This is a genomic window from Rhodopirellula europaea 6C, assembly GCF_000338295.1.
Lineage (GTDB): Bacteria > Planctomycetota > Planctomycetia > Pirellulales > Pirellulaceae > Rhodopirellula > Rhodopirellula europaea.
This window is the reverse complement of the sequence record NZ_ANMO01000006.1, coordinates 1-57,671: the sequence shown is the minus strand read 5'-3', so window position 1 is coordinate 57,671 and position 57,671 is coordinate 1. Positions and strand designations below refer to the sequence as shown.

The 57,671-nt window shown below is 55.7% G+C and carries 50 protein-coding genes and 1 pseudogene (1 of these 51 running past the window's edge); 21 read left to right on the top strand and 30 right to left on the bottom strand.

Annotated features, from left to right (window positions below; all coding sequences use genetic code 11):
* The 7 genes from fliP to RE6C_RS00440 all read left to right on the top strand — a co-directional run.
* Window positions 1-591, top strand: the 3' portion of a protein-coding gene (gene fliP / locus RE6C_RS00470; RefSeq protein ID WP_236617826.1) for a flagellar type III secretion system pore protein FliP. 399 nt of this gene lie to the left of the window's left edge; only the last 591 of its 990 coding nucleotides appear in the window; its start codon lies off the left edge, out of view; it ends in the stop codon at window positions 589-591.
* A 6-nt stretch (window positions 592-597) separates the two neighbouring features.
* Window positions 598-864: a flagellar biosynthetic protein FliQ gene (locus tag RE6C_RS00465; protein WP_008652825.1), complete on the top strand. Its 267-nt coding sequence runs from the start codon at window positions 598-600 to the stop codon at window positions 862-864.
* Window positions 865-866: 2 nt separating this feature from the next.
* Window positions 867-1,661, top strand: coding sequence for a flagellar biosynthetic protein FliR (locus RE6C_RS00460; RefSeq protein WP_008652824.1), 795 nt, complete (start codon window positions 867-869; stop codon window positions 1,659-1,661).
* The gene (locus RE6C_RS00455; protein ID WP_008652822.1) at window positions 1,654-2,736 is read left to right on the top strand and encodes an EscU/YscU/HrcU family type III secretion system export apparatus switch protein; all 1,083 of its coding nucleotides are present in this window, start codon (window positions 1,654-1,656) and stop codon (window positions 2,734-2,736) included. Before RE6C_RS00460 ends, RE6C_RS00455 begins: the two co-directional genes overlap by 8 nt.
* 5 nt (window positions 2,737-2,741) lie before the next feature.
* On the top strand, window positions 2,742-3,443 hold the full coding sequence (locus tag RE6C_RS00450) for a DUF2461 domain-containing protein (protein WP_008652821.1): 702 nt from the start codon (window positions 2,742-2,744) through the stop codon (window positions 3,441-3,443).
* Window positions 3,444-3,638: 195 nt separating this feature from the next.
* Window positions 3,639-4,058: a hypothetical protein gene (locus tag RE6C_RS00445; RefSeq protein ID WP_236617825.1), complete on the top strand. Its 420-nt coding sequence runs from the start codon at window positions 3,639-3,641 to the stop codon at window positions 4,056-4,058.
* A 105-nt stretch (window positions 4,059-4,163) separates the two neighbouring features.
* A complete protein-coding gene (locus tag RE6C_RS00440) occupies window positions 4,164-5,504 on the top strand; it encodes a PLP-dependent aminotransferase family protein (protein WP_008652819.1) in 1,341 nt (446 codons plus the stop codon).
* Window positions 5,505-5,569: 65 nt separating this feature from the next.
* Here the strand turns inward: RE6C_RS00440 and RE6C_RS00435 are convergent, their stop codons facing one another.
* Window positions 5,570-6,883 carry an NRAMP family divalent metal transporter gene (locus tag RE6C_RS00435; protein ID WP_236617824.1) on the bottom strand — a complete coding sequence of 438 codons (1,314 nt, stop codon included), beginning with the start codon at window positions 6,881-6,883 and terminating at the stop codon, window positions 5,570-5,572.
* Window positions 6,884-6,937: 54 nt separating this feature from the next.
* Here RE6C_RS00435 and RE6C_RS00430 point away from each other — a divergent pair, with 54 nt between their 5' ends.
* Together RE6C_RS00430 and RE6C_RS00425 are read left to right on the top strand one after the other, a co-directional pair.
* A complete protein-coding gene (locus RE6C_RS00430; RefSeq protein ID WP_008652815.1) occupies window positions 6,938-7,705 on the top strand; it encodes a glucosamine-6-phosphate deaminase in 768 nt (255 codons plus the stop codon).
* Entirely contained in the window at window positions 7,702-8,613 is a 912-nt protein-coding gene (locus RE6C_RS00425; RefSeq protein WP_008652814.1) for an N-acetylglucosamine-6-phosphate deacetylase, read from the top strand. Before RE6C_RS00430 ends, RE6C_RS00425 begins: the two co-directional genes overlap by 4 nt.
* A gap of 40 nt (window positions 8,614-8,653) precedes the next feature.
* Here RE6C_RS00425 and RE6C_RS00420 read toward each other — a convergent pair whose 3' ends face one another.
* Both RE6C_RS00420 and glgC read right to left on the bottom strand, forming a co-directional pair.
* On the bottom strand, window positions 8,654-9,622 hold the full coding sequence (locus tag RE6C_RS00420) for a GGDEF domain-containing protein (RefSeq protein ID WP_008652812.1): 969 nt from the start codon (window positions 9,620-9,622) through the stop codon (window positions 8,654-8,656).
* A gap of 51 nt (window positions 9,623-9,673) precedes the next feature.
* Entirely contained in the window at window positions 9,674-11,014 is a 1,341-nt protein-coding gene (gene glgC, locus RE6C_RS00415; RefSeq protein ID WP_008652810.1) for a glucose-1-phosphate adenylyltransferase, read from the bottom strand.
* A gap of 381 nt (window positions 11,015-11,395) precedes the next feature.
* On the opposite strand from glgC, the gene RE6C_RS00405 reads away from it, so the two are divergent.
* Entirely contained in the window at window positions 11,396-13,030 is a 1,635-nt protein-coding gene (locus RE6C_RS00405) for a Do family serine endopeptidase (RefSeq protein ID WP_008652805.1), read from the top strand.
* A gap of 120 nt (window positions 13,031-13,150) precedes the next feature.
* A complete protein-coding gene (locus RE6C_RS00400; RefSeq protein WP_008652804.1) occupies window positions 13,151-14,026 on the top strand; it encodes a hypothetical protein in 876 nt (291 codons plus the stop codon).
* A 198-nt stretch (window positions 14,027-14,224) separates the two neighbouring features.
* On the opposite strand, the gene ald is transcribed toward RE6C_RS00400, so the two are convergent.
* Together ald and RE6C_RS00390 are read right to left on the bottom strand one after the other, a co-directional pair.
* Window positions 14,225-15,310 carry an alanine dehydrogenase gene (gene ald / locus RE6C_RS00395; protein WP_008652803.1) on the bottom strand — a complete coding sequence of 362 codons (1,086 nt, stop codon included), beginning with the start codon at window positions 15,308-15,310 and terminating at the stop codon, window positions 14,225-14,227.
* Between the two features lie 3 nt (window positions 15,311-15,313).
* Window positions 15,314-16,606, bottom strand: coding sequence for a hypothetical protein (locus RE6C_RS00390; RefSeq protein ID WP_008652802.1), 1,293 nt, complete (start codon window positions 16,604-16,606; stop codon window positions 15,314-15,316).
* Window positions 16,607-16,724: 118 nt separating this feature from the next.
* Here RE6C_RS00390 and RE6C_RS00385 point away from each other — a divergent pair, with 118 nt between their 5' ends.
* On the top strand, window positions 16,725-17,666 hold the full coding sequence (locus RE6C_RS00385) for a WecB/TagA/CpsF family glycosyltransferase (RefSeq protein ID WP_039960788.1): 942 nt from the start codon (window positions 16,725-16,727) through the stop codon (window positions 17,664-17,666).
* On the opposite strand, the gene RE6C_RS00380 is transcribed toward RE6C_RS00385, so the two are convergent.
* Entirely contained in the window at window positions 17,663-18,883 is a 1,221-nt protein-coding gene (locus RE6C_RS00380; protein ID WP_008652797.1) for a S49 family peptidase, read from the bottom strand. The two genes, RE6C_RS00385 and RE6C_RS00380, sit on opposite strands and share 4 nt — an antisense overlap.
* Before the next feature lie 258 nt (window positions 18,884-19,141).
* On the opposite strand from RE6C_RS00380, the pseudogene RE6C_RS33325 reads away from it, so the two are divergent.
* Window positions 19,142-20,191 (top strand): annotated as a pseudogene (locus tag RE6C_RS33325) (O-antigen ligase family protein); the annotation flags it as partial.
* A gap of 304 nt (window positions 20,192-20,495) precedes the next feature.
* Here the strand turns inward: RE6C_RS33325 and RE6C_RS00365 are convergent.
* Complete coding sequence (locus RE6C_RS00365) at window positions 20,496-23,210, bottom strand: leucine-rich repeat domain-containing protein (protein WP_039960784.1); 2,715 nt, start codon at window positions 23,208-23,210, stop codon at window positions 20,496-20,498.
* A gap of 302 nt (window positions 23,211-23,512) precedes the next feature.
* Between RE6C_RS00365 and RE6C_RS00360 the strand changes: the two genes are divergently transcribed.
* Window positions 23,513-24,472: a deoxyhypusine synthase family protein gene (locus tag RE6C_RS00360; RefSeq protein ID WP_008665712.1), complete on the top strand. Its 960-nt coding sequence runs from the start codon at window positions 23,513-23,515 to the stop codon at window positions 24,470-24,472.
* A gap of 30 nt (window positions 24,473-24,502) precedes the next feature.
* On the opposite strand, the gene RE6C_RS00355 is transcribed toward RE6C_RS00360, so the two are convergent.
* The 5 genes from RE6C_RS00355 to RE6C_RS00335 form a co-directional block, all read right to left on the bottom strand.
* Complete coding sequence (locus tag RE6C_RS00355; protein WP_008652792.1) at window positions 24,503-24,982, bottom strand: hypothetical protein; 480 nt, start codon at window positions 24,980-24,982, stop codon at window positions 24,503-24,505.
* Between the two features lie 75 nt (window positions 24,983-25,057).
* Window positions 25,058-26,110, bottom strand: coding sequence for a nucleoside hydrolase (locus tag RE6C_RS00350; protein WP_008652791.1), 1,053 nt, complete (start codon window positions 26,108-26,110; stop codon window positions 25,058-25,060).
* A gap of 175 nt (window positions 26,111-26,285) precedes the next feature.
* Complete coding sequence (locus RE6C_RS00345) at window positions 26,286-26,735, bottom strand: hypothetical protein (RefSeq protein WP_008652790.1); 450 nt, start codon at window positions 26,733-26,735, stop codon at window positions 26,286-26,288.
* Window positions 26,732-28,243 (bottom strand): TIGR01777 family oxidoreductase, encoded by a 1,512-nt coding sequence (locus RE6C_RS00340; RefSeq protein ID WP_008652789.1) that lies wholly within the window; start codon window positions 28,241-28,243, stop codon window positions 26,732-26,734. The genes RE6C_RS00345 and RE6C_RS00340 overlap by 4 nt, the downstream gene beginning before the upstream one ends.
* 6 nt (window positions 28,244-28,249) lie before the next feature.
* On the bottom strand, window positions 28,250-29,272 hold the full coding sequence (locus RE6C_RS00335) for a sigma-70 family RNA polymerase sigma factor (protein ID WP_008652788.1): 1,023 nt from the start codon (window positions 29,270-29,272) through the stop codon (window positions 28,250-28,252).
* A 462-nt stretch (window positions 29,273-29,734) separates the two neighbouring features.
* Between RE6C_RS00335 and RE6C_RS00330 the strand changes: the two genes are divergently transcribed.
* Window positions 29,735-30,625 (top strand): MerR family transcriptional regulator, encoded by an 891-nt coding sequence (locus RE6C_RS00330; RefSeq protein WP_039960806.1) that lies wholly within the window; start codon window positions 29,735-29,737, stop codon window positions 30,623-30,625.
* Between the two features lie 79 nt (window positions 30,626-30,704).
* On the opposite strand, the gene RE6C_RS00325 is transcribed toward RE6C_RS00330, so the two are convergent.
* On the bottom strand, window positions 30,705-31,991 hold the full coding sequence (locus RE6C_RS00325; protein ID WP_008652786.1) for a L,D-transpeptidase family protein: 1,287 nt from the start codon (window positions 31,989-31,991) through the stop codon (window positions 30,705-30,707).
* Window positions 31,992-32,434: 443 nt separating this feature from the next.
* On the opposite strand from RE6C_RS00325, the gene RE6C_RS00320 reads away from it, so the two are divergent.
* From RE6C_RS00320 to RE6C_RS00310, 3 genes are all read left to right on the top strand, one after another.
* Window positions 32,435-32,956, top strand: coding sequence for a hypothetical protein (locus RE6C_RS00320; RefSeq protein WP_008652783.1), 522 nt, complete (start codon window positions 32,435-32,437; stop codon window positions 32,954-32,956).
* Window positions 32,957-33,434: 478 nt separating this feature from the next.
* On the top strand, window positions 33,435-34,949 hold the full coding sequence (locus RE6C_RS00315; RefSeq protein WP_236617822.1) for a type II secretion system protein GspD: 1,515 nt from the start codon (window positions 33,435-33,437) through the stop codon (window positions 34,947-34,949).
* A 74-nt stretch (window positions 34,950-35,023) separates the two neighbouring features.
* Window positions 35,024-36,847, top strand: a complete 1,824-nt coding sequence (locus RE6C_RS00310) for a hypothetical protein (protein WP_008652780.1) — start codon at window positions 35,024-35,026, stop codon at window positions 36,845-36,847.
* Between the two features lie 69 nt (window positions 36,848-36,916).
* On the opposite strand, the gene RE6C_RS00305 is transcribed toward RE6C_RS00310, so the two are convergent.
* Window positions 36,917-37,858, bottom strand: coding sequence for a dihydrodipicolinate synthase family protein (locus RE6C_RS00305; protein ID WP_008652779.1), 942 nt, complete (start codon window positions 37,856-37,858; stop codon window positions 36,917-36,919).
* Window positions 37,859-38,077: 219 nt separating this feature from the next.
* Between RE6C_RS00305 and hisN the strand changes: the two genes are divergently transcribed.
* Complete coding sequence (hisN, locus tag RE6C_RS00300) at window positions 38,078-38,905, top strand: histidinol-phosphatase (RefSeq protein ID WP_007332750.1); 828 nt, start codon at window positions 38,078-38,080, stop codon at window positions 38,903-38,905.
* A 143-nt stretch (window positions 38,906-39,048) separates the two neighbouring features.
* On the opposite strand, the gene RE6C_RS00295 is transcribed toward hisN, so the two are convergent.
* Window positions 39,049-40,311 (bottom strand): DUF1559 domain-containing protein, encoded by a 1,263-nt coding sequence (locus tag RE6C_RS00295; protein WP_008652777.1) that lies wholly within the window; start codon window positions 40,309-40,311, stop codon window positions 39,049-39,051.
* A gap of 63 nt (window positions 40,312-40,374) precedes the next feature.
* Complete coding sequence (locus tag RE6C_RS32355; RefSeq protein ID WP_008652775.1) at window positions 40,375-40,545, bottom strand: hypothetical protein; 171 nt, start codon at window positions 40,543-40,545, stop codon at window positions 40,375-40,377.
* A 338-nt stretch (window positions 40,546-40,883) separates the two neighbouring features.
* Here RE6C_RS32355 and RE6C_RS00290 point away from each other — a divergent pair, with 338 nt between their 5' ends.
* On the top strand, window positions 40,884-41,936 hold the full coding sequence (locus RE6C_RS00290; protein ID WP_008652773.1) for a nucleoside hydrolase: 1,053 nt from the start codon (window positions 40,884-40,886) through the stop codon (window positions 41,934-41,936).
* Window positions 41,937-41,984: 48 nt separating this feature from the next.
* Here RE6C_RS00290 and RE6C_RS00285 read toward each other — a convergent pair whose 3' ends face one another.
* The 14 genes from RE6C_RS00285 to RE6C_RS00215 all read right to left on the bottom strand — a co-directional run bounded on the left by RE6C_RS00285 (window position 41,985) and on the right by RE6C_RS00215 (window position 55,825).
* Window positions 41,985-44,075 carry a hypothetical protein gene (locus RE6C_RS00285; RefSeq protein WP_052034901.1) on the bottom strand — a complete coding sequence of 697 codons (2,091 nt, stop codon included), beginning with the start codon at window positions 44,073-44,075 and terminating at the stop codon, window positions 41,985-41,987.
* A 262-nt stretch (window positions 44,076-44,337) separates the two neighbouring features.
* Window positions 44,338-46,077, bottom strand: coding sequence for a Na(+)/H(+) antiporter subunit D (locus RE6C_RS00280; RefSeq protein ID WP_008652771.1), 1,740 nt, complete (start codon window positions 46,075-46,077; stop codon window positions 44,338-44,340).
* Window positions 46,074-46,400, bottom strand: coding sequence for a hypothetical protein (locus RE6C_RS00275; RefSeq protein WP_007328229.1), 327 nt, complete (start codon window positions 46,398-46,400; stop codon window positions 46,074-46,076). Before RE6C_RS00275 ends, RE6C_RS00280 begins: the two co-directional genes overlap by 4 nt.
* Window positions 46,397-47,944 (bottom strand): proton-conducting transporter transmembrane domain-containing protein, encoded by a 1,548-nt coding sequence (locus RE6C_RS00270; RefSeq protein ID WP_008652767.1) that lies wholly within the window; start codon window positions 47,942-47,944, stop codon window positions 46,397-46,399. The genes RE6C_RS00275 and RE6C_RS00270 overlap by 4 nt, the downstream gene beginning before the upstream one ends.
* Entirely contained in the window at window positions 47,941-49,419 is a 1,479-nt protein-coding gene (locus tag RE6C_RS00265) for a monovalent cation/H+ antiporter subunit D family protein (RefSeq protein WP_007332743.1), read from the bottom strand. Before RE6C_RS00265 ends, RE6C_RS00270 begins: the two co-directional genes overlap by 4 nt.
* Complete coding sequence (locus RE6C_RS00260; RefSeq protein WP_037199997.1) at window positions 49,416-50,015, bottom strand: sodium:proton antiporter; 600 nt, start codon at window positions 50,013-50,015, stop codon at window positions 49,416-49,418. The genes RE6C_RS00265 and RE6C_RS00260 overlap by 4 nt, the downstream gene beginning before the upstream one ends.
* Window positions 50,012-50,449 (bottom strand): Na(+)/H(+) antiporter subunit B, encoded by a 438-nt coding sequence (locus RE6C_RS00255; protein WP_007332741.1) that lies wholly within the window; start codon window positions 50,447-50,449, stop codon window positions 50,012-50,014. The genes RE6C_RS00260 and RE6C_RS00255 overlap by 4 nt, the downstream gene beginning before the upstream one ends.
* A complete protein-coding gene (locus RE6C_RS00250) occupies window positions 50,446-51,024 on the bottom strand; it encodes a DUF4040 domain-containing protein (protein WP_007332740.1) in 579 nt (192 codons plus the stop codon). The genes RE6C_RS00255 and RE6C_RS00250 overlap by 4 nt, the downstream gene beginning before the upstream one ends.
* Window positions 51,021-51,383, bottom strand: coding sequence for a monovalent cation/H(+) antiporter subunit G (gene mnhG / locus RE6C_RS00245; RefSeq protein ID WP_008652762.1), 363 nt, complete (start codon window positions 51,381-51,383; stop codon window positions 51,021-51,023). Before mnhG ends, RE6C_RS00250 begins: the two co-directional genes overlap by 4 nt.
* Before the next feature lie 13 nt (window positions 51,384-51,396).
* Complete coding sequence (locus tag RE6C_RS00240) at window positions 51,397-51,822, bottom strand: MrpF/PhaF family protein (protein WP_236617827.1); 426 nt, start codon at window positions 51,820-51,822, stop codon at window positions 51,397-51,399.
* Window positions 51,822-52,304 (bottom strand): Na+/H+ antiporter subunit E, encoded by a 483-nt coding sequence (locus RE6C_RS00235; protein ID WP_008652755.1) that lies wholly within the window; start codon window positions 52,302-52,304, stop codon window positions 51,822-51,824. The genes RE6C_RS00240 and RE6C_RS00235 overlap by 1 nt, the downstream gene beginning before the upstream one ends.
* A gap of 450 nt (window positions 52,305-52,754) precedes the next feature.
* Window positions 52,755-53,510, bottom strand: a complete 756-nt coding sequence (locus RE6C_RS00230; RefSeq protein ID WP_008652741.1) for a tetratricopeptide repeat protein — start codon at window positions 53,508-53,510, stop codon at window positions 52,755-52,757.
* A 7-nt stretch (window positions 53,511-53,517) separates the two neighbouring features.
* The gene (locus tag RE6C_RS00225; protein ID WP_008652740.1) at window positions 53,518-54,300 is read right to left on the bottom strand and encodes a tetratricopeptide repeat protein; all 783 of its coding nucleotides are present in this window, start codon (window positions 54,298-54,300) and stop codon (window positions 53,518-53,520) included.
* Window positions 54,301-54,568: 268 nt separating this feature from the next.
* Window positions 54,569-55,825 carry an outer membrane protein assembly factor BamB family protein gene (locus tag RE6C_RS00215; protein WP_039960802.1) on the bottom strand — a complete coding sequence of 419 codons (1,257 nt, stop codon included), beginning with the start codon at window positions 55,823-55,825 and terminating at the stop codon, window positions 54,569-54,571.
* 383 nt (window positions 55,826-56,208) lie between these two features.
* Between RE6C_RS00215 and RE6C_RS00210 the strand changes: the two genes are divergently transcribed.
* A complete protein-coding gene (locus tag RE6C_RS00210) occupies window positions 56,209-57,489 on the top strand; it encodes an AraC family transcriptional regulator (RefSeq protein ID WP_008652733.1) in 1,281 nt (426 codons plus the stop codon).
* Window positions 57,490-57,671: the final 182 nt, after the last annotated feature.

The window sequence follows — 57,671 nt, the reverse complement described above, 5'->3', positions numbered from 1 at the left end:
ATGACGACTTGTTATGTCCGCATCATCATCGTGCTTGGTTTGCTGCGACAAGCCATCGGGCTTCAGTCGTTGCCGCCCAGTCAAGTGATGACGAGCGTCGCGTTGTTCATGACTTTGTTCGTGATGACGCCCGTTTGGACTCGCGTCTACGACGATGCGATCAAGCCGTACACCGATCCCGAAGTTGAGATGACGTTGGAAGAGGCATTCGAAAAGGGTGCCATTCCAATTCGCGAATTCATGGCTTGGCAGATTCGCGAAGCTCGCAACGAAGACGACGTGGTGTTGTTCTACGGATACATGGATCCCGACGCCGTCGTGCCCAGCACGTTTGACGATGTGCCTCTGCGAGTCCTCTTGCCCGCGTTCATCCTGAGCGAACTGAAAACGTCGTTCCTGATGGGCTTTCAAATTTACTTACCGTTCTTGATCGTCGACCTCGTCGTCGCCAGCGTCACGATTTCGATGGGGATGCTGATGTTGCCTCCCGCCGTGATCGCGTTGCCATTCAAACTGCTGCTTTTTGTGTTGGTGGATGGATGGCGTTTGGTGGTGGAAATGTTGATGAACAGCTTTGGGACAATGGGATAACGCGCCGTGTTTGAAGCATCTGACGCAATCGATTTGGTTCGCGAAGCCTTGTTGGCCGCTGTTGTCTTGGCATTGCCGATGCTGGCGGTCGGTATGCTGGCTGGGCTGGGAATCGGTCTGATTCAAGCACTCACCCAAATTCAGGATCAAACGGTTTCGTTTGTTCCAAAGATCATGGCGATGGCTGCGGTGTTGATCGCCTGTTTGCCGTGGTTGATGTCTCGGATGGTCGAGTTCACTCGGCATGTCTTTGAAGACGCGGGTGGTTTGTAGCGATGCAAGCCTTCGTCGATTGGATTTTCAATCACTTGGTACTCGGCACGCTCGTGCTGACTCGTCTGGGGATGTTGCTGATGGCCATGCCGGCGATCGGCGTGGGAGTCCCCAAACGCATCCGGGCTTTGTTGGCATTGATCTTAACGGCGATCCTGATGCCGACTTTGGCCGCGCAGTGCGATCATCCATCGATGCCGACGATTGACAACCTGCCCGAGTTGGCGGTCGCGATTGGACGCGAAGCATTGATTGGAATGCTGATCGGTGCAACGACTCAAATGGTGATCACCGGTTTGCAATTGGCCGGGGAAGCGATCACCAGCACCGGCGGGATGCAGCTGGGTGATTCGATTGATCCGACCACGTCCAGCAGCATGCCCGCGTTGGCTCGGATGGTCGGCATGTTGGTCACGACGGTGATGTTGATCACGGGAGCCCACCGTGTGGTGCTGCGCTTATTGGTCGAAAGTTTTCAACACATTCCACCCGGCAACGTGCAGTTCACGGATTCGATGATGGACGCCGTGATTGTGGTGATGGGCAATTCCATGGCCAGCGGCGTGCGCGTCGCGGGGCCGGTGATCGCGGCGTTGTTGCTGGCGAACTTGGTGACCGGTTTGATCAGTCGCACGTTGCCACAGATCAATGTGTTGGCGATCGGGTTGTCGATCAACGCGTTGGCGATGTTGGTGGTCACCGCACTGACGATCGGTTCGGTTGCGTGGTTGTTTCAGGAAGACTTGACGGCGAACGTCGAGCGATTGGCCTCGATTTGGACAACGCCTGATGTCTGATTCCGGTGGAGATAAGAAACACTCAGCGTCAGAACGCAAACGTAGGCAGGCTCGCGAGAAAGGCCAGGTCGCGAAAAGCCAGGACCTGACGTCTGCGACTCTGTTGCTGGCCGCGATCGGAGCTCTTTACACCATCGGTGGAAACATGGCGGCGTATTTGTCGGGAGGCATTGAGCAAGCTCTCGGCGAAACGAAGCTGGCACCGATGACCAATCAAGACGCCACGCAATACATGTTGCAGATCTCGCAACGCCTGGCGATGGCGGCCGTGCCGATGATGATCCTGATGTTCATCGGTGGCGTGTTGATCAACGTCTTTCAGTCCGGGTTGTTGCTGTCGACTGAGAAGTTGATGCCAAAGTTGAGCAACATCAGCCCGTTGTCCGGAGCCAAACGAATTCTGTCGCTTCAGGGCGTGATGCGATTGGTGTTCGGGATGTTCAAAGTCGGCATCATTGGCGGGATCGCGTACCTCGCACTTCGGGCTCACCACGGCGATGTGATCTCGATGGCGTCGCTGTCGGTGCCGCAGTTGGCCAAGTCGATGTTTGACACCTTGTTCGGCGTGTCGTTGTGGATCGGTGTTGGATTGTTTGTTTTGGCACTGCTCGAATATGTCTACCAGTGGTGGAAGACGGAACAAGACTTGATGATGACGGACCAAGAAGTCCGCGATGAAATGAAGGACACCGAGGCTGATCCGCAGGTCGCGGCTCGTCGTCGCCAAGTGGCACGTCAATTGGCGATGGGCCAACTCGGATCCGAAGTCCCCAAAGCCGACGTGGTTGCCAGCAACCCGACCGAACTTGCCATCGCGATCAAGTACGATCCGTTGACGATGCCGGCTCCCATCGTGGTGGCCAAAGGTGCGGGCATGATTGCTCAGCGGATTCGCCGGTTGGCATTGGAAAACGGCATTCCCGTGGTGGAACGAAAAGAGCTGGCTCAGGCGTTGTACAAATTGGTCGACGTGGGTCAAGAAGTCCCGGCGGAACAGTACCAAGCGGTGGCGGAAATCTTGCGTTACGTCTATCAAATGCAAGGTAAGAAAGTTCCGCAAGCAACCGCAGCCTGATCCTGATGACATCTCCGATCCAACCTGAATTCTTCCACTTCCTCGAAGATCTCTCTGACAACAACAATCGAGAGTGGTTTGCGGAGAACAAGCCACGCTATGAGTCCGACGTTCGGGAGCCTGCGTTGGAGCTGATTCGACAGCTCGCCGTGCCGCTGAAACGATCCGCGCCAATGCTTCGCGTGATCGACAAGACGCAAGGTGGCTCGCTGATGCGGATTTACCGTGACACGCGGTTCAGCAAAGACAAGACGCCTTACAAGACCAACGTGGGCATCTCGATGAGGCATGATGCGTGCTTCAGCGGCACATTGTCGAAAGACATCCACACGCCGGGCGGCTATGTGCATTTGTCCCCGGAAGAGTGTTTTGTGGGCATGGGCGTTTGGCGACCGCAACGGGAATCTCTCGCTGCGATACGGGCGGCCATCGCGGAAGAACCCAAGGTGTGGCTGCGGGCTCGCAATGCCAAGTCATTTCGCACGTCGTTTGAAATGGGCGGCGAACAGTTGAAGACCTCTCCGCGAGACTACGACCGCGACCATCCGATGATCGAGGAACTACGGCGGATCGACTTTGTCGGAATCGCGAAAATGGATCGGCAAGAGATCACCGGCAAAGACGCCGTCGCTCGGATCACTCAACTGATTCGCGATGCACGTCCGCTGATGCGGTTCTTATGCGACGCCGTCGACGTTCCTTACTGAACCGTTTTGTCACACTTTTTGACTTCGTTTTTAGAAACTGGGGTTGCGATGGTTTTGGCGGAAAAGCGATAGCTGATTCAACGTTGAATTTTCTGAATCGTAGTACGTGGAGCGTTCTCAATGCCCCGTTTTGAAATGTCGCCTTTTTCGCGTCGACTAACTGTTTGCGTTTGTTTGTTCGTTGGCAGCCTGTGCATGGCCGCCACGTCTGCCTCTGCGCAAGGGGCGGAGCCGGGTGCTTTCTCAAAGATGGCTCAGACACTCAATCCCGCAAACTGGAAGATGCCTTCGATGCCGAAGGCACCTGCTTTCCGCATGCCAAGCTTCTTGGTTCCCAATGAGGATCAAGATCGGATTGTGGAACGCAAGAATGGTTTGATGACGGATGTCAAAACCACCGCTTCCAAGTCTTGGCAGCGTACCAAGGAAACGTTCAACCCAGCTCGTTTGAACCCGATGAACATGTTTGCTGGGACGGGAACCGAAACGAAGCCGAATTCGCAATCGGATTCGCCTGGTTTCTTCAGCTCCATGTTTGGTGCTCCTCAAGCCGCACCCGGTCCGGAAGAACGCGTTGCCAACGTCAATGACTTTCTAGATCTAGAACGTCCTTGACCGATTGGTCACCAAAAATCCTTTCTTGCGTGTTGGGATTGAGTGAAGGATGATAGAAGAGACGGTTTCGAACTGGTCTACTTCTCTCATTGAAAATGATATCTGATGGCACTGCCTCCCTGGACGGTGGATTTGTTGCGACGCGGCGTTGCCGACTTGGCTCGGCAAGCGACAGACCCGGAGACTGCACAAAACCTCAAGGACCAAGCGAGCAAGTTGGTCGAGGAACTTCCTCGTGCGGCTCGCGAAAAGGTCGACACGATCCTGAAGCAGGCCGAAGCAAGTGCCGCACCCTTTCGCGATGCTTGGGCTGGAACATCAGCCTTCCAAGGCCCGCAGTCTTTGATCAACGGGGCCGGGAATTTGTCGCATGAACGCGGCAGCGGCGTGGCCGTCGATCCATCCGTCCTGGCCGCCGCGGCACCGTATCTGATGGGCGATTGCAGCCTGTCTCACGATCGTCGAAACACCCAGCCGGTCGAACGCTTCCTTAGCGAGCCTTGTGGCACCGATGTGCAGGTGCTCGTTGTCAATTCGTTTGATGCGGGATTGAGTTTGATCGGGCAATGCGGGCGACGGGCCGGACGCATTTTGGTGCCACGTTGTTGTGCGGTGCCTTTGCGGAGCGGAAGTCCGGCCTGCTTGGCCGATGAACTGCAACGTTGGACTGGCGGCGCGGTTCGCGAAGTCGGCACGAGCGATGGCATTCAAGAGTCTGACTTGGTCGACGCGATGGGCGGTTGTCCCAGTCGATCGTTCGGTGGTCAACGAACAACAACGTTGGTGCGTTTGCCAAAAGAGTGTTGCACGCTGGATGTGGAGTCACGTCGCAAACATGGCGTTTCGGAGATCGTTGTGGCACCGTCGGCGCGATTGCTCGGAGCTTCTACCGAAGGTTGTTGCAGTGCGGCAGGTTTGATCCGAGCGGGTGCCGATGCGGCGTTGATCGGTGGCGGTGTTTTGACGGGAACACCCGGCATGGGGATTCTCATCGGACGCTCGGAATGGATGAAGGTGTGGAACGAGGACCCACGAGTTTCCATGCTCCAGGCTCCCGATGCGATGGCTGCCATGCTGAACGCGGCGGCGTTGTTGGCTTGCGATAACAATTTGCCGGTGGATCGTTTGATCGCGGCCAGCGAAAGCAATCTGCAGGACCGCGCCGAACGGTTGGCGACTCAGTTGTCTGGCATCGACGGCGTGACATCTGCGGTTGTAACGCAGGACAGTGCGACGATGCCTCTCGAGTCAGGCAAGCTTCCGTCGCGGCAAGTGTTGGTGCGAGTCAATACGTCCAGTCCCGCGGTGGTCGTCGAGCGATTGACGAAAGGCGACACATGTTTGTTAGTCGAACCATCGGATGATGGTGTCGCGATCGATTTGCGATGGGTCACCCCGGATCAACAAGCAAAAATCTCGCAACTATTCGCGGCTGCGATTCACTGATTTAGCCAGCTGTCTCGAGGTCACTCACGCGATCGCTCGATCGCGTTGTTTCAACACGAGAACACTCAGATCAATCCGCTGAGTGTTTTCAGCGAGAGGGCGATCACGACCGCCAATCCGATCCAGGCCAACACTTTGATTGGCCAAGCGACGTCTTTACGATCCAAGGTGTGCAACTGCCAAACGATCACACCAGCGAGCAGCGGAAAGCAAAGGACGGTCAACGACTGTGCGATGACGATGAAGCTGACCAAGTCAACTTCCGTCAGTGCAGCGAGGCTGGCGACGGCCCATCCGGCGAGCAATGCCGCGATTGTGGCTCGTTGAACCGGTCGCGATGAGACTCGGCAGTCCGTTCCAATCGCGTCGCAGAAAACGACGCCGCCAATCAGCGCGTTGACCAGGAAAGAACTGGCCGCTCCCGCAAAAATACCGATTGAAAAGACGATTCGAGCCCACGATCCAAACAGTGGTTCGAGCGAAAGGGCAACGACGGATGCATCGGTCAGATCTGCGGGTGCGATGTTGCCGTGCAGTGCCGTGGCGGCCGTGACATAAATCATTCCGGTGATCAGCGCCAGGGATGAGATGCCAACGAAGACATCGACTAACCCAGTCGACAGGTTTTCGCGTTTCCAACCTTTTTCTTTGACTTGGTAGGACTGGTAGAACGCTCCCGCGACCGAAAACGTTGTTGCGACCAATGCCGCCATGCTCAGCCACGCGATCGATGCGTTGTCTGAACTCGCGACTGCTTCCGCATCGCTTGTCAGCGTTGGTTCCGATGCCGGGAGGCTGGGGATCAATCCGCCGATCACATCGCCCCAGTCAGGCGCTGATGCAAACATACTGGCACCAAACGACAAGACCATTGCACCGACGAGGAACGCCATTGCACGTTCGATCCATCGATACAGATCACGCCGGCCGAGCCACACAAGTGCGATGATGCCTCCGTTGAAAAGCAACAAGCCCGATGCGCGTCCGAGTGTTGACCATTTGTTCACGGTTTCGTGGCCAATGAATCCGCTGACTGCCATCCACATCGCGTTGTTGTTGGATGCTTGAAACAACGTGATCGCGATCAATAGCGACAATCCGACGACCCAGGCGGCCCAGCGTCCAAAACGATCGGCAACCAGACCGCACAAAGTATTTTCTTTGCAGACACCAATCGTCATCGCGGCGGCGGTCATGCCGATCATCAGAATTCCTGCGAGCGGGACAATCCAAAGCAAATCAAAGCCTTCTCCGCAGGCAACGCGGCTGGCGCTGACGATGCTGCCGGGCCCAAGAACGACGGCCGCGACGACGATGGCAGGGCCAATTCGACGGTATCGTTTCCAACCACTCTCGTTTACTGCTACCGGCTGTGTCACAATGAAGCCTTGTCGATGAACAAATGATTTGTTAGCCGCCACATGCGACCGCCAATGTTGAACAAGATCCTAGCCGCTGACCGCTTCGAAATGGGGCTCTGGGTGGGCCGAAATGCTGCCGACTCGATCCGAATGGCTCTGAGTGAGTTCGGTCATGCCAATATCGTCGTTGCAACGGGCGCTTCCCAGTTCGAAGTTTTGGCCTCTTTGGCCGAACAACCCGGCATCGATTGGTCGAAGGTGACCGGTTTCCATCTGGATGAATACGTTGGTGTATCGCCGGATCATCCCGCATCGTTTTGCAAATACCTTCGTGAACGATTTGTTGAAAAGGTTTCGCCGGGAGCGTTTCATTACCTTCGCGGGGACGAAGATCCTGCGGAAACGATGAAACGAGTTGGCGATTTGTTGCGGCAAACTCGAATCGACGTGTCCTTGGTGGGAATCGGTGAGAACGCGCACCTTGCGTTCAACGACCCACCGGCCGACTTGACCACGACCGAACCGTATTTGCTGGTGGATTTGGATCAACGTTGTCGTGAACAACAAGTCGGCGAAGGATGGTTCTCATCGCTCGAGGAAGTCCCGACGCAAGCGATCAGCATGTCTGTTCAGCAGATCCTGAAATCGCGGCAGATTTTCTGTTCGGTCCCGGATGCCCAGAAAGCCGAAGCGGTCGCGAAAACATTGGCGGTCGTCAATGATCCGATGGTCCCAGCGTCGGCCCTTCATCAGCATCCCAACGTGACGCTGATCATCGACATCGCTTCGTCGGCCGAGCTGAATCGCGACGTTCGAAATTCGATGGAGCCTGGCAGTTGAACCACGTCGATCTTCAAGTCAACGGCTATGCCGGCGTGGACTTCAACGGGAACGAACTTTCAACCGAGCAGGTTCAGCACGCATGTGACGTCATGCGTTCGCACGATGTCGATCGGTGTCTGGCCACGGTGATCACGGATTCGATGGATGCCATGTGCGCTCGGATCAGCCGAATTGTTGATGCCATCGAAGCGGACAGTGACATCGCCAAGACGATTGCGGGAATTCATGTCGAAGGACCGTTTTTGTCGCCGTTGGATGGCTACGCGGGGGCTCATCCGAAGTCAGAGATTCGTGCGGCGACCATCGAGGACGCTGGGCGATTGCTGGACGCGGGCCGTGGTCACGTTCGTTTGGTCACGCTTGCACCGGAGCAAGATCCTGACGGTGTCACGACGCGTTGGTTGCACGATCGCGGAATCATCGTCGCGGCGGGACATACCAACGCGAGCCTGGATGAACTTGACGTCGCGATTGATGCGGGATTGTCCATGTTCACGCACTTGGGCAACGCATGTCCATCACAGGTTCCTCGTCACGACAACATCGTGCAGCGAGTTCTGTCACGAGCTTCGCGGTTGTCGATCAGTTTCATTGCCGATGGATTTCATATCCCAATGATGGCCTTGGGCAACTATTTGCAGTGCGTGCCTGAGGAGAACATCGTCATCGTTAGCGACGCGATCAGTGCGGCTGGATTAGGGCCGGGCACCTATGCGTTGGCGGGCCAAAACGTTCATGTCGACGCCGACGGTGCGGCATGGGCCGAGTGTCGAACGCACTTTGCCGGATGTGCAACTTCCGTTCAAACGATGGCTGAAAAGCTACGCACGGAATTGAAGATCGAGGAAGCCCGCATCCGAACTTGGACGCGCACCAACCCGGCGCGGTTGCTGGCGGGAAAGTGATTGCCGATCGCCGGTTTGGGATTCGATTCGGCGAGCGATTTTATGAGCGAATGACTTCGGGAGCGTTGATCAATTGTGCACCATTGCCGTCGTTGAAGTAGACGCGGTTTCGTCCCATGTTCTTGGCCGAATAAAGGGCCTCGTCGGCACGACGAACAATCGGACCGATGACCAAGTCTTCTTGTGGCGTGCTCAGTCCAACGCTCAATGTGACTTGCAACTCGGTTGACCCCGCATCGACGGGTTCGTTGGCGATGCGGTCTCGCAGTTTGTTGACCTTGTCGGCAGCGGCTCGAATCGGCAGATGCGTCAGAATCGCGAATTCTTCGCCGCCGAATCGCGACACGATCTCGGCGTCTTGCATTCCATGGCCGAGTCGTTGCGAGATCTGTTGTAAGACGATGTCGCCGATCGGGTGACCATGTGTATCGTTGATCATCTTGAAGTGATCGATGTCCATCAAAATCAACGTGAACGACTTGCCACCGGCTCGGTAGGCCGAGAACAATTCGTCGAGTTTCTTGTCGAAGGCTCGTCGATTGAACAGACCTGTCAGACCGTCCGTGCGAGCTTCGGTGAGGTAGGACTGGATTTGTTCGGTTTGTTCTTCGAGTTGTTGCTCAGCGGCTTCCAACCGTGTTTGCAACTCGGTGTTCGTCGACATGATCTGATTGATCAACGTCACCATTCTCGCATCGCTGGCTTGTTGATTTTCATTCGCCCTGCCATTGCGAGCGGCGCCGGATCGCGACTGCTGCAGACTGATCCGCATCGCGTCACTGAGTTCGCCCAGTTCGCTTTGGTAGTTCGAAACGTTGCCGGAGTACTCGTTGGTCCAACGCGACAGGCCTTCGAGCAAGCCCAGCATGCGTTGACGCTCGTCCTCTTGGATGATCGGTCCTTGCGGGATCGCCGTCGCGACTTTGGCGCGTCGACGTCCGAGGAGGTAACCGATTGCAATCAAGACCGCGGCAAAAAAGAAACCGGCGGCGATCAATGACGGGTTCACGGCACAGCGGAGGGTTTCGAGGAAGCCCTCGGCAGTTGCCGAAAGCCACGGTTAGGAAGTCAAGCTGGATGTCGGATCATGCGATCCATTGGTGGATACCGGCGAAGCGATCATCTCGCCGCGCGCTATCACAACGAGTCCACTATCGGTCACTGTTAGCCCACGAGCACGATCCAGTGCCAGATCATATCCAATTTCCGTTTCGGGTGGGATTTGAACTCCCTTGTCAATGATTGCACGTCGAATGCGACTGTGCCGTCCAACGTTGACATCATCGAAAAGAATGCTGTCTTCAACTTGAGCGTAGCTGTTGATGCGGCAGCCTGTGCCGATGATGCTCCGCCGAACGCAGCCACCGCTAATGATCGCGCCTTGGCAAACGATTGAATCGAGAGCTTCACCGCGACGTGACGATCGACCTTCGCTTCCGAAGACAAACTTTGGTGGTGGCAGTTGCGGTTGGAAAGAGCGGATCGGCCACTGTCGATCGTAGAGATTCAATTGAGGATCGACGCCGACCAAGTCCATGTTGGCTTCGTAGTAGGCTTCGAGTGTACCGACGTCACGCCAGTACGCGTCTCGTTTGCGATTTTCATCGGTGAATGGAAACGCGAAAACTTGGCTGTCTTCGATCGCGCCGGGGATGATGTTTTTTCCGAAGTCGTGCTCGCTGTCGGGTTGAGTCGCGTCATCACACAATCGCTCGAACAAGAAACGAGTGTTGAAGACGTAGATGCCCATTGATGCCAAACAAACATCCGGATCGTCGAGCGTTGGACGCGGGTTTTCCGGTTTTTCCTGGAATTCGACCAACCGATTGTCGGTGTCGACCTGCATCACGCCGAACTGTCTCGCTTCTTCGCGACTGACACGCAAAGCGCCCACTGTGACATCGGCGCCTTTGCGATGATGGAAATTGACCATCGATTCGTAGTTCATCTTGTACAGGTGGTCACCTGCCAAAATCACCACGTACTCGGGTGCTTCCCGCTCGATTGCGTAAATGTTTTGGTAAACCGCGTCGGCGGTGCCTTGGTACCAATTGTCATCAATGCGTTGTTGCGGTGGCACAACGTCGATGAATTCGCCCAATTCGCGGCAGAAGTAATTCCGCCACGCCACGTTGATGTGCCGGTCCAACGATTGAGCTTTGTACTGCGTCAGCAGCAACAATCGCCGCATATCGCTGTTCAGGCAATTGCTCAGCACAAAGTCGATGATGCGGTAGGCACCACCAATGGGGACCGCTGGTTTGGCGCGATCCCGTGTGAGTGGTTCGAGTCGTGAACCACGACCTCCGGCCAGAATCACAGTTACTGTTTGTCGCATCATTGGATCGTGGTTTCCTACCGCGTTGGGCATGTTGGCACCCGCAACATGTTCAGGCTGCATGCTAGCAAAGTCCCGTGAGGACTGTCGAGCGGAATTTAGTTTTCCCTCACCGGCTTGAAAGGGAGTTTCATGCGTCGATGCGGGTCAGCTTTCCTATTTTGACATTCGTCATGACGATCCTCGTCGCAAACACGATCGATTCGCGATCAGAAAGTGACGGTCGTCGCACCGGTGGCGCTCCCGTTGTCTGCAAAACGACCAAGCGATCAACGACGTCGTGCCTCGCAGACGACTCGATTGATCTGTCGTCCAGTCCCCGCACATCTCGGACCAGGCCAGGTCACCACATCGTCGGGGAGCGGAAACGTTTTCGACAACTTGTCTCCGGTTCAAAGTGAACCAAATGGGCACCGGTCGCTGTAGTACTGCTCTCGAAAACTCATGGGAGCGTCCGCGATTCGGATGCGTGCAACTCATGGAAAATGTTTGGACGAGGTCGCGAAACATTGCGTTGACTTCGCCACGGTACGAGCGAAATATCACTCACCCGCCCATCCCCCTTTGGAGAACACTCTCACGATGCGTAATCAATGGAAACCAGTCAGTTTTGCTTTGGGAAGTTTGTGGGTCGCCACGCTGACCGCCGCCGTTGTGATGAGCCTGCCGGATGGGTTGCGGTCAGACGCGATGGCAGATCAAACGACTCCGCGAGCCGGTGCGATCGATCCGGGCCAAGGGCTCAACACGGCTCAAGATTTGTCGGCATCGTTTCGAACGGTTGCCGAAGCGATGCGACCCAGCGTCGTCAGCGTCAGTTCCAAGACTTCCGCGAAGGCAGTTGCGAGTCGATTGCCACCGGGACTGCGAAGCCAGTTGCCGCCTGGATTTGAAAAGTACTTTGAGGATCCGTCACAAGGCGGCCGTCAAATGCCTGAACGAGAAGGCCAGGGCAGTGGCGTGATTGTCCGAGAAGACGGATACATCCTGACCAACAATCACGTGGTCGAAGACGCCGACGAAGTTTACGTCGAACTGAGCGACGATCGTCGTTTGGAAGCGGAAGTGGTTGGAACCGATCCTGAAACTGATTTGGCCGTTCTGAAGGTCGAAGCCGATAACCTGCGAGCGATCGCGTTCGGTGACTCCGACGCCATTCAAGTTGGCGATTGGGTGCTGGCGATCGGCAGTCCCTTTGGATTGGATCAAACCGTGACGGCGGGCATCATCAGCGGAAAGAACCGCAACCGCCGGATTGTCAACAACGGCAACGGATTCGAGGATTTCTTGCAGACCGATGCGGCGATCAATCCGGGTAACTCAGGCGGCCCGCTGGTGAACTTGCGAGGTGAATTGGTCGGCATCAACACCGCGATCCTTTCGCGAAGTGGAGCGAGTGCCGGCATCGGATTCGCCATCCCGGTCTCGTTGGCTCGTCCCGTGCTGACATCGATCATCGAGTACGGCCAAGTACGGCGTGGTTTCTTGGGTGCCCAAGTGCGTGACGTGACGCCCGAGTTGGTCGAAGAGATGGGTTTGAAGGTCAACGACGGTGCTTTGATCCAAGGCGTGTTGGACAAGCAGCCTGCGGCGAACGCGAATTTGCAGCCGGGTGACGTTGTTGTCAGTGTTGATGGAAAGAAGGTCCGCAGCAGCTCGCAATTGGTCAACTACATCGCCAGTCGCCCACCCGGGGCGAGCGTTTCGATGGTGATCAATCGCGATGGCGAAACTTTGACCAAGACCGTCAATCTGCAGGAGCGAACCAGCGAAGCGATGGCGATGTTCAATGGCGGCAGCGTCTTGGGCGCAAAGCTTGAACCCATCACGCCCGAGTCCGCTCAACGCTACGGATACGCCGGGATGGATTCGGGGTTGATCGTTGTCAGTGTGGAGGACGGCGGTATCGCGGATGAGTCCGGATTGTTGGCGGGCGACGTGATCGAGAGTGCCGGTGGCAACGCGGTCAGCTCCGTCACCGCTTTGCAAGCGATCATCACCGAAGCCAAACGGCAAGGCATTCCTTTGCGATTGATCATCCGTCGTGGAAATACACGAATGATCGTGCCACTGCAGTGATCGATCGACGCTGAATCGAAACGAATGCAAACGGGCTGGTGGAAATCACCAGTCCGTTTTTGTTTATACTCCGAGCCATCTCATTTTCTTTCGGCTCTCGTTCGATCAGCAGCTTCGCTCATGTCTCACGCGCCCCATTCCCCTTACACCCAACCGGTCCCCAGTTCGCCGTCCGGTGGCTCGTCAAAGAACACCGTCATCATCGTCGCCATCGTTTCCGTGACGATGTTGTTGATGTGCGGCGGTGTTTTGGGGCTGGGGTACTACGCGGTCGAGCGACTCGCCAAAGAAATCAACGCGGTCAACTACGACTACATGGTTGACGACGAAGAGACGCCTCATGCATTGATGTACGCGTTGTCAGAAAATGAAACCATCCGAGAGCAGGTTGGTGAAATCGAATCGATCGAATTCGCAGAAGAACACAATCTCGACAATTCAATCTACACCGAAAACTATTTCTACCGAGTTGTTGGAACGGATGGCGACGCAATCGTTCGAGCGGAAGTCAGCGACAAAGAAGAGGTTTGGTTTGACCGCGTGGATTGGGTCCCCGATGAAACCGATTTGGACACTCGCGTCGAACTCGAAACCATCCCGGTGCCGTTTGATTCGACGTCGTCACATGAGACTTACGAGTTGATCAAAGAAGACGAAACGATCAAAAGCGAAGTGGGGACGGTCAGCTATGTCAGTTATGACTGGGAACTCACCGATGAGTACACCAGCATCGAGGACACCAACTACGTCCTTCAGGTTCGAGGTGATGCCGGGAAGACTCATGTTCGAGTCGCATTTGATGACTACGACTACGAAACCCCCGAGCGAATCGAACTGATGAAAGATCCGGAGAACCCGGTGCTCATCTACGGCGAACCCGATAAAAAGTTGGAGATGCTGCGAAAGGGTCCATCGCCGAGCGATCAGGATTTAGCTGAATCAGAAGCTGAGGTTGCTGACCCAGACAGTTCGGAAAATACCGAAACCGGTGAGTGACACACCGTTGGCTTTCGAGGGGGGCTGTTTTCTTTGTGAGTCTGGTGTGGATTGGTTTTGCCACAGAGGGCACAGAGTTCACAGAGATGGTGTTCGAGGCAGTGCGTCGGACCTGAAAATCACACGCATCCCCTCTGTGATCTCTGTGGCAAAAAACTCTTCGAGCGAAGAGCTCAAACAGCCAACAAGACCTGAGGCTCAGTCTTGATAGGCGGAGGAGACGGCTTCGTGGACGATCTTGCCTTCGTGGATGTTGATCGCGGATTGAAGAGGACCGGTGTCTTGTAAGACACCAGACATTCCCGCCGCGGCAATTTTCGAGACCCATCGCATCGTCGCGTTGCACAATGCAAACGTGCTGGTTCGGCCGACGGCTCCGGGCATGTTCGCGACGCAGTAGTGGACGACCTCATCGATGATGTAAGTCGGCTCACTGTGGGTGGTTGGGCGACTGGTTTCGATGCATCCGCCTTGGTCCACGGCGACGTCGATGACGACCGCACCCGACTTCATGATGCGAAGGTCTTCGGCCCGAACCAAGTTGGGTGCTCGAGCACCGGGGATCAACACGGAACCGATCACCAAGTCGGCTCGTTCGAGTTGTTCGACGATGTTGTGACGATCGCTGTAGAGCGTGTTCACGTTGGCGGGCATCACATCGTCGAGGTATCGCAAACGATCGAGATTGACGTCCAGGATCGCCACGTCGGCTTGGAATCCGGCCGCGATCTTGGCGGCGTTGGCACCCACCACGCCGCCGCCAAGGATGGTGATGTGAGCTGGAGCAACGCCGGGGACACCGCCCAGCAAAATGCCGCGTCCCATCTGAGGGCGTTCCAGGTATTTCGCACCTTCTTGAATGCTCATCCGACCGGCGACTTCGCTCATTGGTGTCAGCAACGGTAGTTGTCCCGATGCATCACGAAGTGTTTCGTAGGCCAGGCAGGTCGCACCGCTGTCCAGCATCGCTTTGGTCAGCGTGTCGTCCGCGGCGAAGTGAAAATAGGTGAAGACCAGCTGACCGGGCCGGATCAATCCGTATTCCGACCGCTGTGGCTCTTTCACTTTCACCACCAAATCGGCTTTCGCGAAAATGTCTTCTGCGGAGGCGACCAGCTCGGCGCCCGCTCGAAGGTAGTCGTGGTCGGGCAGACCCGATCCAAGCCCCGCGCCGGCTTGCACCAAAACGGTGTGCCCCGCTTGTGTCAGTTCGGCCACGCCGACGGGAAGCATTCCCACGCGGTATTCGTCGGTCTTAATTTCCGAAGGCACGCCAACAATCATGGGTCACTCTGCTCGATGCGATTCGTTCAAAAGAATTTGGTGAAGTTGGTCCGCCTCGTCGAGTCGCAAACGCACCACGTTGTTGAAATCGTCGACGTCGTCGGGTTTCAAATACAGATGGCATCGATCATCGGATTCACTTGGCAACGATGGTGCGTCGGCCTCGTCTTCTTCGGAGAGGACGTAGAACCAATCGTTGGTCGTGATCGCGATCGGGACATTGCGATGCTGGGTGATAACACGAGCTTTGTGGGATGGCGACGTGGCATCCGACCGCAAAGATTCGTCGGGCTGAGATTCTTCCGTTGCAGGGTTCGCAACGTTTTCTGCAACGAATCGTTCGGCCGGCATGAGGTCCCCGCTCGGGTCGGATAGCCGAGCGTCGATTACAGCAGCGACTTCATCGGCGGACGCGACCATGCGAGACCGCAGGCCCGAGCCGCCCGAGCAAACCAGAGGCACGTGCAGATGGCACGACCGCCACGGACCGGTTCGATGTCCGATGCCACCATTTTGACCAAGTGCAAACCCGCTGGTTCCACCCAGCACGACCGTCGCGTCGGGCTCGAGCACCGAGTCCAAAACATCGAGCATCGCGTCGACCAATTTGATTTGGCAACCGTAGGTTCGCATCCATGTCGTGATCCAATCCGGATCGTCTTCGGCGGTGATGCGATGATCCGGTGGCGCGGTTGAATGAACCATGAACGGCACCTCTTCCGGAGAGTCGTCCATGTCGTCCGCCGCATCCGTTTCGATTGGCGGGGCCTCTTCGTATTCATCCGCGTAGTAGGCCGGTTCTTCGGCGACGGAATCATCGCTGAGTTCTCGCGGCGCGTCCCAGCAATGTGTTAGGAACCGCGAATGCAACCAGACCGAGTCGCCTTGTGCCAATCGGTCCGCGGCGACGGCGGTCAAGCGACCGATCGATGTGTCTTCGATTTCAATGGTCTCGGTTTCGCTTTCGGAGTCCGACTCGACGTCGCTTTCCAGCAAGACGATTTCTTCAAACGCGGCCGCCGATTCGCGTTCCAGCAGGCGAGGGTCGTCGGTGACCACGACGATCTCTTTTGCCCGTGGAGTTTCTGCCAATGCTTTTGCCCAGCGATCCCATTGTTCGAGAGGATTCGTGACCGGAGTGATGGCACGGTTCCACGTGGTTCCTTCGGCCGCCAGTTGATCGATGGCGGGAGTTCGATTCCAAGAGGACCCATAGGCGGAGATTGCAGCGGGGGTGAATCCTTCAAGTGTGAAGATCAGCATGCGTTGCTTGGGGCCAAATTTGCGTGAAGTCAAAAAACGTGACGTAGGGTTGAACGTGCAGTCTATCGCGGCATGGGCCCTCTCTGAATGACGGGTGTTCCGATTGTCGCGGTTGGATCGATTTTTCAACCACTCATCGAATACGTCCCCAATGAATTCGGCTTCTCCCGTCAGTTCTTATCCCGCCTCCTCGACTTCGGCCTCTTCGGTCGTGGTGCCGTCGGCTTCGCGATCGGCCACAGATAAATTTGAGTCAAGGCCAAGATTTGAGACGACCGTCGTCACGGAAATCGAGCAATCGGTCGTCACCGCACCGCCATGTGTGCGTGACACCGTCAACGTTTGGAATGTGCCGTTTGATCGGTTGGACATGTGGCAATCGGTTGATGCGATTGATCGATTGATCGCCGCTCGAACGCCTCAGTATGTCATCACTGCCAACTTGAACTACTGCATGCTGCACCATCAATCGCAGCAGCTTCAGCAAATCACCCATCGTGCGGCGTTGGTGCTCGCCGATGGTCAGCCCATTGTCGCTCGCAGCAAATTGACCGACCGACCGTTGCCTGAACGAGTCGCCGGTAGCGAACTGATTGTGCACCTGTGCGGACGAGCCGCCCAACGTGGCCACCGCGTTTACTTCTTGGGCGGAGAGGCTGGTGTCGCCGAGAAAGCATCCAAGCGTTTGAAAGCGATGTATCCGGGCCTGCAAATCGCCGGCTGCGAATCACCTCCGTTCCGCAAACTCACCGCGGAAGAGCAGGCCGCTCAAGACGCGCGAATCCGTGACGCTGGAACGGATTTGTTGTTCGTCGCTTTTGGTCAGCCCAAAGGTGAACAATGGATCGCTGAACATGCCGCTCGGATTGGTGTGCCCGTCAGCATCCAACTTGGTGCGTCGTTTGACTTTTTGGCCGGAACGGCGAAGCGAGCCCCCAAGATTTTCCAAAGCGTTGGCATGGAATGGGCCTACAGAATGCTCAGCGACCCAAAGCGATTGGTTCCGCGATACATGTCCAACATCGGCTACCTGTGCTCCGCTTTGACGACCGATTGGAAGAACACGGTCAAGAGCTGGGGCATGACTGCCTAGCCGCCGTTGGCGGTGACGATGCTCGGGTCAGGTTGCCACAGGTACAGGAACGTTGGCATGGAGCTGCGATCCAGACCGGGTAATTGAATCGGCAAGATTGAAGTCATCGGCACGTTGGGAGTGACGTCAAATTCTGACATCGCTCGATCGTTGTCTCGTCGCAAAAGAACCAACGCTGGCGACGAGGACAGTCCCGCCATCTGTCCGGCCAAGGAAACTGCATCGTCGAGATATCCGGTGTGGTCAACCAAACCGATCTTTTGAGCGTGCAGGCCTGATACGACGCGTCCATCAAACGGGACCAGATCGCTTGGCTTTGTCGCTTCATTTTTCTCGTCATCGCCAGCCAGATCACCCGCGTCCAGGTTGCCCGCGTCGGAATCATCCAAATCCAAATCGTCAACATTGCTGGTGATCACCAAGCGATCGCCTCGTGACGAGCGGACTTGTTCAATGAAACGTTGGTGGAATTCGTCGGCCATCGATTGCAGCAGGTCGCGTTCTTCTCGCTGCATCATCCTCTCAGGTGATCCGACATCGATCTTGTCACCTGATTTGATCGGCAGCGAAACGATATTGAACTGACCCAACGTGTCTTCCATGTTGTAGTTGTTCAGGATGACCCCGATGCCACCGACAACGGATGTCGGATGCGCGACGATTGCGTCGGCGTGTGTGGCCAAGTAGTACGCACCGCCCGTGCCGGTCGTCATCAGGCAGGCAACGACCGGAATGTTGCGTTCGGATTTGAGATGCTGCAGTTGGTGGGCGAGCATGTCCGATGCCGTCACTCCGCCGCCGGGCGAATTGATTCGCAGGACGACCGCGGAAATGGTCGGGTCAGATTCGATGTGTCGCATCTTTTCGCGGAACAGTGCGACGGGGTTTTCACCCATCGACCCAAAACCGCTGAAGTTCTGGTCGATCAGCAATCCGTCCACATCAACGATCGCGATGCGCGACTGGGAATCAGACGACTTGGCGTTGATCTGGACCGCACGAACTGGGGACGCCGTGTTGTCGGTCTTGCTGACCGTGGTCATCGTGCCGTTCATGTTGATGTCGCCATCGACACCCATTTCTCCGTTGACGCCCATGTCGCCATCGATCCGCATGTTGCCGCCGACCAACGCACGTACCGGATGAGAGCAACCGGCGATCAGGCACGCACACACAACCAACCCCACCAAACCGCATGCGCGGAGCGGCTGAGTCATAGCGGAGCGACGGCAATTTTCGCGGCGCGGCACTGGGTTTCCTGACGCGAGCGGGCAAACGGGAACGGGCGAGTGCGGAGGGCAGTTCGCCTGTCTGATCGAATCGAACGTTTCGCTCGGGAGAATGAGTTCGATGCATGCGACTGGCAGGACGCTTACAAAGCGATTAACCGTTGTAACCGGCAAACTTGATGATTCGCTTCATCGAGAAACGTCTGCGGACGCGGTGAGGAACCATCGGGTGAGCTATTGTTCCGCATGACCTTGCTTCTCATTCTAATTCTGTTCGCGATCATTCCTTGGTCCATCCCGATCTTGCACAACGCGCGCATGTGGACGTTGGTGATGGCGGTGTTGTTTCTCGGGACCGTGTTTGGACCTGCCTTCTTTGCGTTCAATGGTTTTGTCCAAATCAGCTTGGATCGGTTGCTTTGGGCGGCCGTGATCGGAGTCGCCGTCTTTCGTGTTCTGACAGGCGAGAATAAACTGCCACGCGTGACTCGAACCGATGGTGTGGTGGTCGGTCTCGTCGGAATCACTTTGTTGAGCTGCTTGCGATTTGGCATGTTCAGTGACGGACAACCGCCGATCGCGAGATGGTTGTTCTACATGGCTTTGCCGTGCAGCGTTTACGCGGTGATGCGTACCGCCACCTTCACTCGAGAAGATATCCACCGAATGGTCACCGCGTTGATCGCGATGGGTTCGTACCTGGCGTTCACCGGCGTGATGGAAATGCTGGATGTCCGAGCCCTGGTGTTCCCTCGGTTCATCAACGATCCCGAAGTCTGGGAATTCTACGGACGAGGCCGCGGGCCGCTGTTGAATCCGGCTGGCAACGGAATTGTATTGACGTTGGCTTTGGCCGCGTGTGCAAGTCGCTTTCTCGAAAGCGGTCGCCATGGTAGAGCTTGGTACACGATGTTGGCTTTGCTGATGCTGGCCGGTTGCTATTCAACATTGACACGAAGCGTGTGGTTGGGGGCCATCGCCGCGTTGGGGTGGATCGGCCTGATTTACGTTCCTCGCCGCGTTCGGATCGTCGCGCTCGTTGGAGTGGTCTTGTTCAGCGGTGCGATGGCGATGGGATTAAAAGACCAAATCATGAGCATGAAACGCGACAAGGCGTTGAGCGCCGCCGATGCCGCGAAGAGCGTCGAGTTGCGACCGCTATTGGCTTTGGTTGCCTATGAGATGTTTCTGGACCGACCGTTGGGTGGTCACGGCTATGGCAACTACTTCGACGCGGCAGAACCCTATCACGCGATTCGCCGGCACGGTGTGCCTTTGGAAAATGCTCGGCCCTACATGCAACACAACGTCTTTTTGTCGACACTGGTGGACTTGGGGTTGTTTGGATTCAGCATGCATTTGTTGATGCTGATCAGTTTGTTCTGCCTGGCGTGGCAGCTTGCATCCGCAAAGCATGCTGATGCAACCGGTTCAAAGATGCGAGCAACTCTCTGGAATCCTGTCCCCGAGGACCATCGACGAGCAATCGGAATTTTGATGCTGGGATTACTCAGCGGCTACGTGTGCAATGGAATGTTCCACGAAGTCGGCATCATTCACATGGTGCACATGTATCTGTTCGCCATGGCCGGCGTTCTGGTCACGTTGCATCAAACTGCGGAATCGACCGTTGCGAATCCAACGCCTCGTTGGAACCCTTTTCTTCGTTGGACACCCAGCGTGGACGCCGCCCGCGGGACCACCTACGGCGGGAAAATTCCGTCGCGTGGTTAGCACCGGGACGGATACCGTTGAACCACTTCTCAGCCAATCGCGGGTCAGTGCTTTCGGCGGCCCATTCATCGGGCATCAAGCGAATGGACTGAAGTGCATCAGGAAGCGAAATGGATTCGTTCACGGACAATTCCATCAACCACGCCAAAGCCGCCAACGGCTCAATCGCGGCACTGGATAATTCGAGTCCCATCAAGGACACGCTTTGCAATCGGGTACAACGTGCCAGCGTCGAGATGCCCTTGTCGGTCAATGCGGTGTAGTCCAAACGCAAACGTCGAAGGTTTTTTAAACTTGGCAGGTCTCGCAAATCGTCGTCGCCAATCGTGGTTCCCATCACGTTGATTTCTTGTAGTCCGGGCCATGACGCGAAGTGTTTGCCCAAGCCCTCGGGATAGTCGGTGCCCGGTAGGATCAATGAGTGCAGTTGTCGACTTTGCGTCAGGCTACTGAGCGCTGCCGAATTCAGAACCCCTCGTTCCAAGGTGAACGACAACAGATGTGGCACACGTTCAATTTCGATCAGATCTGTCTTTGGACGGCGAATGACAATTTCGGTCAGACGAGGCAGATTGACCAAGCGAACGGTTTCGGCTCCGGGAGCGACACGCAAACGGCTGACCAACGATTCCAAGTTTACCAATTCGATGTGCTTGGCTCGGAGTGTTCTCGTGCCGAAAGCCCGCCTGAGTTGCGGTTGGTCGATGATTCGGATTTCGTCCAGCTCTTCCCAAGGCAGTTCCAGCACTTCCCAATTTCCGTGCATAGCAAGCAATCGCGGAATCACTTCAGGATCTATCTCGGCACCGCTGACTGCCAATTCTCGTAGTGTGCTAACGACTTGCAGCTCTTCCAGTTGACGTGGGTCAAGTTGACAATTTTCGAGTGTCAGAGATTTCAGGTAGGAGCAAGATTTCAGTTTCGAGAGTTCACACATGGTGAGGTCCATGCCATCGAAACTCAGTGTGCGCAACGAAGGCAGCGATGCGGTCCACGCCATCAAACCCTTCGTCGATTTTCGCGGCAATACAGACGGCCCGGATTCAACCGAAGTAAAGAATCGACCACCGGCGAATTGAGGCGGCGCATCCCAACCTCTCCTGCTTCGACGAAAACGACCGTAGCCGCCTGGCGCTGGTCGGGTGATTCGGACATCGTGCAGACGTGGGCACTCTTCGATCTCCCAATCGTCAAAGTTCTCGCCAGCCAATTCCAGTTTCGTTAGCGAACTCAGACCGGACATCTTCAGCGACGATACTCGCGCGATGTAACCCTCTTCGCTGTCCGGGTTGCTGAAATGCATCGAGTGAGAATCAATGCCATGCAGTTTTGTCAAACGTGGCAATTCGAGCAGGCTCAAATCGACGGGAATGCCCGCGTCGATTGAAAGCTCCGTCAGTGCGGGCATCAATCGAACGGTCATCTGTAATTCTTCCGCGTTCGTTCTGCGATTCGGACGCAGATGGCGAACGGAGAGAGATTGCAATCGGTTGGCGTCCTCGAACAACCACGATCGTGGACTGGGGCCGATGGTTTGGATATCCAGAATCGCTAACGAAGGCACCAAAAGGTCCTCTGTGCAAATTGCCGACGCTTGAATGCGACGCAACGACAAGGAAGCCAGTCGGTCGAGTGATTGAACTTGAATTTTCGCATCGGATGCTTGCCCGGATGCTTCTTCGCCGGATCGAAATGACATCGAGACGCTGCGAAGTGACGGCAAATGTGCCAGCACCGAATTGGCGGCTTCGACACTGGGAACGTTGCTCCAGCGAAGGCCGGTGACCCAGGGGTTCTCCTGGATCGCTAACAGCGTTGCCGCATCGATCTCGCCATTGAATGCGACGAAGTCGAGCGATTTGTAGTTGCTCCAGTCAATCGATTCCAAGTTCGATTCAGGATGGCATTGCAGTTGGAACGCGTGGGTCCAAGGACCCCGAAACGCGAGAGGCAAATTGGCCACGATGGGATGGTCGGTCGATCGAACCAACGTGACCATTGTTTCACGCTCGAACGTCCGCAAACGACGCTGAGTCTCGTAAAAGTGAGCGGCAGTCGCGATGAAACCGATCGAGGCGATACCAACCAATGCGCGACGGTAGCGTGTGTTGTCTTCTCGTTTGGGCGACCACAAAACGTTCCAAGGTGATTGTCCAGGGCGAATGTGGTACGCCGCGATTCCGGCCAACGCGAGAACGCCAATACAAAACCAAACGTCGATCCATAATCCCAAGCCAAACGTGCTCCAACGGTCCAAACCATCGTCGCCTTCGTTGTGAGACATGCGAGCTTGATAAGCGTCCAGCGGGAATCCACCGATGTACCAGCGATGGCGAGGCGAATCTGCTTTTGGATGAGAAGCGTCTGCGCGAACTAGGTCAACGACTTGCGGTCCAGCGGGGGGGACTTCGCTGTCGGTCACCATCACGTGAGTGGCATCGCGAAGGTAGTTTTCGGTAACCAATCGTGGTTTCCAAGCCAAGCCGATCAGAATCCCGAGGATCGCGAGCGTCATCCCCGTTCGGATCCATCGACGATGAGATGTCTTCACAGAGGCACTTCTGGATTGCAGCTTGTTCATAGTGGATCCAACAGCAAGGGATGCAAAATGTTTCGCTCGAGTTTCAGAATTTGCATCTAAATTGGTTAGTGCTTCCATTGACTGCAACGGCGGTTCGAACGGATTTCGTGAAGCAAAACTGCTATTGATCCCCTGACGACACTGAGCCGAGTGAACGGTAAGATTCGGCGCCATCGCCGATTGTTTATTTTTTGCGAAGTACCGCAAAATGACGGCTGATTGCGCTTTCGGGGCTGAATTGGTCGCGCGATGCCACCGTGGACTTCAGTGTTTCCCTCCTTCGTATTGGTTACCGATCTGTCATGAATGTCACGGAATTTTTGGAAACGCATTTCCGACACTTCAACGCGCGTGAACTGCTGGCGTCGGCAAAGTCGTACGGCGAATTCGTTGATGGTGGCGGCAAGATGATGGTGACCTTGGCAGGTGCGATGAGCACCGGCGAATTGGGGCTGTCACTTGCCGAAATGATTCGCAAGGGAAAGGTACACGCCGTCACCTGCACCGCGGCCAACCTGGAAGAAGACATCTTCAACTTGGTCGCTCATGACGAATACGAAATCGTCGAGAACTGGCGAGCTCTTTCGGCCGAAGACGAAGTGGCTCTGCGAGACCGTGGCTTCAACCGAGTCACCGACACTTGCATCCCCGAAACGGTCATGCGACACCTAGAGGATCGATTGGTGCCCATGTGGCAAAAGGCGGCCGGCGAGAACGCCGCTCGCATGCCGGTCGAGTACATGTTCGATCTTCTGGACGACGAGGGATTGGTCCAGCACTACCAGGTTCCCCGCGAAAACAGTTGGGTCGCGGCGGCAAAGGATGCTGGGATTCCGGTTTTTACACCGGGCTTTGAAGACTCAACTTTGGGCAATATCTACACTGCCCATGTCATCGACGGCAGCGTGCCTGGCCATGGTGCTTACGCCACCGGCACGAAACAAATGCAGCAGTTGGCTCAGTGGTACCAAGCGACAATGAAAGATCCGATCGGGTTCTTTCAGATCGGCGGCGGAATCGCGGGCGACTTCCCCATCTGTGTCGTTCCGATGTTGATTCAGGACCTGAAGCTCGACATCCCGTTGTGGGGCTACTTCTGCCAAATCAGCGATGCAACGACCAGCTACGGTGGTTACAGCGGAGCCGTGCCAAACGAAAAGATCACGTGGTACAAGATCGATGCGGACTCGCCCAAGTTCATGATCCAAAGCGACGCAACGATCTGTGCACCACTGGTGTTTGCTCACGTACTGGGTTGGTGATCCAGTCGTCGCGAACGAAAGGGCCACCGATCAGTCGCTGTTTTGAATCTCTTCAATCAACGACTGACGTTCTCGCATGTAGCGTTGTCGCTCGGCTTTGTAGGTGCCCATTTTCGAATGCGAATTGATCATTCCAAATATTGCCATCCCGATGAAGACGATGCCAAACAAGGCCATCGGAGGGAATATCGTCGCGGCAAACAAGGTCCAAAACAGTCCGAAGACAATCACACAACCGGGCATGATGATCATGGCGGCCTGATTGGGCGGCTGAGTGATTTGATGACCTTCCTTGTTCGTGCCAAGCAACTTTAGCCGTCGACGTTCCCACTGTTCATCCAACCGATCCAGCGCCGCGTTGTGTTTGATCTGCGCGACGTCTTTGATCAGAGCCTCCGTCGTTTGCTTCAGGTCCTCCAGCATTTCAGTGGAGTAGGACGACCCGGTGTGGTGGATCGCCAAGCTCGCGTGGCAAAAACCACAGGTGACAAACTTGGCTTTCGCTTTCACGTCGATGGGAGCGCCACAATGGTCGCAACGGAGAGAGATCAGACGGGCACTCATGGATGTCAAAATCCTTTTGGGTCAACGCACCGGATGCGGTGGTTCACTGGAAAGCAACTGCAACGCTTCCAATGTCCGGGAGATTTGTTCGTCGTTCAACGTGAAGTGCTGATCGCGACCGTCTGCGTTTTCTTCAAACGTGGTCAGACCATCGTCGGCAACGGTGACCTTGCCGACCGAAGTCAATCCAAAATAATCGCGGGTTGGCCGCACCAATTGCAACACGCAAGTCAGGTCCCAAGTCGGGCGATCGTGTGGCGGTGGGTTGTAGGCGATGTATGCCTCGGCCAACGGATGGTGCTCCACGTAGCCAAAGTCTTGCTCGATGCTCTCGTGCGGGTAACGCAGTGCAATTCCAATTTCGTAACCGCTCCACAGAATCGGCGTCGGCCACTCTTTTGCCAACTTCTGAGCGGCGGGAATGTCTTTGACGACGTTGTACTCTTTGTGGTCATACGGCTGACCTTTGTTGTTCATGATCTGAGTGAAAGCACCCGCCATCACACTCAGTTTTGAAACCTTCTTCTTGATCAATTCCAACCCGGTGAGCGGGCTGATCTCATCGGCGGGCGAGTCGAGCAGGTTGGCCAAGTTGGTGGAGAATCCAACTTGAGCGATCACGACGCTGTTGTCGTCGGCCTTGGCCAGCGTACGCCGCAACACTTCGACGGCGTCGGGAGCATCTTTGCCACTTCGCAGATCGTGTGAATATCGGTCCTTGCCATTGTCTTGGATGGCGGCCAATCCGTTGAAGCGGCCTTCGCCGTTGGTGACATCACTGCGGCAAACGCCGATCGGAATGTCGCCGCGACCATAGAACGTGTTGATCACATCTGCGAACGGGGCGGCCAGTTCGTGGTCCTTGGTGATCGTGACGGCCAACAACTCGCATTCACCGCGTGATTGCAATGCGTGGATGACTCCCATGGCGAGTGCGTCATCGACGTCGTTGCCGAGGTCCGTGTCAAAGATCAGTTGAACGGGTTGGTCGGCACGAAGTGTCGTGCTGGAGCTGAGCAGGCCGAAGCAGACTGTGATCGCAAGCAGGAGCGATCCAAATGTTTTTTGAGACATGGGATGCGGGAGGTGGGAAGGGGGTGGGGGCATCGAAGTGTTTCGGAATGCGAAACACGGATGCGTATCTTAACCCAAACCCGTAAACGCAACACGCTCAGTCGCCGGAACGATTCACGCTGATGCGAAAGACGATTTCCGCGTTGGACAGATAATCCAACGACGATGATCGAGACTAAACCTTGGTCGGCAGCAGCGTCCACAAAGCCCAACCGACCAACAAGCCACGTATGGACCAGGCGATCGTGCGAATCCAATTGGTTGTCACCAATGTGGAATAAACGTTCGGCTGAAAACCCGATGCCAGCTTTCCGTGTGCCGGAACTTGCAAGGCAGCGGTGCTGACCCAAATCACAATCAGCAAAGCAATTCCCACCGCGGCCCAGGTGAACGAGATGTTCCCCGGGCGAGTCATCAGCAATCCGGCGGCGGTGGCGATTTCAATCAACATCGGGACGGCGACGATCGGCGTGATCAACCGAGCGTGATCCGTTGCGTAGCGAGCGAAGACATCTTCCCCGACGCGGTCGAACATCTTGTAGTGAACGATTTGAACCATCCAAATCAACCCGACCATGTACCAGGTCGACAATGCATTGAGCAGCAACAAGAGATTCGCGTTCATGCGGTTGCCTGCGTCGCCGGTTTGAGATCTTTGCCCAAAAGTGTTCGTAAGCATTCCTTCAAATCGGTGAAGCGGAACTTGTATCCAGTTTGCTGCAACTGCTCGGGCACCGCTCGCGAACTGGCCAGCAACAACGAGTCGGCCATCTCACCCAAAGCCAGACGAAGAGCAAAAGCCGGGGCCGGGAACAGCGCAGGTCGGTTAAGAACCTCACCCAGCACTTTCGCGAATTCGCGGTTTTGAATGGGTTCGGGCGAAACGAAGTTCACCGGGCCGTTGGTCTCTTCCTTTTGAATGCAATGAACGATCGCTCCGACGACGTCATCCAGTGCGATCCAAGACCACCATTGCCTGCCGCTCCCCAATTTGCCGCCCATCATTTTTGCCGGCAGCAGCATCTGTTGCAGTGCGCCGCCCTTCGGTGACAGTACGATGCCGAACCGTGTGTTCACGACTCGAATGCCAGCTTCTCGGGCGGGCTGGCAGGCGTCTTCCCACGGCCGAGCGACATCAGCCAGGAAGTCGTCGCCATCAGGGGATGTCTCGGTCAAAACTTCTTCGCCACGATTGCCGTAGATCCCGGTTGCCGATGCACAGATCAGCACGGGCGGCTTCGTTTGCAACTTGGCCAATCCCTCGCAAAGAGCCTGAGTCTTCTCCACTCGACTTTCGCGAATTTGTTCTTTCAATTCGGGCGTCCACCGCTTGCTCGCAATGCTCTTACCAGCCAAATGAACAACCACGTCGACTGATTCGAATTTCTCAAACTCAGCCGGATCACCCCATGCGGCGATGGAGCCCTCGTCACCGTGATCGCCTCGAGTGATCGTCATGACTTTGTGTCCGAGCAACGTCAGCGTCGTGCAAAGAGCATCGCCCACTAGTCCGCTTGAACCGGACACGGCGATCGTCTTGGGACTCATCGGGTAGTCAGCCATCATCTGCAAATCATCCTGGGTGACGCGGTGGCGATAGGCAAACATTGCTTCGATGGTTCGGCGAGCCTTGCCGCTACCAAACACCTTTCCCGCAACGCCCGCAGGCAATTTGTACTCGATCGCGTCGGTGAGCTGGGATCGGTTGGAATCGAGCGACTCGAAAAGATGCTGGTGAGCCCAACGTGCGAACGGACCGGAGTCTTGTACGTCGGCAAAGCCATGAGGTGGATCGTACCAGACGTGGCGAGCTTTCCATCGCACTGGGATGCCCGCGATCTTTGTCTTGAGAACGACCCGGCTTCCCGGTGCCAGCGACTGATCGGAATGTTCGACTTGGACGCTTTCCCAAGGCGGAGTCAATCGGTTCAGACAACCGGGGCGTTCGTGATACGCGAACGCTTCGTCGATGCTGACCGGCAATTCAACCGTTGCCGCGTAGTGATCCGTTCCGGGTTGAGATCGACATTCCTCGGGCAGCTCGGGGCGCCCGCCACTTTCGGACGATGCCGATTCGTCCGTGGATGAGACTGTGTTGGAAGAATGAGAAGTGTGATCGGAGTTTGATGCCACCGGAACCTACGCTTCCAACTCTGCCAACTGAACGTCACCTGCCATCGCACGGAGTTTGTCCATCGCACGGCGTTCGAGTTGACGAACTCGTTCTTTGGAGACACCCAACCGATCGGCGAGCGACTGCAACGTGTGAACTTTGCGGTGAGGTCCGAGCGAGAACCGAGCACGAATGATGAACTTTTCGCGACGATCCAAATCGCCCAGCATCACGCTGAGACGACTTCGCAATTCGTGCCATCGTTTTTCGCTGATCGCGGAAGAACGTTCTTCCTCACTGACATCGATATCCATGTCCTGCAGCCCCCCTTGGACCTTTTGACGTTCTTGTTGTTTTAACACAACGGTTCGGTACGAATTGCGTCGGACGACCTGAGTCGCGTAGGTGCTGAATCGGAAACCACGATCGAAGTCGAACTTTTCGACCGCGCGAATCAACGCCACGATTCCGTCGCTCAGCAAATCATCGAACGTGTTGTTTGGATTGACGAACTTCTTGACGATCGAGAACACGAGCCGCAAGTTGGCCTCAACAATTCGATCGCGGTGCCAATCGGCCAGAGCCACGAACAGCTCGATCAATTCCAATCGGTGTCGCGAAGGACGCTCGGGATTCAGGACGCTGCGATGAATTGCAGCCTGTTGCAGAAGGTAGTTCATCCGCTCGAACAACATCTTCTCTTGTTCGGGTTTGAGCAGAGGTGCTTCACACAATCTTCCCAAGTGGATCGGCAGGTCGACTCCGCTGCGACGAATCGTGGCAATTCCGAGTGCGGTTTCGCGAGGAGCCAAGCCCAGCGACTCGGAGAAGATCCGTTTTCCTTCTCGGACCGATGTGAACTTTTCGTTGGAGATAAAGTCGATCTCCTGACGCAGCCGGCGTTTGGTCAGTTTTCGCAGCGAGGCATGATCCTCGCCTGAGATGTCCGTCAACAGTGGCTGAACCTCAGCCATCGCCTGATCCAATTCCGAACAATTGAGCCAAGCGGGGCGGCGGGCAGGAACGGTGGAAGCGGTGAGGGTTGGCATTTTTCGACCTTCTCGAATGGCTGGGCGTGATGGCTGATAGCTGAATCGCAGGGTCAGTCAGGGAGGTGTCGACGACGGAAGTCACCAAACGGCAAATTCGAGTCAACTTCCTCTTCCAACCCAATGGACATGGAGACGCGAGTTCCGCAATTGATGTGCCGAATGATGCACTTGCGTGAACGTTTTGGTCTTTCAAAACGTTCAGAACGTCCATTGGTATATCGCCCCGTGGAACCGATTGCAAGCGAAATTCGCATCGAACTGAGAATTCATTGTTTTTCCAAGCCGCGAATTAGAAAGGAAATGAGCGGTAATCGATCATTTTCCGAGCTTGCAGTGAGCGGAAAACGTCCACCATTGTCGACCGATTACACTGGAAACGTTCAACCGAGGCGTTTAAAACGTTCACATCGTTCTTTAAAACGTTCACCTCGTTTCTCTTCTCTCATCCCAACGTGTCTCGTGGCAGCTCGTCAGCCCCAGTTCTCACCGAAAGAAGTCGCCGCGGCGATGGATGTCAGCGAGTCGTCGGTGAAGAGATGGTGCGACAACGGAACGATCCCGGTCATCAAGACAGCGGGCGGCCATCGCCGGATCACCCTGGACGCGTTGCAGGCGTTCGTGCACGCCAATGACCGGTGTTTGTTGAAGCCGGAGGTTTTGGGCCTGCCTCAGCTGTCGCCGGACCGGACGACTCGCATTGATGGGAACGAAGACCCGCTGAACCAAAATTTTCGCGATTCATTGGCCGAAGGCGACGAAGCGGCGTGTCGCGAGTTGATGGCCAAGAAGGTTGCGGCGGGTCACACGCGAAGCGAAGCGGCGGAGTCGTTGATCACCGATGCGATGCACGGTTTCGGCGAAGCCTGGGATTGCAACCAGCTGGATGTCTACCAAGAACGTCGTGGATGTGACATCGCGATGCGATTGATCTACGAGCTGCGATCTGAGATCCCTTCACCTCCCAAGTCCGCTCCGATTGCGATCGGTGGTGCACCGGAAGGGGATCCGTATCAATTGCCAACGATGTTGGTCGAGTTAGCGCTTCGCGAAGTTGGTTGGAACGCGACCAGCCTCGGCAATGACCTTCCAATGGAAAGCTTTGTCCAAGCGGCTCATGATTACGACCCGCAAATGGTTTGGATGAGCGTTTCCTCGGTCAGCGAACCGGGGATGTTTGTCGCGGCTCAGAACCAATTGGCCGATTCGCTAGGGGAAGACGTCCCATTGCTGATCGGCGGGCGAGCCCTATGTGACAAGCTGCGACCGCGATTGCGATACACGGCTCATTGTGACTCACTTCGTCACTTGGTCGAGCTTGCCGCTTTGATGCGGCTGAACCGGCAAAAGTAGATGTCTCGAAAACCCGGTGTCGCTCGGGCGATGACCGAGCGACGCTTAGAGTGTTTCTAAGTGGCGTCGACCCGGATCATTAGCGGATCGTGACCGACGATCCTTCGGACAGAATGCCAAACACGTCACGCGAATAATTGCCGGCCAGGCTGATGCAGCCCTTGTCGGTCGGAGCGTTCGCATCGGGACTTCCGTGGATGCTCAAACCGGATCCCAAATCGATCCACATCGACCCGTATGGGTTGCGTGGGTTGCCGGGCGGAATCGGTGTGCCTGACATGTCGTAGTAAGTTTTCGCGGATTGCTTTTCTTGGATGGTGTACGAACCAGGTTTAGGAGCCGGATCGTTTCCAACGGCAATCTTGAATCGTCCGGCGTACAAGTCACCCAGGAACAAAGTCAGTTCTTGGTACTTCAGATCGATGTCGCCACGAAATGGGCCGCGAACGACCTTCAAATCGGTGCCCGGCAAAATGGTGACTGGATCATCAACTCCGTTGATATTGGCCAGCAATTGCCACGGCACTTCATACTTTTTCGCGATGTCCATCAGTGTTTCGTTAGGACCGACACGATGCGGTTCTGCCAACAAGTGCTCGGACGAATAGATAACTTCGGCGGCCAACGGATCCAGACGACTGAGCAATTCGTCGCGTTGCTCGCTGGTCAAATTGGGTGTTTCGTAGAACAGGCTGAGTGTTGCCAAGGCTTCTCGTCGGCGATCGGAATGATATTGACGGTCGGCGGTCGCAATTGCATTGCTCAAACCTGCCGATGCGATCGCATTGGATTCAGTCGCAACCACATCGGGTGTCGATTGATTGGATGGCTTCACCGAGGCGATGGCGGTGTTCGGATCAGGCGACTGGTAGGTCGCTCCGGTCGATGTGTACTCTTGGTTCGGATTCAGTTGAATCGGTGTGCTCGAACCGGGCGTCACTTCAGGCAAACGGCTCGCTTGCATATCGGTGGCGGGGGAATCCAAATCAGACATCGAGAAAGAACTTGATTCCGTACCCAAGTTGTCCGTCGCCGACGCTGGTTGCGAAGGGATATCGGCGAAACTTCGATTGACGGAATCCATCGACATCGGATCAGACGGTGCATCGATTCCAACGTCGGCGCCTTCGCTACCGAGAGCCGATTCCAAGTCCCCGAACCCGCCGTTTGCAGCATCGTTCAATGCCAGATTGGACTGATCAAATGAGTTTGGATCGGCCGCCGTTCCATCATCGATCCCGAACTCCGCGAGGGGGTCGAGGGAGCCCAAGGCTTCAGGAATCCCATCGCTGATATCAAATGTATCGGCGTCTACGATGAGGTCCCGCGCCACTTCAGGCGGCAACGCATCTGGCGGTGTCGTCATCGATATCCAGGCCCCGTAAAGGACCGTCGTCATGAGTACGACAATGGCGGCTGTTTTCAAAGTCTGCACGGCAATAACTCCCCTGCCGGGTACGTGCTCACAAGGTGGATTTTGTAAGTGTTGCCTCTTCCATAGTGCATCGAAAGCGTTCAAGACCAGACCAATCTGCGGAGCGTCTGAACATTGAGCAGGTTCTAGCCTGAACTTTTCAAACGGTTTTTATTCGCCAGAGAATGAAAATTGATTTGTCCGCGCGACCGAACGCAAAAACGCAGCTTACGTTTCGGTGTCAAAACGAATGGCGGACTTCGGAACGAACCCACCCGGCCAACATGAGAAACTTGTTTCGAATGACGGTGGGTTGCCCACGGAAGTCTGGATTCGCGATTCGAATTGACATGCTCCTAGATTGCCCACTTTGCTCCAAGAATGATTTTAAACCGATGAAAAAAATTGCCCTTGCCCTGACTGCCCTTTTGTCCGCTGGTTCCGTCTCGACATTGTTCGCCGACACAACGGACTCACAAAAATTCACCGCGAACGTTTCGGTCGCGATGAGCGTGACGGCTCCTGCCGACGCGGTCCTGACTCACGATGAAACTCACGCCAACCAAACTTTCACGGCGCAACCGTGGAACGTGATTGGCAACAGCCAAAACGGTGTGAGCGTTTCTTTCGCGACCGATGGTCCGTTTGTGAACACAGCTGATCCCAACTTCAAACGAGATGCGAAATTGGGATTGTCCATCAACAGCCAAACCGGTCCGGGATCGTTCTCGATCTCGCAGGCCACCGGCCAAACGGACTATGCCAACTCGGTCAACATCGCAACCGTTTCCGCCGTCAGTGACGGTGTCTCGAATGCAACGTTGGACTTGTCGGTCGAGTTCATCACTGGCACGTTCGGCTCATTCGCCGCGGGAACTTACGAGACAACCGTGACGGGTACGATCACGGCTCTTTGATCCGTCATCAGTAACGATGCCCCCTGGATGATTCGTTTTTCGCGAATTCATTCCATCCCCACGAGTTGAAAGCGGTGACCTGCCCACGCCATCGCGATCTGGAAAGCCGCATGATTTGCCCCTGGTTCAACAGTGCCCCGTTGAACTGATTGCGGCACTTCTTTGATCAACAACTCGACAATGCGACGGCCCGTGAGAAATCACGGGCCGTCTGCATTGATGCTCAGTAGTTTCCCGCCCCAACGCTACTGAACGCTGGCACGAGTCACGATCGTGAACGATCGATTTGATGACGCTTTTTACGGTGGTAAATCGCAACCGCTTCAGGAATCGGGGTGGGCGTACAACTGTACAACCACTAACAGCAACGATCAGTGAAACATCTCGTTTCGCTTCTTTGCCCACATGAGATGCATCGTTGCTGTTTTTGATTTGCCCGAAGCCGATCCCTCGGATGCTCTGCATTCGAATGAAAAGAATGCTGGGGTTGATCTGCTTTTTCTTCTCGTTGGTGGGGTGTGCCTACCGGCCAGATTACCATCGAACCTCCATCGATGAATTGATCCAGCAATCATTGGATCAGTCCAACGCGTCCACTGGCGGCGATCCGGAGATGATCGGAAACGTTCACGACCACTCTGTCGTTGTTGACGGCGTGATGGTTGATCACGGCGACACCGTGATCATCGAAGAAGAACATTCGATTGATGGATTCAGCCAAACGCCTCAGGAAGAGATCATTCCATTGGAACTGATCCCGATCTCGCAGGCTCGATCTTCGCAGATCGCTCGCGTCAACTACGACGAGGACTACTTGATCAATGAGGAATTCATCGAGACTGATGTTCGCGAAGTGCTGACGTTGTTGGCCACCGACGCCAGCTTGGATTTGGTGTTGGACGACAACGTAGCCGGAATTGTCAACGCACAAATCAATGATCTGACCGTCGATGAAGCGGTTGAAAAGGTCTTGCTGCCTTTAGGATTGGCATCGTCCCGCCGCGGAAAGCAATTGATTGTCGCGCCGCCCGATCCCGCCTCGCCACTTTTCGCGATGGTGTCGATCAAGACCCAGTATCAACCTCTGCACATGGATCCAAACACATTGTTGGAAACGGTGCCGGTGTCTTGGTTGCAATACGTGACAGTGATCGAGCAAGCCAAAACAATGTTGGTCGAAGCACCACCGCGAATCGCTAACGACATCGTGTCACGTTTTCAAAACATCGATCAGCCAATTCCGCAGGTGGTGTTGGAGGCAATCATTTGTGTGGTATCGCCGGACTCTGGTTTTCAGTTTGGGTTGGATTGGCAACACGCGGTCGAAATGGACGGCGTGAAAGAACTCTCGCTCAGCGCGTCTGGTTTGGCGTTGAACGGTGAACTTTCGCAAGCCGGTTTGGATGCGATCTTTTCTGACTTTGGAAACACTTCCGCGTTCGTTCGATTGCTTTCCGAAAAAGGTTACTTGACCATCCGCGCGACACCACACGTGATGGCCAAGGATGGCGAGCAAGCCAACATTGCCATCAATCGCGAAACGTTCTTCAGTGTGCAACCACCGGGATCGACCGGAAACAACTCAGTGTTCTTTCAACAGAACATTCAAAAGGTCGATGCCGGAATCATGTTGGACATTACACCACACATACGTGGTGACGAAGTGACGATCGATATCGAGAAAGCGGAGGTCAGTGAGGATGTTCGAAATGCAACCCCGGCTCTGTCAATCAATCAGTTCCCGATCATCAACCGCCGAAGTGTTTCCACAACGGTCAGTGTCAAAGACGGCAAAACCATTGTCATTGGTGGATTGGTCCAAAGAGAGACGGTCGATCGAGTCAATCGCATTCCAGGACTGAGTCGACTGCCCGGAGTGGGCTACCTTTTTCAAACGACCCAGCGGCAAACGCGCGACGCGGAAGTGGTGATTTTTATCTCACCAAGAATCGTTCGATCGACCGGCAGCGCATTCATCACCTCGGGTGGATAATTTCGCGTGCTGATCGCGATGCCGCGTGAACTTTCGACTCAGCATTGACGCTCTTCTCTCGGACAACCTCTTCGATGAAAACACTTGCTCTTATCCAGCCAACGATGCGTTTCATTCAACAGCCTCTTGAGTACAACGCGGAACGAGACAACGCTTCGCCAACGCGTGTTCGCTCCCGTCGCGTACGAATTTGGATGCTTGCTTGTTTGGCATCGATGATGATGTCGAGTGTTGTACAAGCTCAAACACCCGGAGTTCGGACGGGGGCCATCGACGCTCGCGACGGTCGTCGGGTGAGCATCGAACAACGAGTCGAACAAGCGTTTCGAATTGAGCCAGTCGTGCAACGGTTCAAAGGACGCCGTGGAGAGGTGATCCCTTTCTCGTTCACTGTCACATCGACGGGCAAGACGATGCAGATCGATGTGTCGCCGATTCAATTGCGACAGGAGGAGTCCGGTATCATCTTGCACGATGAACACAGCCCGCCGATGGAAGGCGTGAAGTTCACGACTCCGACCCGGTTCACCTTGAATGCGGGCGAAACGGTGGAACTAAAGGGGACGGTGACGATCCCGCTGGCGAAGACAAACTATTTGTCGTTTGGGTTGTTGGTGCGTGATGAGGGAATGGTCGACGAACCGACGGAGGACGATGCCATCGGAGGTCAAACGCGAGCCGCCATTCGCTACGTCACGCAGTATGTTCTTCGCGTGGACGTTGAAACAGGTTTGACGAATCTGAGCAGCATTGAGCAGATGGAAATCGAAGACGCTCAAGTCGTCTCGCACGAAGGCATGCCGTACATCCGCGCTTACGTCAAAAACCCAAGCAACTTTGCACTGGAGTGTCGTGTTCGAGCGGAGCTGTCGCACAAAGAATCCGCCAATGCATCGAAGTCTCGCTCGTCCGATCCGATCGCATTGTTCATGCCTTCGCGGGCCAACCTGGACGATGACGAGAAGTATTTGGTCCGCATGATGCCCAACGCTCGCCTGCGTTTGGAGGCTCCGCTGGAGACGTCGTTGATTGATGGACGATACGATTTGAATTTGATGGTTAGCAACGGCCGACGGACGATGTTGGAGCGGACGTTCCCACAGACGTTGCTGGTGAATTCCTTCCGTGCCCTGGACACTCGCATCGCCAACCTGGGACCCGGCGTGACGTTGGAACCAGCCCAGATCGAACTGGGGCGTGTCGAAGGAACGCAACGAATGGTGACGTTGGAAGTGAAGAACAACAGCGACGATGACCAATTGATTCATTTGGTTCCTCGCGATCATCTTGGCGACCCGATGAGTCGGCTGATGTTGTCGAGCACCAAGTTTGAATTGACCGCCGGTCGATCCAAAACCATCCGTGCTCTCTTGCGAGGCGTGTCGAAAGAAACGTCGCAGTGGGGAACGCTGGACATCATTCGACGCAACCTCAAAACGCCCAACGACGTGGAGTCCGCAACGTCATTGCCTCTCGAGTTGGTTCACAAACAACGGCCGCAATTGACGGTCGCAGCCGGACCATTGCAGTGGGCAAACCTGACCGACGGAAACGCGTTCGTGATCGAAGTTGCCAATGAAGGCGATGGCTATGCACCGATTCAAGGTGAATTGCTATTGGGCCGAGACGATGGTTCTCGCCCTCACCGGTTGCTGGATGGCTTTGGCCGTTGGTTGGCTCCCGGTCAAAAACGCGAATTGCAATTTCATCTTCCGGCGGAGATCGATGCCGGGCGATATCAGATTCGTTTGACCGTTCGTTCACGTGACAATTTGTCGGTGGAAGAACAGGTCGTGGTGTTGGATTTGACCGAAGAGATGCTGCGAGGTTCGCAGCAGACCAGCAATGACGCCGCTGCGGTTTCGAACGCGGACGTCGATTCCAACTCACTTCGCTAGCATCGCCGGCGTTGACGAATCAGCGTGCAAATCAGCCATTGCGAATCAGCATTTGCAAATCAGTGTTGATCACGCATCTTTGCCGGGCCAGTTTGACCACCACGTGCGGAACAGCCGCCATTGGTCATGAAGGAATTCGCGTTGGCTGTCGCTCAGATGGTCGCTCTTGTTGAAGTGATGCTCGTACTCGGCGTGGCCTTCCAGCACCATCAAGTACTTGTAGTGCAGGACCAAATCCGGACCGTCGTCAAACTTGGAAAGAACCGCCAACGCACTTTCGAGCTCGGCGGCGTATCGGCGAGCTTCCACGTCGCCGTTTTGCGCCCGCTGGCAAAGATCGACCAACTTCAAAATCTCGGTCGGCAACGCGTTTCCGACACCGGTGATCGCTCCGGCGGCTCCGCAGCGAACAAAGCCGTGGAAGACTTGCGTGTCGACGCCGACCATCAGGGTCAAGTTGGCATCGCCGCTGGTGATGTGTTCGGCGGCGTACGACAATGATTCCGCACCGCCAAATTCTTTGAAGCCGACCAAGTTCGTATGTTTTTCGCGAAGGGCGAAGAACAAATCGGCTTTCGTTTCAAATCCGTAATACGGGCTGTTGTAGATCACCGCGGGCAATGCTTCGCCGGCGGAAAGAACTCGTTTGAAGTGGTTGGCCTGCGCCTGTTGCGACGTGCCTCGCGAAAGCACTCGGGGGATGACCATCAATCCGGCCGCACCGACGGTGGCCGCGTGGGCGGCGTGTTCAGCGGCCAGCTTTGTGTTTTGGGCTCCCGTGCCGACGACGACTGGAACGCCAGCCCGCACCAATTCGGTCACGCCTTGTTGACGTTGTTGATCGCTCAGCAGTGGCCAATCGCCCATCGAGCCACAATAGACCACCGCGTGCATCCCTCGTTCGATCAGGTCCACGCCGGTTTTGACCAGTGCATCCCACATCGGCTCGCCATCGGCGGTGCATGGGGTCATCAAAGCGGGAATGCAACCACGGAAAATGTTGTCGGCCATGAAAAGAACGCCAGCACGATGAAAGAGAGTTCGAAGAGTCAGAGATTGGGGCCAAACATACACATGTCCCCGCCGAATTGAAGCCACCCGGGTAGTACGTCGTTCGCTCGCTCATTTAGATTGTTGGCGAGAACTCGAATGTCTCGCTCTCGCGGGGCACGAACGTCGCGGACGTATCGAGATTCCGTTTTTCCACCTCACTCGCAACTTTGGTTTCTCATGTCGGATTGGACTCCCACCCAGTGGCAATCGGAACACGATGGACGGTTGACCGCGATGGTTGATATCGCATTGAAGGCCGGCCAGCACACGCTGACTCACTATGGAAAGCCATCGCTTTCCGTGGATCGCAAATCCGATGATTCACCGGTGACCATCGCTGACCGCGAAGCTGAGCAATTGGTTCGCAAGCTGGTCGCGGAACAATTCCCGGACGATGCAATCGCGGGCGAAGAGTTTGCTGACAGCGAAGGAGCCAGCCGATATCGCTGGGTTGTCGATCCAATCGATGGAACCAAATCGTTTATTTGTGGTGTGCCGCTGTACAGCACGTTGTTGGCGTTGGAATGCGATGAGACACCGATTGGCGGAGTCATCTACCTGCCCGCAACCGATCAAATCGTGGTGGCCGCGTTGGGTGGCGGTTGTTTCCACAGCGATGACCTGAAGACGTGGAGTGAAGCTCGCGTTTCGGAACAAACTGATTTGTCGAAAGCTGTCTTTGTCACCAGCGAAGCGAAGTCGTTTGGTGATCGTGGCGAAGGACCTCGCGGCGACACCGACGTCTTCGAAGCCCTGCAGCGAGAAACTTGGCTGACACGAACATGGGGCGATGGTTATGGCTACGCGATGGTCGCGACCGGTCGTGCGGACCTGATGGTCGACCCGATCTGCAATGCTTGGGACGTCGCGGCGATGGCTCCGATCATGAGCGAAGCTGGTGGGCGATTCACTTCATGGAAAGGCATCGACACGGTCCGCGGTGGCGACGGTGTTGGAACGAACGGTCATCTGCACGATGCTGTGTTGGCTCTCCTGAAGAAGTGAGCAATCACGACGCACGAGAAGGAAGGCTTCGGCACTCTTGTTCGTCTCTAAAAAGATTTCAAGCAACAAAAAGAGCCACCGCGAATACAGTTCGTGGTGGCTCTTTGATTTTTCGATCATGCGTCTCAACCGACGTTGGTTGATCAGAATTCTTGATCGATCACTTCTTTGGATGCACGTGTTCCCAATGCACCCCAAATGCCGTACGGGCTGGGGGATCCGGCGGGATTGATTGCCCACCCGTCCCATCGAACCGGTGGAGCACCTGAGTTGCCGGCATCGATCGACTCAGTGATGAATTTCACCGCACCATCGGCCATCAAGACATGCACACCACCTTGATGATGGCTGCTCGGTGGCAAGATGCCTTCGTTGTGGCGGTTCCCTTGCATGCAGATTTCCGAGTTTGGCGGCAGGATCGTGTTCATCGCGGAGAACAGAGGACGCCCGTAGGCCCATTTGTATCCACGTTCCATCTCGCCCGCCGGACCGGTGATTGCTGGCGATGCGACAAACGGTGCACCATTACGCCAAAACAATGGACGTTCAGGATCGATCATGTTGCGACATGCAAGCGCATTGTCCGGACCGGTCGGGTCTCCGCTATTGGCTTGGATGCTTGTCGGGGCATCCGGTGGCAAAGCACGGATGTCGCGGTCGCCGAGGCTGGTGATGATCTCACCGGCGGCGATGGTGTTGGACAATCCATCCAGGATTTCTCGGAAGCTGGTTGAACGGCTCGAAACAAAGGTTCCTCGGCAGGCTGCTCGTTCGGCTTGGGCCCAATTGCCGTTGGGAATATTGGCGCGATCCTGTTCTGCACCAACGTGCATGTGGTGAGTTGAGTCACCCAAGCACGCAGCGTAGTTGGTGCGGCCTTGAGCTGGCAGGCCTTCGCCGGGATCACTGGGGCATCGCAACGTTGGAACGTTGGTCAACCACGGGCGATAGCGATTGCCTGCTGCATTGTGGTCGCTCAAATTCATGCGAGCGTCGGGGCCCATCGCTTGGAAGTCGATGACGCCATCGCCGTCCGAGTCCATTGGATTGCTGATTTGTTCCCACAACGCTTGTTGCTCAAAGAACGGTGTCAGTCCCGGCAACCAGCTCAGTTCGTTTCGGTTGTGTCCGCCGCCACCATCTGCACGACGCGATGGGTTGGGATTTCCTGAATTGGCGGTGTTTGTGGTTCCAGCGGCATGCGCCGGAAGCAGGTTGTAGGCGGAGTGGTAGTTGTGCAGTGCCAAACCAATTTGTTTGAAGTTGTTGCTGCAGCTCATTCGACGTGCCGCTTCACGGGCAGCTTGAACGGCAGGCAACAAGAGTCCGACAAGGACTCCGATGATTGCGATGACCACCAACAATTCGACCAGTGTGAATCCCTTGGATTGGGTTCGATATGGCATGGGATGTGGTTCCTGTGTATGAATCAAAAAGAAATCAGATGAGAAGAGTCTTCACCACCGTGATTAGTTCGCGGTGTCGCCGTCATCCAGCGAAGCATTGCTGTCGTAGTCGTGCGGGTTTTCCTCGACGTACTGGGTCAGTTCATCATCCGATGGTGCGGAGGTCGCGGAACCATCGCAACCGACGGAGCCAATCAGGGCTCCGAGCATCAGTAACCAAAACAAATTCTTCATTTTGTTCGCCTTGTTAAGAACGAGAAATAAGGTAGGACGATTTCAGGGTGGGCATGATTGGCTCGTGGCATAACTCGGACGCTTTCCGCGGTTCGCGAATCGAGTCTGGAAGGCCGGTGCCCCGCTCTTGCGAGCGGGTATTGTAGTCGCCCGTAATGAAATCTATAGCCTTTGCGTGCGAAATGTGAACCCCTTTCCAGAGACTAAAGTGGCGGAAAACACCGCTCTCGCCGATCATTTTGCGACATACCCCGTTTGGAACCGGTTTCGACGGCCCGTAAAAAATTTGGGGTTTTCACAGTTTTTTTTCTCCAGTCCTCTCTTTCGAAAGCGCTTTGATGTTCCGACGAACCATCCCCCTTTTGCTCACGTTCGGCCTGATCGACTGCTTAGATGTCCGTGCGGAATCCGATGGTGCCTCGGAGGTCAAACCGACGCCGGTGATCTTTGACACCGACATCACCGGAGACTGTGACGATGTGTTGGCACTCGCGATGTTGCACGCACTGGAGGATCGCGGTGAGTGCGAACTAAAAGCGGTCACCATTTCGAAGGTCAACCCGCTCGCCGCACCGTTCGTTGATGCGGTCAACACGTTTTATGGCCGTGGCGACATTCCAATCGGTGCGACACGGGACGCCCAGCATCGTCCAAGTCGCTATCTGGAATTGTGCAAAGTTCGCGATCGAGATTCGCTGCGATACCCGCATGATTTGCTGAGCAGCGACGACGCTCCCGAAGCGGTGGATGTCTTGCGCCGCACATTGGCCGAGGCAGAAGATGCTAGCGTCGTCATCATCCAAGTTGGCTTGGCGGCCAACCTGGCGGATTTGCTGGAATCGAAAGCCGACGCAATCAGTCCGTTGGACGGTCCAGCGTTGCTGCAAAAGAAGTGCAAGCTGATTTCGGTGATGGCGGGATGCTTTGGCCCAACGCTTGGTAAACCCAGACATGATGAAGCGAACGTCGTCAACGGAATCGATGCCATGCGTCGATTCGCCGATCAGTCACCCGATGACGTTCCCGTCGTGTGGAGTGACTATCGAATTGGAATCGCGGTGCCCTACCCACGTGAAAGCATTGCTCGCGACTATTCCTATGTACCGCACCATCCGGTCCGTGAAGCGTATCTGATGCACAGTGGTCCTAACCATGATCGGCCAACGTGGGATTTGACCAGTGTGCTGTACGCCGTTCGCCCTGACGACCACTACTTTGATTTGTCGGAACCGGGACGCGTGGTGGTGGACGAAGAAGGCTTCACCGAGTTTCTTCCCGATGAAAATGGTCGCGACCGATTGATGGAGATGAGTCCTGAACAATCCATTCGCGTGATCGAAGTCCAGCGAGCTCTTTCGAGTCAGCCACCACGTCAAGCGGTTACCCAGTGAGTTTCCGTTGCCCGTGTGCTGCACATTGCAGGGCCGATGACCCAATCACTAGAACTCGATGAGCTTTAGCTTGCCCGGGATGCCTTGCTCGCCAATGTGTCCGGTCGCTTCGAGTTCAATCGGGCCGCGTCCGATCTGGTCGGGCGTTAAGGAAACGGTTCCGGACGTGCCGCTGGTTTCTGCTACGACACGACCGAGATGCTTCAATTCAATTCGCTCCGCGTCAGGGCAAGCGAGCTTGATTCGCAGTGTCTCGCCGTCGGTTGATAAAACATCGATGGTCGGCAGGATGTTGGGATTGCCCAAAACCAAAGTGTCGGTGATTGTGATTCGTGGTTGCGTCGTGTGGCGTCCGATCAACACGGCTCGGCAACGCAGAGCTCCTTCCAGATTCTTCGGTAGTTTAACCTCGATCTTTTTCGCGGGACGAGAAACCGCGATTCGTTTGTCTTGCAGATACAGTTCGATCGCTGCGGTTGGCGATGTGTTCTCATTGCCCGGCAGAGCTTGCCAGAAGAAATTGACCGGGATTTTGTCACCCATCGGTTCGCCGACTTCCATTCGAACAAAGTCAATCGGAGCTTTCGCGAAGGGCTGGCAGGCTGGGTCGCCGACGATCAACAATTGGTACGGCGATGTGGTTGTCAAATAGAACGCTTCGATCGCCGAGACCCCTTCCGCGTAATACGCATGCATCATGGGCGTCGGAAATTTTGGAATCAACGAATAGGGTTCCGCGACGGCACCGCTGCTGATCGCCGCTCCGGCATGCAGCAACTCGGTCAGCTTGGTTTGCGAGTTGGTTTCAAAGGCCGCGCCCAAGCTAGTGAGATTTTCGGCGATGGCTCCCGGAACCATCGACCACGGTTGATTTTTGGCATCGAAGCTGGCCGCTCCCAACATCAATCCAATGTATCGCTTGTTCGACGTTGGCAATTTCGATGAGAAGATCTCAACGTCGCGATCGCGTGACATCAACCAAGCCAAACCGTCGGCGTACAACGGTTCGCGGGTTGTGACCCGAACGTCCGATGTCTTGGCAAACGCGACCGTTCCATCAGGGTAGCTTCGGTCAGCCTGGTGAGCTCGTTTCAAAACATCAATGGCTTGCTGGAGCGTGCTGCCGCGCTCGTGCACCACGCCCAACACGCAGGACAGCATGTATGGCATACCGCCCTTGGCGCTGGGAATCATATGTCCGGTGCTTGTCCATCCAACGCTGGCCGAGAAGGGAACCGGTCCTTGGTTCTTCATTGGGACGTCTTGTAATTGATCCACGACCGCGTCGAAGCCCACGGTCGAGGCCAGCTTTTGCAGCGACTCCGATTCTTCGATGTAACGTCGGTTGGACCAACCCGACGCCGCCGCCAGCGTGAACCGTTCGAGTGCGGCGTCCATGTCGCCGGCGTTCGCAAACGCTTCGGCGGCGCGAATATTCAGTGGATGCAACGTCGGATAGTCGTCGGCAATGTTTGACCAAAGTTCGGCAGCCTGTGTCCAATCATCCGCGGTGGTCGCTTCGTTGGTTGCGGTTTCAGCTGCCTTGAATTCTTCGCCAGTCTCGCCCGCAAATGGATTCGCGAAATGGCGTTCAAATCGGCCGCGAGCGTAGAAGTTACTGCCCCAACCCAGGTAGTCCGGCGAATCGGAGAGTACCCAGCGGTAGAAGAAAGTCATCGAGTTGATCGACGCGACCGGACGCTGATACTTTTTCTGGTTCTCGTCAGTCAGCTGTTTGGTGTGTTCGCGAATGTCGACCGCGGTGGGGAATCCGGCCGAGTACGCAATCACCTGCGCGTTCGCGGCCAGCTTGCGACGGTTGAGCTCATTCAGAACCGGCCGCAAAATCTTTTCGCGAAAATCGTTCAGCGAGACTCGCAGGCCACCTGGGACGTCCTCCAACAAAACAATGTTGGCTGGCGGGATCTCACGCAGATGGACGTAGTGGTTTGCCAGGGTCAACGAATCTTGCGAATTCGCGTTGACGACGACGATGATGTTTTCGCCGCTGATTCCGGCGTTTGTCGAGCCGCAAAACAGACAACCGATCAGCACCAGCCCCAACAGACAACTCAATCGCCGCGACGATGGAAGGCAGCGAAAGGCGGACGCTATCAAGTGAAGTGTTTGCGAAAGCATCGATTGAGAATCGTTTTCGGAATGGGATGGTGCCTGTGGGACCACCCCATTGTAGAACGATAGCATCAGTCATTTCGCGGTCGCACGGTTCCTCGATCACGGGATTTCGAAGAATCCCGATCATCGCGAATCCAGATCGGCTTTGGCGGGCTGTTGATTTTATGAGCCGTACCGCGTTAGCGGCGGTTAGTCAAACGCCAACCGGGGCGAACGCCCATCGGCTAATTGTTGTCATTCGGTATACGACTAAATCAACAGGCTGTTAGGTGTAGTAGAGCACCAAGCTGATCGCGAGCAGCGTTGCGGCCCAGAACGCCATCGTGCTGGTGGACCAAGTTCGACCGATCCAACCGTTGACGTTGAACGAACGCTGCACCATCCGAAGTCCACTTCGCAGCGTCAACAAAAAGTCGTGGCGGAACGTTTGGTCGACCAGTTCGATTGCGACTTGGCCGCCACGAGTGGCTTTTGGAATCAAGCGGCGGTAGACCCAATCGGTGTCCAAATTCACGGCTCGCTGCTCCGCGGGATAGAGGCCTGACTTCATCAACGCGACGAAGGCGAGAGCCGCGAACATCAGCAATTGAAGCTGAGTGACGACGTGGGTGATGGTGTATGGATGGTAGTCCACATCAAACGGAAGCAGTCGGTACAGCAATGGATAGGCGATTCCCAGTGCGACGCACGAGAAGGCCGCGATGCTCATCGCCAACAACATGTTCCATGGGGCTTCCTTGACGCGTTTGCCACTATCGTGGGCAAAGAACGCGAAGAACGGAATCTTGATTCCTGAGTGCTCCATCACACCAGCCGAGGCGATCAGCAACACGATCCAAACGCCGAACATGTGTTCTTCGCCGGCGGCGGAGATGATCATGGATTTGCTGACAAAACCACTGAGCAGCGGAAAGCCGGAGATCGCTCCCGCACCAATCATGCAAAACGCGGTCGTCCATGGCATCGACTTGTGAAGTCCACCCAGTTCGGTTGCTTTCGCCGTGCCGACGCGAAACAGCACCGCACCGACGGACATGAATAGCAACGATTTGTAAATGATGTGACAGAACGCGTGAGCCACGGTCCCGTTGATGGCCAGCTCCGTTCCGATGCCGACGCCGACAACCATGAACCCGAGTTGGTTGTTGAGCGAATACGCGAGGACTCGTCGGAGGTCGTTTTCGATCACCGCGAAGATGATGGGGAACAACGTCATGATGCAGCCGACGGTGATCAATGGATCAAAGCCTGCAAAGCCGCGAGCCAGCGAGTACACGGCCAACTTTGTTGTGAACGCACTGAGGAATACGGTGCCGGTCACGGTCGCTTTGGGATAGGAATCTTGCAACCAGTTGTGCAGCAGTGGGAAGGCACACTTGATTGCAAAAGCGATCAAGACGCACCAAGCGGCGGGCGAAATCGCTTCAACACCAAACAGGGTTTGCCCTTCGCTGACGAACAGCTCGAATTTCAGCGAGCCTGTTTCGACGTACTGAATGATCGCTCCCGTGAGCAGCAATACTCCCGAGCCGACCTGCACGATTAGGTAGCGCATCCCGGCTCGATACGCCGCGGGTGTATCCGATGCCCAAACCAAAAACACGCTGCTGATTGCAGTGAGTTCCCAGAACACAAACAGCGTCATCAAGTCACCGGCACAGCACGCACCGATGGCCGCGCCGGCGTAGACCATTCCGGCGATGTGTTGCCGAGTGTCTCGCACGTGCAACGCATAAATCGCGGACACGATGGCCGCGATATGGAACACCAATCCGAACGGACGGCTGAGAGAGTCAACGCGAATGGGTTGGAGTTCAGCGCCCAACATCGAAAATGTCTTCGCGGTTTCTCCATCGCCTAGAACCGGCGTGAACCAGAACAGCAAGCCGCTCAGAATGGCGAGGCCAAGTGCACCGCCGGCCTGGGCCCGCTTGGGCAACAGCCAAAGGAAGACGCCGCCGACAATCATCGGCCATCCAGGAGGCAAAGCAGACAACAGATTCATGCTTGTTCTCCTGAGGTGTTGTCTTCGGGGCGGTCCAGACGCGGGAATTCGTTTTCGGGTTCAGGGTCGTAGTAACCCTCAGGCTTTTTGATCAACGGACGCAGCAACGTTCCCAAGAACACAACTGCCACAAAGGCAATGAAGCCAAACCAAGCTTGGAAGCCGAAAAATGTTTCGACTTTGCCAAAGTGTGGGTGAGGGTTCTCGTAGAATAAATCGGCGAGAACAAGCAGCACGCAAACGACGACCAAGCCGATGATCATCCGCCGGATGTTCTGCGGTCGTTCGAACCAACTGGGGTCGGAAGGAGGTGTGTGGCTCATGAGTTTGGCGTCTGCGTGATCGGCAACAGGGCTTCGTAAATCCAGTCGGCGGCGAAGAACAATGCGACGCTGCAAATCGCGGCGATGCACAGTGGAACCACGCACATCATGGGGGCTTCGTGAATCCCGTCGGTTGGTGCGTGATGATGCGAGTCGTGCTCGTCGGCTTCGTGCCCGTGTGCATCATCACTGTGTGATTCATCCGTCTTGGGTTTGCCCATGAAGGCAAGCATTGGGATCGGCACCAAGTAAGCAATGTTGAGCAGCGAACTGACCATCAACGCAGCAGTGAGCAGGTACTGGTGAGTCTCCACGGTGCCAACGGCCAAGAACCATTTGCTCCAGGCACCGCCGCCGGGCGGCAACCCAATGATGCTGACCGAGGCCAACAGGAACGCACCAAAGGTGAACGGCATTTGTCGGCCGAGTCCACGCATGTCGCTGATATTTTTCTTGTGAGCTCCGACGTAGATTGCACCGGCACAGAAAAACAGCGTGATCTTGCCGACCGCGTGCATTGCGATGTGCATGCCGCCTCCGATGATGCTGTTCGGCGTCGCGAGGGCGGCGCCCAGTGTGATGTAGGCCAGTTGACCGATCGTCGAATAGGCTAGTCGTGCTTTCAGGTTGTCTTTGGTCATCGCGACCAAGGACGCGACCACCAACGAGAACCCGGCAACGTAGGCCAGCCAAAGGTTCACGCCTGAATTGGTGAGCAAGTCCAACCCGAAGATGTAGACCACCACTTTCAGCACCGAGAACACGCCGACCTTGACCACCGCGACCGCGTGCAACAATGCACTGACGGGCGTTGGTGCGACCATGGCGGCGGGCAGCCAGCGATGAAACGGCATCAGGGCGGCTTTGCCAATCCCGAACGCAAACAAAGCCAGCAGCAGGCCAAGTCCGACGCTGGAGATCTTTTCGTCAGCGACGGGTTCCGCCAGGATTCCTCCGAGCGTGAATTCCAAGGTACCGGCCAGCGAGTAAGTCCAAGCAATCGCGAGCATGAAAAACGCGATCGAGGTCGACAGCAAAATCCCGAGGTAAACCCGTCCGCCGTTGCGAGCTTCTTCATTGCCGTGGTGCGTGACCAAGGGATAGGTCGAGATCGTCATGACCTCGTAGGCAACAAACAGCGTGAACAGGTTCTTCGCATAAGCGGCCGCGATGGCCGCGAAAATGGCGAAGGCGAAGCAGCCAAAGAATCGTGTCTGATTGTCTTCGTTGTGGCCCCGCATGTAGCCGACCGCGTAGATCGTCGTCAGGATCCAAAGCCCCGAAGCAACGAGAGCGAAAAGCATCCCCAACGGTTCGACTTTGAATGCGATTTGGAATCCGGGCAACCACTCACCCCACATCCATTCCGGACGCTCGCCGGCGAACACGCCGCTGGCCATTCGGCATGTCAGCAAAAAGAGAATGGTGGCGACGGTTAGCGTGCAGCCTTCGCGAACGTTCGGCGATTTGCCGGTTAGCGTGAGCAGCACATAGGCAATCAGCGGCAGCAGCAACGAGAGCCAAATTTGCATCGAATCGGTCATGGCGTGGCTCCCAACAATCCCGCTGCCGCGGCGGCGGCCAAATCAGCGGAGTAAGTGGTCCAAACACCAAACACAAATGTTCCTGCTAAGACGACATAGGTTGGGATCAACATGCCCAGCGGAGCCTCCTTGGCCTTCAATACTTTGGCGGTCGGTTCACTGAAGTACAGCGTTTCGACCACTCGCCAGACGTAGACCACCGCCAGCAAAGAACTCAGCAGCATCAGCACGGCGACCGGCCACATGCCTTTTTCCATTGCCGCGGTGAGAAGCAACCATTTGCTGATGAAGCCAGCTGTCACGGGAACACCGATCAACGCCAGCCCACCGATCGCCCAACCGAGCGACGTCCAGGGCATCGTTTTTCCGGCACCTTTCCAATCGTCCAGTTTGACGCTGCCCAATCGCAGCGCGAAGCAACCAACGATCATGAACAACCCGCCTTTGATCAACGCGTGATTGAACATGTGCACGATGCCGGCGGTCAGTCCACCTGGCGTCGACATGCTAATTCCTAAAATCATGTATCCGATCTGAGCGACGCTGGAATAGGCCAGCAACCGCTTCACGTTGGCTTGGTAGATTGCCGCGGTCGATGCGACAAAGATTCCGACCAATGCCAGAATGGTCAGCTCGGTATCAAGCGGCAGGTAGTCGAAGGCGAATCCCGGCGTGATGATTCCAAAGATCACACGAATGAACGCGTACACCGAAACCTTCGTTGCGGTCGCGGCAATGAAGCAGGTCACCACCGATGGGGCATACGTGTACGCGTTGGGCAGCCACGTGTGCAGCGGGAACACCGCCATCTTTACGCACAATCCGATGACCAAGAAACTGAAGGCAACCAGAACAGTGCGAGGACCGTTTTCTTGTGGAACGCGAGCGGCGATGTCGGCCATATTGAGCGTGCCGGTCATCTGATACAGCAGACCGATGCCAATCAAAATGAATGTGGCACCGATGCTGCCAATGATCAGGTACTGGAACGCGGCCAACGGGGCTCGGCGAGTTTGCCCGAGACTGATCAGTGCGTAGGACGACAGGGACGAGATTTCAAGGAAGACAAAGACATTGAAAAGGTCACCCGTCACGCACATGCCCATCAATCCGGTCAAGCACAACAAATATGTTGCGTAGAACAGGTAGTGCTTTGATCGAGCGATTTCGTCGTCAACGGATTTCGGTGCGTAGACCAGAACGATCGCACCAATGCCCGACACGAACATCATCACAAAGGATGACAGTGAATCGACCAGGTATTCGATGCCGTACGGCGGAGCCCAGCCGCCCAGGTTGTACCGGATGACTCCGGTTTGATTGACTTGCGCGACCAATGCGATGGAAATGCCAAACGTGATCCAGGAGACCAGCAACGCGAGCGTGTAGGCGGCGGTTCGCTGGTGCAAGATCACGCACAGCGGAGCCGCGACCAACGGCAACACGATCAATAGAATCGGGAGATGTTCCGTCAATTCACTGACTCCGAATCGGTGGGGGTGTCGGGTGAACTCCCGGCCAGTGAATGAGTGTCTGCGTCAATCCATTGGTCCTCGTCGTCGTCATCTGGCAAGCCATCGGCGCGATCAATTTCCAAAATTCGGTCTTCCTCGATCGTTCCGTAGTCTTCGCGAATGCGAACGACCAACGCGAGTGCCAGCGCGGTGGTGGCGATGCCAACCACGATCGCCGTCAGCATCAAAACGCTGGGCAATGGGTTGGAGTAAATGATGTCGGCACCGGGCAAATCAGCGTGCGCGGCATGCGCTCCGACAATCTCTTCGGAGACGGTTCCGAGGGCGTGGGTTCCGTGCTCGCTGTGGCCGGTCTCGTGCATCGCTTTGGCCTGAGCCTCGGCGACTTCGGGAGGAATGATCGGTGCCGTGCCGCCGCGAACTTTGCCCATCGTGACGTAGAGCAAAAACACGGACGTTTGAAAAATGTTCAGACCGATCACGGCTTTGATGAGGTTTCTTCGTGCCAGCACGATGTAGAAACCGGTCATCATCAAGACGATCACGATCCAGTAATTGTAGAGCCCTGCGGCTTGTTCCAAGGCTGGACTATTCATACGAATCGACTCCGGCTGGCGAAGGCGTAAAAAATCATCGTCATCACCGAGGTCACCGTGATTCCCACGCCGACTTCCACCAAGAAGATCCCCAGGTGTTGTCCACCGGGCAGGTATTTGTGGTTGAAGGAGTGTTCTAGAACGTCGTAGTCCAAAAAATTGCCGCCCAGCATCATCGTGGCGAAGCCGGTGCCGGCGTAAACCAAGACGCCGATCGCCATCAGTTTTTCGATCACGATGGGTGGAGCAACACGTTTGATCGCATCGAGACCGAAGACCAGGCCGTAGAGAATCAGCGCCGAAGCAAAGATCACTCCCGCCTGAAAACCACCGCCGGGTCCGTAGTCACCGTGGAACTGGACATAAAACGCGAATAGCAAGATGTACGGGATCAGCAGTTTGGTGATCACGCGAATGATTGGAAACTTGATCATGCGTTTGCCTTCCGTCGACGTCGTTTGGCTCGGTTCGCGATCGCCGGACGTTCCATTTCGTCTCGTCTCAGGATCAGCAACACGGCGATGCCGGCTGTCAGCACAACGGTGGTTTCACCGAGCGTGTCGTAACCCCGGTATGACGCCAGCAACGCGGTGACCACGTTGGGCAATCCGTGCATGTCATCGAGTGATCGTTCAACAAACGAAGGATCCGGATGTTGATGGACGACCGCGTTGGGGTCGCCATAGTGCGGCATGTCGAGCGTGCCGTAAATCAAGGCTCCGCCCGTGACCAGCACAACAAGCAACGGCACGATTGGCGATCGCTTGGTCGGTTGCTCTTGTTCGCCCGTGAGCGCCAGCGTGCTGAGCATCAACACGGTGGAAATGCCCGCTCCGACAGCGGCTTCCGTGAACGCAACATCGGGTGCGTCCAGGATCATCATCCAGGATGCACTCAGAAAACTGTAAATGCCGGTGAACATTACCGCGGCCCACAACTGTCGCAATCTCGCGACCGTCACGGCGGTGAGTGCCAGCAACGCCAGGATGGCAAAGACGACCCAATTCATGAGGCGTCTCCGTCACGCGGGCCGTAGGGCGGGTTCATTATGGTGTTCGGTTTGGGTTTGACGTCGAGTTCTGGTTTAACACCGTGAATCAACGCCGAGTGTGCCAGTGCGTGGCATGAACTGGGGCTGGTGATGGTCAGGAAAAACAAAATTGCAAGCAGCTTTGCCGCAACCAACGTCGGACCAGCCAAGCACAACAGCCCGATCAAAATCAGGCCGGCACCCATCGTGTCGGTGATGCCGCCACCGTGCATGCGCGAGAAGAACTCGGGCAACCGGATGATTCCAATTCCACCCACGATGGAAAAGAACGCTCCCGCGATCAAAAAGAACCAGCTTGCGATTTCCAACGCGATCATGAGTCACCTCTCATCAGGCGGGTTCCTCACCAAAGCTGCGGTACTGAGTGAATCGCAATAAAGCGACCATGCCGATGAAGTTCATCAGGCTGTAGAGCAATGCGAGATCGAGAAAGTCGGTCCGTGCGGTCACGAAACTGACCACACAAATGAACAGCACCGTTTTGGTGCCGAACATGTTGAGCGCGAGCACGCGGTCGAAAACCGTCGGACCGGCCATCGCGCGAATCAAAGCGAGCGTCATCGTGACCAAGACGGCCGCGGACGTCGCCATCATCACGTGATGCGTTGCACTCAATTGGAATGCTTGAGCGGAATGATTCAGCATGTTGTGCAGGTCGGCGGAGCTCGCGTGCCCACGCCCCGACGCCGAATGGGCAACGTGACCGGCCGCTTCGCTCGCAGCGAACATCAGTGGCATCATGCAACAGGGAATCATCACTTGGATTTCTCCAGTCGGCAGATGCGTTCGTCCATCTCACCGGACATGTCTTCCTCGGTTTCTTCCAGGTTCAAACCATGGATCAAGATTTTGTCGTCTTCCATCTGGACCGACACGGTGCCGGGAGTCAGCGTGATGGAGTTTGCCAGGATGACTCGTCCGAGTTCGCATTTTTGATGCGACCGGATCGTGATCATGTTGCGTTTCAGCTTCATCTTGCGCGACAAAATGATCTTGGCGACGGCCAAGTTGCTTTCAACAATTTCCTTCGCCAACCAAGGTGCATAGAACACGAACGGGCGGATGCCGAGCTGAGCCGGGGCGCCTTCCTCATCAACGATTTTCATTCGCAACGAGACGTAGAGGCTGACCAGCACCGACAACGCACCGAGTCCAAGAAGGAACGGGTTGTCAAAGTGTCCTGACCAGAGCAGCCAGGTCGCGATCAATGCGACAGTGAGCCAAAACGCGTATCTCACGAGAGGATCCGATCCGTGGGGAGATGTGCAAAACGTAGACACGTTATCCACAAACTCGCGTTCGCAACAAGTGGGACCGGTGCGATAAATCGTTTTGATCGAACGATTTATTTGCGAGGGTTCAGATGTCTACCAACAACCGATCGCAAGCCGCTCTTTGAACGAGTCGATCACGATCAAACGATTGTGTTTGCCTGGTTTAGCTGGCTTGCTCAGTTTGTTGTTTGCGTTGTCTGGCCGGCCTGTCGTTTTGCAATGATGCAACCGAAGGAATCAGGTTCATATCGATGCATTGGCCGCAGCAAACGACGTGGAGGCAGTGCATCGGGACGATTCATTGTTCTTGGCGGAAGCCAGCAATTCACCGAGTTGTTCGACGAGCCGTTCAGGTCGCGGCCAGCATCGATGTTTGTGGTTCCAGGCGGTTTGCCCAGGCTGCGGGGAATGGCCTCAAGCGACGTTGCTTTGTTGCGCAGTGAACGATTGTTTGGTCAGCGTTTTCAATCGCGATGCGCACAGGCGAGCTCGGTTGACATCGTCGCAGTCAAAGAAAACGTTCGCGATGCGTTTGAGACAGCACTGGCAGTTCACCTCATCGAGCCGGTCCGGGATGACTGGCGTGAGAACCTTGATCGCGTCGGTCTTGCGTTCGAGTCGAATCAGCAAAGACGCCAGTCCGATTCGAAAGTGGACGTTGCGCGGATCGAGCGAGATTGCATGTCGAATCAACGACTCGCAGATTTCGGATGGATGGCCGCACTGCTGGGCGTAGTAACCCATTTGATAGTGAACTTCGGGCTGCTCCGGATTCAAAATGCCCGCCTGCCGGCAAGCCTCCATGGCCAACCGCGGCGCGTCGATCGCTTCCAATCCGGCCGCGATTCGCAACAGCTCCGCACTGGAGACTTTGCCCGACGTCGCGACCGACATCAGCAGCTCCATGGAAAGGTTGTGTCTGCCGACGGATCCATATGCGATCGCCAGTTCAATCTGGACCGCCCGCGAAAGCGGTTGAATTAGGGCGGCACGTTCGAGTGCATCGATGCCTTCATCGAATTCGCAGAAGCAGAGGCTGGCCATGCCCAGCAAAGTCAGGGCGTCGGCGTCGTCCGGATCTTGGGCCAATGCGTATTGAGCAAACTGGATCGCGTGAGCGAAGCGACCGGCCTCGAACTCGAGGTGAGCGATGGAGAGTGATTCATTCATGGTGGATTTACAGCGTTGGTTTGGCAGATTGGATCGGCTTGGCGGCACGTTCAGCCCGCAAAGCTTTGGATCGTTCATGACAGGCGATCGCTAAATCGGTGTGGTTGTGACGGGTTAACAAGTCGGCAATCCGTTGCAAACAACTAAAGCATGTTGCTGTTCGGATCTGTTCGACCTCAAAGGTGAGAGCGACTTCGAGTGCTTCGCTTTCGCGTTGCAGTTGGATCAGCAATGAAACCAGCCCGACTCGGTAGTGCACGTTGCCGGTGTCCAATGCCAGGGCACGCCGAGTCAGCGCTTCGCTGATGTACAACGCGTGACCACAGTGGGCGGAGTAAACGCCCATGTCGTAGTAAGCTTGCGCGACCGAATCGTCTCGCTCCGTGATCCACTCGCAGACCTTCATGGCAAGCTGAGGTGAATCAATCGCGGACAAACCGCCGGCAACCTTCAGCATCAAATCCGCATCCAAGCGGCGGCTGAGTGCGAGTTCCAAATACAATTCGCGTGCCAAGTCGATTCGGCGAAGTTGTGCGTAGCACGACGCGAGCGTGATCCGGGCTTCGTCTGGGATTGGGCCGAGCAGACTTGCTTTTTCGATTGCATCGGCGGCTTCGACCACGCGACCGCGATCATGAAGTGCCAACCCAAGCAACACGGCCGGTTCGATGTCGTCGTGCGACTGCGAAAGGATGTCTTCCGCTGCGAGAAGCTGGATGACTCGATTAGCATCGCTGCTGGCATGTGCATGCCACGCGAGATCGAGAGTTTCTTGATTGATTTTTGCCACGGGGCCAACCTTGATGACGGATTACGTGCCTCAAGACGTTCGAGGCAAACAGGTCATGGCTGGCTGGCATCAAGGCGATCGGAGTGCGAATGTCGGCGTTCGACATGTGCTTCACGATCGCCGAGCATTGCTCGCTGGCTATCGAAAACCAGATGCTTATTGCGACTGGTTCGCAGTATGGTAGCGAATCGTTGATTTGCGTCAACATCGCTTGCGAAAAAGAATCCTCGGCCGGCGATGTGCTCAACCGGCGATGTGACTGCAAACGCTATTTCGCCCCGATCGCGTACAGTTTGTCTCCGCGACGGATCAGCAGTCGGTCGCCGGCTGGTGCGGCGGCGTAAAGCACATTTCCGCCGCCGAAACCTGGCGTTTTCTCTCCGTCGCCGCCTTCGGGCCAACAACGGTTTTCGGCGATCTCTTTGCCATCGGCCAGCGAGATCACGCTGGTCGTCCCCTTGTAGCCGAACAGGTACAGGTTGCCGCCCGCGACCAATGGAGTCGCCCAGAGCCCTCCCGAATCCGTCCGTTTCGCGGAGACTTGTTCGCCCGTTTCCAAATCCAACCGATAGAGCACTCCGGTTCGATTGACGATCGCGGCGGTGTCACCCGCAACGACTGGACTTCCGAACGTGCAGGTTGCCTTCTTGGCTTGCCATACAAATCCCGCTTGGAACTTACCGTCGTCGCCTTTGCTGATTTCGATCAAGCCGTTGCTGGCCGCCGACGCGCCCGCGTTGGTTTCGCCGCGACCATCGGAAGCTCCGATTAGAAAGCGTCCCTCACTGACAATCGTTGGTGTGTTGGATGTGTTGTTGGAAAGGTCGGTGAATTCCCAAAGACGTTCTCCCGTCGATGGATCCAAACCAACCAGTTTTCCGCTGGCGCTGCACACGAGTTGTTGGCCATCTTCGACAGGCACCAATCGCGGTGACGCCCATGATGTCGCGCCCAACCCATCGGCTTTCCAGATGTCTTCGCCAGTCGTTGGATTGACGGCCAAAATGTAAGGAGCTTCCTCCCGTTCAACCCACACAAAAACGCGAGTCGAGTCGGCTTCCAAAGATGCGGATAAACCATGACGAGCGGTGATGGGACCGAACTCAGCGACGAGGTCTCGTTTCCATTGTGTTTCGCCCGATGGTGAGATCGCCAGCAGAACACCGCCTTCGAAAAAGGCGACAAAGCCTGCTTCGGTTGCGACGGCGCTTGGTGCGGCGCGGCTGACCATGGGAGAGTTTTTGAAGGGCGATGGGTTGGCGACGTCGACTTGCCAATTCAGTTCGCCGGTATCAATCGCGAAAGATGACACGTGGTAATCGTCCTTGTTCTCGCCGCTGGTTGAGGTCACAACGATTTGGTCGTGAGCCACGATCGGTGTTGATTGGCCGTACCCTTTGATGTCGGCTGTCCAAGCAATGTTTTGCTCGGGTGACCACTCCGTCGGCAATGCGGTGTCGATCGACGAAAGCCCGCCGTTTTGAAACTTGGGCCATTGGCCTTCGATCGCGGAGGCGTTTGGCATTCCCGCCAACATCAAGTACGTCGCAACCAGGATGGGCGCGCCAAGTGGAAGGCGAGTGAAGCAATGTTTTGCTGAGCGTCGAAGTGAAGGCACGAGGAGAGTCCTGGATGTGAGTGATGGTGATCGTCTCTTTTCACTCTGACCCAGCGGCAGATCCTTTGCCAACCCGCCCTGCGTTTTTGTTACCGATCTTGGAATGCATGTTCACCTGCTGCTCGGCTGAATCAGCACTGATTCCGATCGGTTCAGCCAAACGTCTTGCGACATGGTGAAGGAAGTGGCTCGCAAATGTGGAGTCACGTGTGGCTCGCGAATTGCGGCGTCTTTGTGTTCTGTTAGACTGGTTGATGCCTATAGACTCTGTGTTGCGTCCCTCGTAGGTAATGATTTGCGACAAATGGGTGTCGTTTTGCGACAACGTGTCCGGCTTTGGAGAAATCACGTCAGTGACTCATATCAATCGACCCCGAATCGCGTTGCTGGTGGAGGTCTCACGGGCCTATGGTCGCGAGCTTCTGCGGGGCATCGCGTTTTATGCGAGGACGAAGGGCGATTGGTCGTTGTTGCATGAAGAGATGACGATCGATTCGGTGGTGCCCGATTGGATATCCAGAACACGCGTCGACGGCGTGATCGCACGTCTGGATCACCACAGCATCGATCCGCTTCGAAAGTTGCGAGTCCCGATCGTGGACGTGCGTGGCAACCGAAAGTTTCCAGGCGTGCCACAGGTCGTGGCTGACAACGAGCGAATCGCTGAGATGGCGTTCGAGCATCTTTGGGAACGCGGCTTTCGACGCTTCGCGTTTTGCGGCTTTCGATTCGCGACGTATTCCGACGACAGGTTGATTGCGTTTCGCAGACTGGTGGAGAAGGCTGGTTGTCCATTCACCGAACATCAATCACCGGGTGCTCCCGGCATCACGTTGAGAGAACTCGAACGGGCCGGCGTTGTTGAACAAGAGGCTTTGGTTGAATGGTTGTCGACATTGGAACGGCCCACTGGCTTGTTTGTGTGCAACGACATTCGCGGGCAACAAGTTCTCAATGCATGTCGGTTTGCAAACATCGCCGTGCCTGACGATGTGGGTGTGATCGGCGTCGATGACGATGACACGATTTGTTCGATTTGTGATCCATCGCTCTCAAGCGTGCGGCCCAATGCGGAATTGGCGGGATACCGAGCCGCCGAGATCTTGCAACAAATGCTCAACGGCTGGGTGCCTGACAAAGAAGTCGAACGTATCCCGCCGATTTCAGTGACGGAACGATTGTCGACCAAAGTTGTCGCGGTCGAAGACGCTGAACTTGCACGAGTGTGTCGCTTCATCCGCCAGAACGCTTGCAACGGAATCAACGTTGGTGACGTGGTCGAGTTCACATCGCTATCGCGTCGGCAACTTGAGCGACGTTTCCGAGACGTGCTGGGCCACACGCCGCATCATCAGATCACGGTGACTCAGTTGGAACGGGTGCGTCAGTTGTTGACTGAAACCGACATGACGTTGGAACAAATCGCTCCTCTGGCCGGCTACAGTCACAAGGAAAGTCTCGGCGCGGTATTCAAACGTGAGACTGGCCAGTCGCCCGGCGAGTACCGGACGGAGCAACAGAAAAAAGGCAAAGGTGCTCGCGAAGAGTTGGGTGAGGCCGAGTCGAATTAGACGTCGAAACGATGGCTCACGAGCTGTGCTGGCAGGCGAATGATCTTGGTACGCAAAACAACTCATTCATTGCTATACGAAACATCAATTCCGAACCAATCGATTGAGTGAATACGAATGACGAATCCAAAGGACTTCCCAAAGAGCTTCCCAAAGAGCTTCCCAAAGGGCTTCACAAAGGG

Bases quoted from the DNA above. Each gene is read 5' to 3' on its own strand.
- RE6C_RS00430 (WP_008652815.1), top strand. From the start codon at position 6,938: ATGTTGAACAAGATCCTAGCCGCTGACCGCTTCGAAATGGGGCTCTGG.
- RE6C_RS00460 (WP_008652824.1), top strand. From the start codon at position 867: ATGCAAGCCTTCGTCGATTGGATTTTCAATCACTTGGTACTCGGCACG.
- RE6C_RS00315 (WP_236617822.1), top strand. From the start codon at position 33,435: ATGCTGGGGTTGATCTGCTTTTTCTTCTCGTTGGTGGGGTGTGCCTAC.
- RE6C_RS00445 (WP_236617825.1), top strand. From the start codon at position 3,639: ATGGCCGCCACGTCTGCCTCTGCGCAAGGGGCGGAGCCGGGTGCTTTC.
- RE6C_RS00325 (WP_008652786.1), bottom strand. From the start codon at position 31,991: ATGACGACACCGCCAGATGCGTTGCCGCCTGAAGTGGCGCGGGACCTC.
- RE6C_RS00260 (WP_037199997.1), bottom strand. From the start codon at position 50,015: ATGAATAGTCCAGCCTTGGAACAAGCCGCAGGGCTCTACAATTACTGG.
- RE6C_RS00275 (WP_007328229.1), bottom strand. From the start codon at position 46,400: ATGAGCCACACACCTCCTTCCGACCCCAGTTGGTTCGAACGACCGCAG.
- RE6C_RS00360 (WP_008665712.1), top strand. From the start codon at position 23,513: ATGAATGTCACGGAATTTTTGGAAACGCATTTCCGACACTTCAACGCG.
- RE6C_RS00310 (WP_008652780.1), top strand. From the start codon at position 35,024: ATGAAAACACTTGCTCTTATCCAGCCAACGATGCGTTTCATTCAACAG.
- RE6C_RS00280 (WP_008652771.1), bottom strand. From the start codon at position 46,077: ATGAATCTGTTGTCTGCTTTGCCTCCTGGATGGCCGATGATTGTCGGC.
- RE6C_RS00305 (WP_008652779.1), bottom strand. From the start codon at position 37,858: ATGGCCGACAACATTTTCCGTGGTTGCATTCCCGCTTTGATGACCCCA.
- RE6C_RS00450 (WP_008652821.1), top strand. From the start codon at position 2,742: ATGACATCTCCGATCCAACCTGAATTCTTCCACTTCCTCGAAGATCTC.
- RE6C_RS00345 (WP_008652790.1), bottom strand. From the start codon at position 26,735: ATGAACGCGAATCTCTTGTTGCTGCTCAATGCATTGTCGACCTGGTAC.
- RE6C_RS00400 (WP_008652804.1), top strand. From the start codon at position 13,151: ATGTCTCACGCGCCCCATTCCCCTTACACCCAACCGGTCCCCAGTTCG.
- RE6C_RS00290 (WP_008652773.1), top strand. From the start codon at position 40,884: ATGTTCCGACGAACCATCCCCCTTTTGCTCACGTTCGGCCTGATCGAC.
- RE6C_RS00210 (WP_008652733.1), top strand. From the start codon at position 56,209: ATGATTTGCGACAAATGGGTGTCGTTTTGCGACAACGTGTCCGGCTTT.
- RE6C_RS00365 (WP_039960784.1), bottom strand. From the start codon at position 23,210: ATGAACAAGCTGCAATCCAGAAGTGCCTCTGTGAAGACATCTCATCGT.
- RE6C_RS00255 (WP_007332741.1), bottom strand. From the start codon at position 50,449: ATGATCAAGTTTCCAATCATTCGCGTGATCACCAAACTGCTGATCCCG.
- ald (WP_008652803.1), bottom strand. From the start codon at position 15,310: ATGATTGTTGGCGTGCCTTCGGAAATTAAGACCGACGAATACCGCGTG.
- RE6C_RS00405 (WP_008652805.1), top strand. From the start codon at position 11,396: ATGGGAGCGTCCGCGATTCGGATGCGTGCAACTCATGGAAAATGTTTG.
- RE6C_RS00440 (WP_008652819.1), top strand. From the start codon at position 4,164: ATGGCACTGCCTCCCTGGACGGTGGATTTGTTGCGACGCGGCGTTGCC.
- RE6C_RS00350 (WP_008652791.1), bottom strand. From the start codon at position 26,110: ATGTCTCAAAAAACATTTGGATCGCTCCTGCTTGCGATCACAGTCTGC.
- RE6C_RS00250 (WP_007332740.1), bottom strand. From the start codon at position 51,024: ATGAATTGGGTCGTCTTTGCCATCCTGGCGTTGCTGGCACTCACCGCC.
- RE6C_RS00240 (WP_236617827.1), bottom strand. From the start codon at position 51,822: ATGATTCCCTGTTGCATGATGCCACTGATGTTCGCTGCGAGCGAAGCG.
- RE6C_RS00320 (WP_008652783.1), top strand. From the start codon at position 32,435: ATGAAAAAAATTGCCCTTGCCCTGACTGCCCTTTTGTCCGCTGGTTCC.
- RE6C_RS00295 (WP_008652777.1), bottom strand. From the start codon at position 40,311: ATGCCATATCGAACCCAATCCAAGGGATTCACACTGGTCGAATTGTTG.
- RE6C_RS00215 (WP_039960802.1), bottom strand. From the start codon at position 55,825: ATGCCAAACGCCTCCGCGATCGAAGGCCAATGGCCCAAGTTTCAAAAC.
- RE6C_RS00335 (WP_008652788.1), bottom strand. From the start codon at position 29,272: ATGCCAACCCTCACCGCTTCCACCGTTCCTGCCCGCCGCCCCGCTTGG.
- RE6C_RS00270 (WP_008652767.1), bottom strand. From the start codon at position 47,944: ATGACCGATTCGATGCAAATTTGGCTCTCGTTGCTGCTGCCGCTGATT.
- RE6C_RS00230 (WP_008652741.1), bottom strand. From the start codon at position 53,510: ATGAATGAATCACTCTCCATCGCTCACCTCGAGTTCGAGGCCGGTCGC.
- mnhG (WP_008652762.1), bottom strand. From the start codon at position 51,383: ATGATCGCGTTGGAAATCGCAAGCTGGTTCTTTTTGATCGCGGGAGCG.
- RE6C_RS00455 (WP_008652822.1), top strand. From the start codon at position 1,654: ATGTCTGATTCCGGTGGAGATAAGAAACACTCAGCGTCAGAACGCAAA.
- hisN (WP_007332750.1), top strand. From the start codon at position 38,078: ATGTCGGATTGGACTCCCACCCAGTGGCAATCGGAACACGATGGACGG.
- glgC (WP_008652810.1), bottom strand. From the start codon at position 11,014: ATGCAGCCTGAACATGTTGCGGGTGCCAACATGCCCAACGCGGTAGGA.
- RE6C_RS00380 (WP_008652797.1), bottom strand. From the start codon at position 18,883: ATGACTCAGCCGCTCCGCGCATGCGGTTTGGTGGGGTTGGTTGTGTGT.
- RE6C_RS32355 (WP_008652775.1), bottom strand. From the start codon at position 40,545: ATGAAGAATTTGTTTTGGTTACTGATGCTCGGAGCCCTGATTGGCTCC.
- RE6C_RS00385 (WP_039960788.1), top strand. From the start codon at position 16,725: ATGAATTCGGCTTCTCCCGTCAGTTCTTATCCCGCCTCCTCGACTTCG.
- RE6C_RS00285 (WP_052034901.1), bottom strand. From the start codon at position 44,075: ATGCTTTCGCAAACACTTCACTTGATAGCGTCCGCCTTTCGCTGCCTT.